The organism is Lacrimispora amygdalina (assembly GCF_900205965.1).
GTDB classification, from domain to species: domain Bacteria; phylum Bacillota; class Clostridia; order Lachnospirales; family Lachnospiraceae; genus Lacrimispora; species Lacrimispora amygdalina_A.
This window is the reverse complement of the sequence record NZ_OAOF01000003.1, coordinates 115,344-173,014: the sequence shown is the minus strand read 5'-3', so window position 1 is coordinate 173,014 and position 57,671 is coordinate 115,344. Positions and strand designations below refer to the sequence as shown.

The following is a 57,671-nucleotide window of genomic DNA, read 5'->3' as shown; positions in this document are numbered from 1 at the left end:
CTGCCGCCTGCGCTGCTCTTTTGTGGCTTCGCAAGATCCAGGCATCCATTTCTTCTTTTTTTATTCCTTCTTCCAGCGCAGTCAATTCCGCTCCCTCCAGCATAACCTTCTCTCCCTGCATGCCCGGTATGAATTTAGCCACTGTATAGGACTTATTTTCCACAAAATCCGGGTGGTTTGGGTTCCAAAGCCTGAGGGGCTGCGTAGAAGAACTTTCCAATCCTCCAGCCACTACTACACTTGCCGCTCCGCTTTCTATCATAGCTGCCGCCATCGTTATGCTTTCTAGCGCGGAAGCACACTGTAAATCCATTGTGACTGCCGGGACTGACTCCGGGATTCCAGCCTCCAGGGCTGCAAGCCTTGTGATATTTCCTCCTCCGCCTACCGCATTGCCTCCAATCACCAGATCTATTTCCCGTTCTTCCAGCCGAACGCGTTTAAGAAGTTCTTTCAGCACTTCCGCTCCCAGAATCTCTCCGGGTACATGCTTATACATTCCATCTTTGACTCCGATAAAGCTTCTGAGTCCTTCTAAAATACAAACACTTTCCACACAGATCACCTCCCCTGTTTTAACGGATTATGGGGCGCAAAGCCTTAGCCAGTGCCGCCGCCACAAGGCATTTTACTATATCGAGCGGTATAAATGGAAGAACAGCCTGTATCATAATCGCCAGCCAGGGCAGTCCTGTGACGATTTTCATCCATACAGCCCCCATCAAATAAATAATGGGAATTCCGGCTAATATAAGAAACAGGGTCTGCATATGGCTGTTCCTGACTTTCCTGCAAAACATTGAAATGATAACAGCTGCCACTAAATATCCCCAAATATAACCGCCAGTAGGTCCAAACAGCTTTGCAGCACCTCCCATACCTCCTGAAAATACAGGCAGCCCCACAAGCCCTGCCAGAATCCATGCCACAAAAACCAGCAGCGCATGAAACGGTCCTAAAACCAATCCGATCAGGTTCACCACAATTGTCTGAGCCGTTATACTTGCTGATGAAAATGGAAGAGGTATAATAATATAGGATGATGCGCTGAGCAACGCCACCATCAGCCCCATCACAGTCATTTCCTGGGTAGTCTTTCTTTGATTCATCTTTTTTCCTCCGTCAATCATTCCTTATTTATCTTTAAGTAAAATATTTCCGATTCTTTTAAATAACCGTATATTCTAAAACCGTCCGGATCAATGTCCTCCAGCCAGAGTTCTGCCTGTTGACCTGTTACCATAGGAGACAGGAATCTTACCTCCATCTTAAAGCTATCCCCGGTCTTTTTATAAATTATCTCTTCTGCCTGTCCCACAACCTGATTTATAATCATAAAGCCTGGAACAACTGGCTCATCACCCGTATGAATGGGATTGGTATCAGATACGGAATCGAGAAACCGGCTGACCTGTTCTGGAGAAAAAATAAGAGTTCCGTATCTCTTGCCCGCTTTATTTGTGGATTGCTTTTTTATATATTTTTTTGTTAAAACAGGCTTTACCAGGGTTAACTCAATTCTTCCCTCCAGCTTTCCCTGATTTCCATAAACCTGAAAGACTGTCAGCATGTTATTCCTTTTTAAAAGGCCGGCCTTAAAAAATTCCTCATTGTCTTTTTCTTCTATCTTCCGCCGGTCCGTGATCGTTAAATTGCATTTACCAATCAACCAGCCATCATATCCCTGAAACTCTGATAATGCTCTCTCCAGCTTAGTAAGCAGCATCTCTATCTCTGTCATACAAAGGTCTCCTGTAAATTTTTTCTTTAAGTAGTATAATTAAATTTTTTGTAATTGTAAACCATTTATTAAATATTGGTTAACATTTGTTTTTTTCAGTGATACTATCATTGGTACACAGAAACAAAAAAGAAAGCTGCTGCTAAGGCAGATAAATCTACTTTAGCAACAGCTTTCTTTAATTGTTGAGTAAATCACAGATTACTTTTTGACATTCATCATACGTTTCTACAAGGCAGTCCGCACCTGTACGGTCTTGCAGTATACCAGATCCACTGTAGGCAATTACATATGTTCCCGCCCGTTTTCCTGCGGTTATACCTGCAGTAGAATCTTCAATAATAATGCATTCCTCTGGTTTTCTGCCTAAATAAGCCATTGTCTTATTATATATTTCCGGATGAGGCTTACGGTTTGCACACATATCTCCGCATACAATTGAATCAAAATAGGAAATCAGATGCATTTTATTTAAAGCTGTCATAATGAGTCTTGTGGACGTGGAGGTTGCAATAGCCATTTGTATCTGTTTCTTTTTCAGAATATCAAGCAGGGATATCAATCCATGCATTGGTTGTATATCTGTGTTTTCATAGGTATTTCCTATAGCCACACGCTTTTTTTTCAATTCTTCCAATGATACGTCTGCCTGTGACCTCCGAAGAATGTCCTCTAAGATCCTGCTGTCACTGGTACCAATTAAACTATATTTTTCTTTATCCGTTAACAAGATACCATATTCTTTTAAGGCTTTCTGCAAGAACTCATAATTACTTTCTTCTGTGTTGGATATCACACCATCAAAGTCAAATATTACACATTTCACAGCCATAAAATAACCTCTTATCATTCAAACAGTTTTTTAGCTGTTTCTTTTATGTATGCTGCCTCAGTCTCTGAAAGATCCATAAAATCGCTGTTTTCCATGGAACAATTGGAATCCTGAACATACATCATCTTCGTATCCTTCTGTGTGATGGAATAGAACCATACCTCCTTTGGTACATTATATACTTTTCCCTGTTCCATAAGTGTCAGTTCAATTTTGAACTGATCATTTTCTCTTTCTGCTGTAATTAAAATTGCCTTTCCGGCTGCAAGAATAAACTGTTCATCTGTTGAATGATGAATCTCCAGATGTGCAATTCCATCAATGTCATTATCCGGTTTCCAGTTTTTGATGCTTACCAGCCACTTCTCATTTTTGTATACACACAAGATTCCTTCATTATTGTTTTCATATACATCTGGTCTCATAATTTTCAACCTCATTCTTTCTTATTTTTTGTAATTGCGTATTTATTATATCTCTGTCTTTCCGGCAATTGGTACTCCGTAACCGAAGGCCCCTTCCATAGCGCAGACCTTTGCAGCAAACGCAGCCCCCTGTTTCATTGCAGTCAATAATCGCATTTCCATCTTGTGATCATCTTCTTCCATAAGTTCTCCCGTTTCAGAGCTTTCTAATAAAGAACAGAGAAATGCGGAAAAATAGGAGTCTCCTGCGCCCATTGTATCAATTACATCATCCGCATGTACTGCTTCCGCATAATAAATCTTATCCTTGTATAACACATAAGAGCCATCTTCACCGACTGTTCCCAATACGACTTTAACGCCATATGCCTGTGCTTTGCGCATCTCTGTTTCTCTGTTTTTTTCATCTAAGTGTGCACAGGACAGGATTGCAATTGTTACATAGGGGCACACCCTTTTTAGATATTCATCTGTCCATCTGATCGAAAAATCGTATGCAATCGGCACACCTGTTTCTTTCAGCCTTTCCAGATCATCTTCAATGTAGCTGTTCAGATTCGTGTAAATCAGCTGGAAATTCTTAATATATGAAAAATCCTCTTCCGTAAAATCGAACGGATTCTCTTTTGCAATTCCTCCTTTGTTGGAACCAAGAAATACACGGTCATTGTTTTTTAAAGTTACTAGTGCAAATCCGTTTTCTCCTTCAAACGTTCTGCAATGGCTGTCATCAATTCCAATCTCCACAAGTGTATTGTGAACACAATCAGCCACCTCATCATTTCCATATTTTCCAAGATATGCAGCTTCTCCTCCGTTCATCGTTACATAGACGCAGGTGTTGACACATTGTCCGCCCGGATACATCTTACCCCTGGAAAGATATTTATCGCAGACATTATCTCCTATAGAAATAATCTTACTATATTTCATTTCATCACTTCCTTTATTCTTATTTATAGGGGTTGAATTGCTGAACGATTTCTGTTGCTCTATTCTTACCACGAAGCATACATTGGGAAATATCTTCTCCAAGACTCACTCCGTAAGCAAAGGCAGCTATAAAGGAATCTCCTGCTCCAACTGTATTTATCACTGTTACATGTTCTGCTTCCTGCTTGTACCATTCCTTACCATCATAAGCAAGGCTTCCCTCTTCGCCAAGCATCGCAACTACCACTTTTGCACCCTTTTTCGTGGTCTTTATCATAAATTCCCGTATATACTCATCATTTTTTTCATAGGAGAAAAACGCATAGTCTAAATATGGAAGAATGATATCATTCTTTTCTTCTTCCATACGTTTGGAAAAATCATATATCCAGATTTGTCCTGGCTGCTTTAACCCTTTTATATAGCGCCATACTTTCGTCCAGCGTTCCGAATACACAATATCAAACTGTTTCACGAACTCTAAATCTGATTCTGTTAAATCAATTTCTTCCATAGCATTGCCATCAAAATGAAGATGTTTTTTATCTCCATCCACAAGATCCATGGTCGCCATGCCAGTTGGTCTGTCAACTCGTTTCAGTACCCGCAAAGGAATATCCCGTTCTTTTAACCGCTCTTCCAATGCCTTTGCAAATACATCATTGCCCAGAATTGTCATTTCTGTTACATCTCCGCCCAGATCTTTGTAGTTAAATGCAAAATCGATGCTGTTTCCGGTAAGATAATACCGGTCAAGTTTATAGTAAACATCAATACAATTATCACTCATTGCAATTGTTTTTTTCATTTTTTATTCTCCCATTGCATAGATCATATACTTGCGGTTTTTAATTCCATCATATTCACAGAAATAAATATCTGCCGCATGACCCAGTTTGAGTTTTCCTCCCATAATCGGAAACACACAGTGATTTCCTGTTAACAGAGATTTTAAATGACCTGGTGCATTTCCTCCAATGGTTCCATAGGTTGGGAGATAATGGTTATGATGATACGTATCATTATCAGGAGCCAGCTGATCCAGTTTTTCCATAATATCTTTCTCAACACAGGAGAGACTTTCATTGACTGTAATACCGGTTGTGGTATGCTCTGTAATCACATAAACAATTCCATTTGCAATTCCACTTTCCTCCACAAAATCACGAACACTTTGTGTAATCTGAATCATTTCATATTCAAGATCAGCACATATTGGTACTTCCTTTAATTTAAACTGCATCTGTTTCCCCTCCTCCCATAAAACGGCATGCGTTTTTATATTCTATTTTCTTCCTTGTTTCCTCAGAAAATCCCAGAGAATCAAGTCCTCTTTTTGCCCTGACTGGTCTGATTCTTGGAGAATCAGATCCAAACATGATCTTGTCGGAGATATTGTGTTCTACCCACAAAGCTCCCATATCTTCATGAAAAACCTTCTCATAAATCTGATACGGACCATCAAAGTTCATAAGTCCTGTACTCGCATATGCATTTGGATATTTTAATAAAAGTGCAGCTGTTTCCTGAACCCATGGCCATCCCATATGTGTCAGGCATATATTGGTATTGGGATAACGCAGCATCACTTCTTCAAATTCCATGGGACGGGCAAAACGGGCCAATGTATTGTTCTCCAATGATAATCCTGCATGAAAAATAACCGGTTTGTGATATTTGCTGCAAATATCATACAGTATGATCAGCTTTTCATCGTATGGATACAGTTGAAGTCTCGAAGTATTAATATACAATCCTGATAATCCCAATTTTAGAAAAGCGTTCTCCAGTAATTCTGCCGCATTTTCCAACCGTGGATCCACGGATGCAAATCCAAGGAAAAAATCAGGATCAATTGCAACAATTTTTGCCACTTCTTCATTTGAAATAACTGGTGTTCCCGTTTTAGCAGAGCAGTTATCCGGTAAGAGAAACGCCTTCTGAATATCAGCCAGGGCATATTGTTTTTTCAACAGCTTAATATCTGACGGATTCATCAGATGATAATTCATCTCATCGCAGCGCTGTTGAAATCTCTTCTCGTCCCCACAAATCGGAGCATAAAGTGCAGGACGTATATGTGTATCAATAACCATTTTTTATTCCTCCATTTTTCGCATTACTGCATCTGATGTATTCTCCTAAATATACATGACTTTTTATATTAATTCCGTTGTGTTGTTTTTCATCCATGTTACGATGTCATCGATGGCTTTATCCGGATTATTGTAATAACGGCGATCACATATTTCAAAAGAAACAGTTCCCTCATAACCACGTTTTTTAATAGTTTCATAGTATTCTTTCATAGGTAAATCTGAATCTCCAGGAACAGTATGTCCTCTGTCATTGAAATGAATATGCTGCAGTTTATCACCGAGTGCATCGAACCAGTTATCTACAGTCTCATTTGCATATGTCATCTGATCCATATCCACCATCCCGACTACTGCCTCAGAATTAATTTCTTTTAACATCCTTGCAATATCATTACTGGTAATCAGAACATTCGTTGTTGTGGTTTTGAGTTCCTCAAGAAGAAGCTTCACTCCTTTTCGCTCACAGTAAGCAGCCAGTGTCTGCATGGATTCCAGACAGTAGTTCCATGCTTCTTCTCTTGGCTGATCAAAATATCCAAATCCTGTACTGATCTGAACGTTTGGACATCCTAAGAATTCTGCTGTATCAATTGCTCTTTGATAATAACGGATACTGGACTCCCGGGTCAGCATGTCCTGTGTACAAAAATTTACCGGATACGTACAATTTTCAGGTGTCATAGCCATGATGTCTAGATTTCTCATTCGAATTTCTTTGTCAAGACTAAGTAACCGTTGAAGCGGATAATCAAATATATTGAGCTGTGGTGCCGAACAATAAAGATCAATACTGCTGAACGGAGATTGTTCTACCTTATCTAAAAATTTTTCAATTGGATATCTGACATAATGATAATTCATTGGAGCAAATTTCATTTCTAATCCTCCTGTTTGTTTTATTAATAAAAACCGCAGCCTGATATCAGCCCATATGGAACTGAAACCAGGCTGCGATATTAAAAATCTGGTTAACTGACAGCCAGCCTTAGAAAATAACTGCCCCAAGAAGCATTGCTGCTACTACCGATACAATAGTACAAACCAGTCCTGGAATCATGTAACTATGGTTAAGAACAAATTTTCCAATTTTAGTTGTTCCGGCGGAATCAAATGCTAAAGCCGCTACGCACTGGCCGGAAGCCGGGATAAAATAATTTGATGAGCAGGCAATCCACCCGGCAACAATAATATTGGCAGGAAGCCCTAACGCAATACCAATGGGCACCATAATCATTGTTGTGGATGACTGACTGGTTGTAATCGCACCCACAATAAATACTGCCAGAATGTAAATCCATGGATACTGATTCGTCAGAGCAGACATATTATCTGTGATAAAGGATGCCTGATCACCAATAAATGTATTTACTAACCAGCAAAGTCCGAATGCTAAGATAACTGCAAACATTCCGGTACGAAAAACAGGCTGATCTAACACTTTATTACTATCAAGTTTCGTTACGAGTACCATGACTGCTGCTGCAACTAACATAAAGATTTCAATAACTGTTGTCAGCGGCAGTTTGGATCCATCAGCAAGGGTTGGAACTAATGCCTTCACTGCCCCCAAAAGAACAATACCGACCATTGCGATTAAAAAGATTGCAACAGATACCTTTGCTTCTTTTGTAACTTCTTTCGCTGCTTTTTGTTTTTTTGTTGTATCTTCAATCAATCCTGATGCTACACGTCTTTGAAATTCAGGATCATCTGCAAGTTCTTTCCCTTTTTTAATTACAGCAAGTGCTGCTGCAACTGTTCCAATCAAGGTTGCCGGAATACAGACAAACAGTAATGTAAAGATATTTACGCCTGTATACGGTGACTCTGCCATAAATGCAAGAATAGCAACGGTTGCCGCAGATATCGGGCAAGCCGTAATTGCCTGCTGAGATGAAACAATCGATGCTGATATTGGACGTTCAGGTCTTACACCGGTATCTATGGAAATTTCATTAATAACCGGAAGCAGGCTGTATACGATGTGACCTGTTCCACACATAAATGTGAAAACATATGAAACGACCGGAGCCAATACCGTGATCATTTTAGGATTCTTTCGAAGAATTTTTTCTGCAATCATTACCAGAAAATCAAGACCACCGCACGCCTGCATGGTCGATGCGGCACAAATTACTGCTATCATGATTAAGATAACTGTAATTGGCGGATCAGATGGTTTCACATGTAATACAAACGTCATAATTAACATTCCAATGCCGCCAGCAAAAGCAAGAAATGTTCCCCCTTTTCGCACACCCAGGAATATAATTGCCAGAACAATAGCTAATTCTATCCAAAACATAATGGACCCTCCTCTTAGTTGAGTGATTTTGTCTTCTCTCTTAATAATGCGCGCACATTAATTCGTAATACTAACAACCGTTCGATATGTTCTCATTGTATCTATTTGTATTGTTTTGTATCTAATACAATATTATATTTTTATTGTTACGCTGTCAATAGTTATTAGTTTTTTCTACACTTTGTATAAATATTAAATTTTATTTTGTATATTTTTCACAATGCTAAAATACATTATAATACATTTTTCCCCAAAGAAAGTCCCGGTATAGAGAAGTCTCTCCATGCCGGGACTTTCTTAAGCTTGGCAATACTTTATTTTAGTATTCCACCTTCCACATATAACGGCGTGTGGGTAATGGATGCTGGCGTTCCGTTGCAAGCTCATGGTTATAAATTGGATATACATTATTAAATAAAGAATGATTAAAATAATCAATTACAGATTCATCAATAACAGATAATCCCAACTCTTTTGCATCCAGAACTTCAATATTCTTTGCATATTTCCGTAAAAAAACAAGTGCTCTTTCATCCAGCCCACGTGTAGAACCTTCTGAAATTTGGATCATAAACGTCCTGTTAGCATCTGTAATTTCAAATGGTCCATGGAAATATTCTCCCGTATGAATGGAGCTGGAATCCAGCCACTGCATCTCCATGAATATACAGATACTTTCCATATAAGCAGCTCCATAGGAAGCGCCACTGCCCATTGTATAGATCACACTGTCATTTTTTCTTGCCCTCGCAAATGCCAATGCGCGGTCTGCCACATGATTTCTGGCATTACGAATGATTGTTGTGATCATTGCGGCACCCTCATAAAATTTGTCATAATGGGCATATCCTTCTTCTGACTGTGCCAAAAGCTCTACAGCTACATATAAGGCGCATAGAGTTTTTTCACCTGAATAATCGATATCTCCAGCAAGATGGTCTGGACTTGCATCAAAAGAATACAATACAATATAATCACCAAACTCAACAATCTCTGATTCTTCCAGCCAGGTAAGAATTATTACAGCTGCTCCCCTCTCTTTTCCAAGCTTTGCGGCCTGAATCGTCTCCGGTGTATTTCCTTTATGGCACGCAAGAACAATAATGGAATTTTCGCCAAAGTCTTTTGGTGTACTGTGGACAAATTCATTACTGCTGATCCAGGCTGATTTGATCCTGGTACTTTCATTCTCCATAAATGTTTTTGCGGGATACAGAGCGCCCAGAGATCCACCGCAGCCTACCAGATAGAGAGACTTTACACCGCCCTTTTCTTTCTTGGCTTCAATGATTTCTGCTATAATGTTTTTAATATCTGTACTATTATACGTCATGATATTTCTCCTTTTATTGTTTTGTTTTGTATCTTTTATCTCTGTGTTTATGATAATACAATATAATACATTTGTCAAGAATTAAATAATTTTAAAGGAAACCTCAGTTTTTTGTATACAAACGTAGCTTATTGTATTATAATGATTTTAATGTTATGAATAGGATTTTTTTAAGAAACAGAGGTGAAATATTATGGAATTAGACAGTACAGTCGCTACCCCGCTCTATCAGCAGCTTGAGAATATCCTTCGCAATGAAATTGAACGAGGGGAACGTGCTGCCGGAACGCGGATTCCTACAGAGAATGAATTAAGCATACAATATAATGTAAGCAGAGTTACAGTAAGGAAAGCTCTGGCCAGACTTTCAGAACTTGGCTATTTAGAACGAAAAACCGGGAAAGGAACTTTTGTTGCTGAAAAAAAACTGCAGAGAGGTCTTTCCTCTGGTGCGATCAGTTTTACAGAATTGTGCAGGTTAATTGGTGCAGTACCCGGGGCTAAAACCACTAAAATTGCATTGGAAGACCCCTCTCCAAAAGACATCGAACTTATGAACTTAGAACCAGATGAAAAAATCATTGTATTGGAACGTATCCGCTATGCAGATACCAAGCCGGTGGTATTGGAGTCAAACAGGTTTCCTGAAATGTTTTCATTCCTGTTTTCCGAAAATCTGAATGACCATTCACTCTATGAAATCCTGAAAACCAAGTACAATATTTTTTTAGAGCATTCTTCCAAGGAAATTGATATAACATTTGCAACACCGAAAGAAGCCAGGTCTTTAGAAATCACTAAAGGTTATCCTTTATTACGTATTGACAGTATAGTACATGATTCTGAAAATACTATCACCATTCTTTGCCAACAGCTATGTATCGGTGATAAATTTAAATTAATAGTCTGAGAATTAATAAGTCTCTATCCAAATAAAACTGCCATTATAAGCCAGATTTCCAACGGCTTATTTGGCAGTTTCTTTAATTTCAAGAATTAGATACAAATGCCTGAATCATCATTTCAGATATTTCCTTTGGTGATGGTCGGTTTTCTGTCTGTATCCATTCAGCAAGAATATTCCAAAGAGCACCTGCACTAGCGAGAAGAGCTATTTTCTTTTCTAATGCACTGCCGTATAAATTTTGATTTCCACGAACAATATCGTGAATAGCAGGTAACATCTCGTTTAATTCTTCCAGCAGATAATAGAACATATGGTTTCGTTGAAGCATAAGCAAAAAATCAATCCTCTTTTCCCAGAATATAAAAAAGGCCTCAACAATCTGCTCCAGCATATAGAGCTTATCTTTTTGAAAAGAAGCAATATATTCATCACATATCTCTAAAAAATACTGCTGTAATACCTGCTCTTTGGAATTAAACAGCCTGTAAAATGTTCTTCTTGACAAGAGCGCGCGTTCTGCAATTTCTGTTACGGTAATATCTGCGTAGTTTTTTTCGTTCATTAATTCTAATAATGATTTTATCAACCATTGACGGGATTGCTCGGCAATCGGATTCTTTTTTTTCTCAACCATAGTAATTTTACTCCTCCTGGCACACATTTTGTTGATTGTAGCACTTAATCCATTTCTATTGACAATGCCATTTTTTTGATTATACTATAAAACTGTAAGTGTCACAAGTGTGAAGGAGAAAGGAGATATATATTATGAATACACTAAAAACAATCGTTTGGTTATTCCCAATTATTTTTATGCTTCATGATTTTGAAGAAATAATTTTAGTAGAGGCGTGGAAAAAGAAATACAAAAAAGAACTTCAAAATACAACAATGAAAAAAGTCCCATTTTCTGATTTTCGCAGTGCTGCGTCATTTTCCATCGGCGTTGTAATTGAGTTTTTTATCTTTTCAGCATTACCGCTCTTTGCCTGTTTATTTAACTGGTACTTTTTATGGTTTGGCCTGTTTTTTGGTTTTACATTTCACCTGGTTATACATTGTAAAATGTCATTACAGTTCAAGCATTATGTCCCAGGTGTAGCAACTTCAATTCCGTTTCTTCCAATTTGCATTTATCTGCTTTGGATTTCTGCTAAAATGATTTCTTTTACAACAGTTCAATTAATTTTAAGCTGTGTAACAGGTACTATAATGATGCTCTTAATTGTAGCTTTCCTGCATAAATATATGGATTCATTTGCAGGTTTTATCAAGAAGATGGAACATTAATTTTTTAAGTCAAAATGAAACTGCCAATCTAAACCGGTCTCCCTCCGGTATAATTGGCAGTTTATATATTATATAACTGATATTTTATTTTTCAGATTCATAGGCTTCCTGTAAAGCATGAAGAAACGTATCGGGATTCTGAGCACCTGAGACAGCATACCATTGATTGATTAAAAAATACGGTACCCCGTTTATGTTTAATTTCTCAGCCATGTCTTCATCTTTTTTCACCGCTGCCTTTAACTGCTGGCCGTCCAATTGTTCTGTTAAATCTGCAATATCAAGCCCAGCCTCCTCCGCATGTTTTAGCAGCGCTTCCCTGTCTCCAATATCCATACCTTCTTCAAAATATCCCTGGAAGAACCGGTTTACCAGTTCTTTCTCTTTTCCCTTTGTTTTTGCATACTGGACGATTTCGTGAGCCAGCTTAGTACTATTCAGCTTTAACAGATCAAAACGGTAATGAAGCCCGACTTCGGCGGCAGCTTTTACAATCCTGTCATTGTTTTCTCTGGCATCTTCATAACTAATATGATATTTATCCGCAATCACCCGGTGAATATCCTTTCCCTTTACAGACTCTGCTGACATACCCAACTCAAAACTTCTATATATGACTTCTACTTCATCTTTATGTTCAAACTCATTCAGCGCCATCTCAAACTTCTTTTTGCCCATATAACAGAAAGGGCAGATAAAATCGGACCAGATTTCTATTATCATACGTTCAGCTCCTTTACTTTTTCCTGGCTTGTATCTTCCAATGGCAGAAGATACTTTAATTATACAGATAAATACATGAATTGCAAAGGGGAGCCTTTTTAATCTTTCATAAAACCCAGTAATTACCATATTTTGTACCGTCATGTCCTATCAACATGCAGTCCGACAGATAAAACTTCATTTTTTTTAACGCTTTTATTCTTTCTTTTGCCAAAGGTGTTGCTTTTGTCGCAATAATCTTACATTTGAATAAGAGAAAAATTGGTTTAATAAGTATTTCTAACAGATTTTCAATACATTTTTCCGTCTCGTAATCACTTCTTAAATCCATTCTTAACAGACAACAACGATTAAAAAAATCACTGGATTTTCTTTGAAATACCTCTATCGTTCCGATTACTTCATTCCTCTTTTTATCAATGACGGACCAGCGTACAAAACCTTTTCTCTCATACTCCTTAATCCAGTACATTACTGCCTCCTGCATACGTTCCAGAGATTTATAATAAAAATCATCGCCATGACAGTTATCACTGTTAAAAAGAGAAACGGACTTTTTATCACTATAGACACTCAGAAGAGGCTGAACATCACCATATTCAACAAACCTCAGCAGATAATTGTCATTTTCCAATACAGGACATTTTTCGTAAACTCCCATTACATAATACCCTCACCTTCTATTTTTCTTCTATTATAACAAAAGAACCATGACACAGGGGTGTCATGGTTCTTTTGTTATATAGCTATATTTGCATCTCTTTAACCATGCTGCACAATCTGAACTTCCATCCCATCCGGGTCTTCCACAAAAAAGAAAGTTGTGGATGGAACTGGTGAAAAGGGACCGCTTTTAATTCCTATGTGGTTCTTTTTCATCTGTTCCATCGCTTCATCAATGGATGCTACTTCAAATCCAATTGATATTCCTCTGCTCTCCAGGGAGATACCCTTCTGTTCGATTAATTCAATCAGCGCATTGCCCTGTTCTCCAAGCATCGCGATCTTCATATCCGGTCCGGTCTCAAATTGTTTTATAATGTTAAGACCGATGATCTCATGATAGAACCGAATTGATTCCTCTAAAGATTTTACATGTAAAGTTGTCCAGCAAAACTTCATATCACGCCTCCTTATTTCCTCATTATTACCGATTTCAATAATATCTCTGTCTTTCATTCCCTATGGTGATCAGCTGCTTTAGCCCTTCTGACAGACTTTCCTTATCATTTAATATTGTATCATACCAATTTGGCAATGTCATGATAAAATGATGCAGCCCCACCGTTTTGCAGGCATTTACCACCTCCTCATTCGTCACTCCCTTTTTACTGTAAATAATATTATCCCGTATGGTTCCCTCAAACAGCCAGGTAACGATTATATTAAAGTATCTTTGGTTGACATATTTATTATTCTATGATAAATTATATACTTGTTAGTCATCGCTAACTAAAGATCACGAAATATAAGGAGTATCATATGAAAAGAAATCAACTATTAACTGGCGCTATCAGCTTAATTATAGCAGCATTTTTCTTATCGGCCTGCAGCAATACAAAACCGGCTGAAACACAGCCTTCAGCCAATATTCCGGAAGAGGCATCTGACGATTCAGCTTCAGACTATCCGCTGGTCATTCCTCACGCATATGGCGAAACCGTAATCGAAAGCAAACCGGAAAGGATCGCTGCAATCGGCTGGGAAAATCAGGATACTCCACTGGCACTGGGAATCGTCCCTGTGGGTATATCCGCGGCAAACTACGGATTTGTAACAGAGAACCGACTTCATCCATGGACTTCCGATGCCATTACTGCATCAGGTCAAGAAACCCCGGTGGTGTTTGATGATATAGATGGACTTGACTATGAGGCGATTAATGATGTGCAGCCGGATGTAATTCTTGCTTCTTATTCCGGAGTGACGAAAGAAGAATATGAAATGCTTAGTCAGATCGCTCCTGTTATATCATATCCTACGGCTCCATGGCAGACCTATTGGCGCGAACAGACTATCATGAATGCTGCCGGAATGGGAATGAAAAAGGAAGGAGAATCTAAGGTTGCTGAAGTAGAGGCGCTGATTCAGGAAAAAACAAGTGCTCATCCGGAGCTGGCAGGTACCCGAACCGCTTTCTGTTTTATCAGTCCCGATGACTTCAGTACATTTTATGTCTACCTTCCGTCAGATCCCAGAGCCGCTTATTTAACAGATCTGGGATTGGCATTTCCGGAAAGTGTCCTGAAACTGGCAGAAGGTACGAACGACTTCTCAATTGCTTTAAGCCGTGAAAATGCGGACAAGTTAAGCGATGTGGAGATGATGGTGGTATATGGTGATGAAAATCTTTTAAGTGCATTAAAGGCTGATCCGCTGATGTCAGAAATACCAGCCGTTAAAAACGGGGCAGTTGCATTGGTTGAAAACGATTCTGCACTTGCAGGTGCCTGCACACCATCCATCTTATCGATCCCCGCTGAAATTGACGAGTATCTTGATCTGTTGTCCAAAGCACATGGTAAAATACAATGACAAGAAAGAAATTAATTACAATCAGCCTGTTCAGTTTTCTCTGTCTGTTTGCCTGCTCTTTCGCCTCCATCAGTTATGGCGCTAAATCATTAAATATTTTAACTGTTATTCAGACACTACTTGGTAATGGAAGTTATGACTTTTCAGGATCAGTAGTACAGGCACGCATCGGACGAACTGTATTTGGTATTCTTGCAGGTGCTGCCCTTAGCATCTCCGGCGCTCTGATGCAGGCTGTAACAAGAAACCCGATCTCAGATCCCAGTATACTGGGGGTGAATACCGGTGCCTCTCTTTTCGTTGTCTGCGGTATATCTTTCTTTCATATCAGCACTGGAAATCAATACATTCTCCTTGCATTTTCAGGAGCTGCCATGACCGCGATACTTGTTTATGGACTGGCTTTTATAGGTTACGGCGGAGCAACTCCCATGAAACTGGCTTTAGCAGGAGCCGCCGCAAGCACAGCGCTTCAGTCTCTGGTAAACACCGTTATGCTGCCAAATACACAAGTTATGGATCAGTTTCGTTTTTGGCAGACAGGAAGTATCAGCGGTGCTACATGGGAAGATATCAGAATTATTCTCCCCTGGCTCATGGCAGGCTTTATCCTGAGCTTTTCTCTCGCTTCCTCCTTAAACACCCTGGCTCTGGGCGATGAAACAGCTGCCGGCCTTGGTCTGAGAGTAAACTTAATACGTGGTCTGGCTGCTTTGGCAGGAGTCCTTCTTTGTGCTGCTACAACTGCATTAGCAGGCCCCATCGGATTTATCGGTCTGATGGTTCCTCATTTTATGCGACTCATATTCGGTCCTGATATGCACAAGGTTCTTCCTTTCTCTGCAATTGGAGGCAGCTGTATTCTCCTTCTTGCTGATGTAGCCGGACGTCTTCTTGGCAGACCTGGAGAGCTGGAATCCGGCATTATCACCGCCATTGCAGGTGCCCCTGTGTTTATCCTGATCATCAGAAAGGCAAAGGTTTATTCCTAATGAAACCAGATGAAGCTAATTCTATAACGGAAGGTTATCGGAAAAGAAATAAAAGATATTTTTTTACATCACTGATATTATTAATGATCACACTCTGCCTTGCATCATTTATGATGATATACGGCAACACCATTTACTCCCCTGCAATCATTTTTCAAGTACTCATGGGGGAACAAATTAAGGGAGCTGGCTTTACCATTGCTGCACTGCGGTTTCCCCGTATGCTTTCTGCCATTTTATGCGGTTTTGCTTTCGGACTTGCTGGAAATACGTTTCAAACGCTTCTTGGAAATCCTCTTGCCAGTCCTGATATTATCGGAGTCACCTCCGGTGCCAGCGCTGCCGCCGTATTTGGCATTCTGGTCCTGGGATTAAGTCAAAACGAAGTTTCCCTCCTTGCAGTTGCTTCGGGCATAATCATTTCAAGTCTGATCTATTTTCTTTCCAGAGGAAATGGCTTTTCCAATGGCAGGCTGATCTTAACCGGAATCGGCATACAGGCATTTCTGAATGCAGTCATTTCCTGGCTTCTTTTAAAGGCCTCCGAATATGATGTTGCCAGTGCACTGCGATGGCTGAACGGAAGCCTGAACGGAGTTAAAACAGACCAGATACCAAGGCTTTTCATTGCCGTCATATTATCTGGCGGCATAATTTTACTGTTAAACCGGCATCTCATGACGCTTCAGCTGGGTGAAACCTATTCCATCACGCTGGGGGTGCACATAAAAACCATACGACTGCTTCTGATACTTTGTTCCATCGTGCTGATTGCATTTGCAGTCTCTGTAACAGGTCCGATCGCTTCCGTAGCATTTCTTTCCGGTCCCATAGCAGCAAGGCTGGCTGGCAGTGGCCGAAGTAATTTAATCATCTCTGCCCTTATGGGCTCCGTACTGGTTCTGACCGGTGATTTAGCAGGCCAGTTTGCCTTGCCCTCCCGATATCCAGTCGGTGTGATTACCGGCATCCTTGGGGCTCCATACTTATTGTTTCTGCTGCTTCATACAAACCGCAAAGGAGAAAACATATCATGAACAGCCACATACTTTCCGCAGACAGAGTGTCTGCCGGTTATGACAGCAAAAAAATCATTTCCGATATCAGCCTTACTATTCCTGATAAAAAAATCACCGTCATTATCGGTGCAAACGGCTGCGGTAAATCTACTCTGCTTAAGTCTTTTTCAAGACTGATAACCCCCTCCCAGGGACACGTTCTTCTGGATGGGAAAAATATATCTGCGCTTCCTCCAAAACAGGTGGCACAGAATCTGGGACTCCTGCCCCAGTCTCCTACGGCGCCTAATGGTATTAAGGTTACTGATCTGGTGGCCCGCGGCCGTTTCCCTTACCGTCAATTTATGAAAACTATGACCAGCCACGATTTCCAGGCCGTAGAAGAAGCCATGGAAATTATGGGAATTACGAAACTGGCCGACCGCAGTATTGATGAACTTTCCGGCGGTCAGCGCCAGCGCGTATGGATAGCTCTGGCACTGGCACAGCAGACCGATATTCTGCTTTTAGATGAACCGACTACATTTCTTGATATTTCCTATCAGATCGAAATACTGGATCTGCTTACAGATTTAAACAGAAAGAAGATGACTACCATCGTTATGGTTCTCCACGATATCAATTTATCCGCCCGCTATGCAGACTATCTCTTTGCCATGAAGAGAGGATCACTGGCAGCGCAGGGACACCCCAAAGAAATCATCACACCAGAACTGATGAAAGAAATCTACGGATTAAACTGCATGGTTACGGAAGATCCCGTGTCTCTCACGCCACTGATAGTACCAAAAGGCAGGCATCACCTGAAAACAGCCCTTTAAGCCGCCTCAAACTGACTGTTATAAAGCTGTGCATAAAATCCGTTCTTTGATAGCAGTTCCTCATGATTACCGCTTTCAATAATATCTCCATCCTTCATCACCAGAATTAAGTCTGCATTTTTTATCGTGGAAAGCCGGTGGGCAATAACAAAGGATGTTCTCCCTGCCGTAAGCTGATCCATAGCTGCCTGAACCATACGTTCCGTACGGGTATCGACGGAGCTGGTAGCTTCATCAAGGATTAATAACGGAGCGTTTTGTATCATAGCCCTGGCTATGGTAATCAGCTGCTTCTGCCCTTCTGACAAACTTGCCTTATCATTTAATATAGTATTATATCCGTTTGGCAATGTCATGATAAAATGATGCAGTCCCACAGTTTTGCATGCATTTACTACATCTTCATCCGTCACTCCTTTTTTACTGTAAATAATATTATCCCGAATGGTTCCCTCAAACAGCCAGGTATCCTGTAATACCATGCCAAACTGTGCATGCACACTTTCTCTGGGCACCTGATCAACCGGAACTCCGTCAATCGTGATCTGACCCCCATCTGTCTCATAAAATCTCATAAGCAGATTAACCATGGTGGTCTTTCCCGCTCCTGTAGGTCCTACGATTGCCACCTTCTGCCCGGCTTCTATTCTGGCAGAGAAGTTGTTAATCACCGGTTTATCCGGTGTATAACCAAAATTAACATTCTTAAATTCCACCGTTCCTTTTACATCAGTCAAAACCTTGTTTTTGCCGGACTCATTCTCAAGCTCCGTTCCATCAAGAAACTCAAAAACACGCTCACTGGCTGCTGCTGTTCTCTGAAGATTGTTCATTGCCTGGGCAATCTGGGATAAAGGCTGTGTAAATAAACGGCTGTACATCATGAATGCCACAATCACACCAAAGGTGATTCTTCCTTCCATTGCAAGAGCTGCACCAACCACACAGACTGCGACATAACCAAAGTTCCCGATAAAACTCATAAGCGGCATCATCAGTCCTGATAAAAACTGTGATTTCCATGCACTTTTGTATAAACTGCGGTTGCTGTTTTCAAAAGCCTCTTTCGCTTCCCTGCTGCCATTATATACCTTGACAACATTATGACCTGTATAAACTTCCTCGATCAGACCATTGATATGACCTAATTCCGTCTGCTGCTCTTTAAAATATTTCTGGGACCCTTTCATAATAATCATCATGAATCCAAATCCTGTTACACTGGAAATCACCGCGGTAAGCGCCAGAATCCAGCTGTTATAAAACATCATGATCAACGAACCAGACAGCATCGTAATTGCCGTAATTAAGGTACCAACACTTTGATTTAACGTCTGACCGATGGCATCCACATCATTGGTCACACGGCTTAATACATCACCAAAGCTTACGGTATCAAAATATTTTAATGGCAGACGGTTCATCTTCTTCGAGATATCGGTCCTCATCTTTTTTGATATCACCTGTGTAACGGTTGCCATAATCAGACTTTGTATATAGTTTAAAAGAAAGGAAATCACATAAAAAGCAATCAGCATCCAGCCAATTCTGGAAACTGCGCTCATGTCAATGGAGCCCAAAACAGGTTTTCCATTAATCATGGCAGGAAGCCCCTTCATGATTTCATTTGTTAAATCTTTCAGTTTATCCGGTCCTATAATCTGTAATACAGTTCCTGCAGCAGCCGCTGCCAGGGAGAATATAATAGCAGGAAGATAACGCCTGCAATACTCCAGAAGTTTTCTCATCGTTACATTAAAATCTCTCGGTTTCTCCCCCGTCTGCCCCATGGGTCCTTTTCCCATAGGACCATGCGGCATTGTACCTGCCTGTGAATTCTTTTCTCTTTGTTCACTCATGATATCAGTTCCTCCTGACTAAGCTGAGACATCGCGATTTCCTTATAAACCTCACAGTTGTGCAGCAGCTCCCTGTGAGTCCCCTTTCCAACTACCTTTCCTTCATCAAGAACGATAATCTGATCTGCATCCAGTATCGTTCCGATCCGCTGTGCTACTATCAGACTGGTTGCTCCCCGGGACTCTTTTTTCAAAGCGGATCTCAATACACGGTCCGTCTTATAATCCAATGCAGAAAAGCTGTCGTCAAAAATATAGATTTCCGGCTTACGGCAGACTGCCCGGGCAATGGCAAGACGCTGTTTCTGTCCTCCGGACACGTTGGTGCCACCCTGCGCAATTTCTGCCTCATACTGTCTTTCCATTTTCTTCACAAATTCGCTACCCTGCGCAATCCTCACTGCTGACTGAACTTCTTCCGGCAGCGGTTTTTCTTTTCCGTTGTCCCCAAATGCCACATTGCTGCTTACCGTTCCCCGAAACAGAACTGCCTTCTGGGGCACATATCCGATTTTATTATGCAGTGCCTCCTGGGTAAAGTCCTTTACATTCACCCCATCAACCAGAATCTCTCCCTGCGTTGCATCATAAAATCTGGGGATCAGGCTGATCAGTGTGCTCTTTCCGCTTCCGGTAGAGCCAATAAACGCTACGGTTTCCCCTTTTCCTGCGGAAAAGCTCACATTTTCCAATACATAGTCGGCAGCTCCAGGATATTGAAAGCTGACATTCTTAAACTCAACCGTTCCTTCTAATCCCATCTCCCCATCTTCCTTATGGCCATCGATGATAACCGGTTTTGTTTCAAGTACCTCATTAATACGTTTCGCTGATACGGAAGCTCTTGGAAGCAGAATAAAAATCATCACCATCATCATAAAGGACATGATTACCTGAACCGCATAAGAAGAAAATACCACCATGTTGGAAAACAGCGTCAGACGGTCCATAGCCTGTGCTCCGTTAATGAAATAAGCTCCGGTCCAGTAAATTGCCAGGGAAAGACCGCTCATTAATGCACTCATCATGGGCTGCATGATCGCCATACCGCGGTTCGTGAATAACTGAGTATCAGTCAGTTCTCCGTTTGCCTGTTCAAACTTTTCTTCCTGAAAACGTTCTGCATTATATGCCCTTACCACACGCAATCCGGTCAGATTCTCTCTTGTGACACGATTTAGATTATCCGTGAGTATCTGCATTTTTTTAAATTTGGGCATAATAAATATCATAATAGTTCCAATTACTACAACCATGATTCCTACTGTAAGACCCGTTGCCATTGTCCACGCATATCCTTTTCCTGCTATTTTGGTAATAGCCCATACTGCCATGATCGGAGCCTTTATAAGCATCTGCAATCCCATGGTAATGAGCATCTGCACCTGGGTTATATCATTGGTGGACCGTGTGATCAGGCTGTCTGTAGAGAAACGGTTGATCTCCTCCATTGAGAAGGAATCCACTTTAGAAAACAAAAGACTTCTCATTCTTTGTGAAAAGGATGCCGCAATCCGCGCCGCAAAGAAACCGACTGCAGTCGCAGATATCACGCTGCCCAGAGCGCAGATTAACATCTTTGCGCCTGCCCTCCATATATCTGCCAACTCACTTCCAGGAATTTGTGTCAATTTCGTAATTTCAGACATAAAATCCGGAAGCCTTAAATCCAGCCAGACCTGGGCAACAATAAAGAGCAGACTGGCAAATACCTGGACCCATTCTGCCATTTTCAAACGCTTCAATAATTTTATCATATATTTTTCTCCTTTTTTCCTAACCCAGTTATATACTAACAGTATTAGTTATTTTTGATAAAATATGCAGCCATTATTCGGCCGCATATCTAAATTAATCATCCGGATTTCTTTCCGCAAGTCTCTTCATTATCCGGATCAGTTCCGTCGAATCCTCTTCTCCCAGATACTGAAGCATATTTATGGTAATTTTCATAATCGTATTACGATGCTCATTTACATATTCTCTTCCTGCCTCTGTTAACTCAACAAGAATTCTTCTCCGGTCCTCTGTATCAATCCTCCGGGTGATCAGGCCTTTTGCCTCCAGGCTGTTAAGAACTGCCGCAATCCTGGCAGAGGTTATTCCCATTTCATTGCTGATTTCACTTGGAATGATACCGCCCTTACGCATAGAGATATAAAAGAGTATAAAATGCTCGCCATGCATGGAGTCATGAATCTTCTTCTGTCCACTTTTATTGCGCATCTGATGCATTACCTGAATATATTCTCTGGCCAGGCTTGTATAATCCATCTTTTCACCTTCTTAAATAATAATTGTTTTACCTAACACAGTTAACTATATACACTATTAATAATTTTGTCAATACCAGTTTTTAATTTTTATTTTTTATTCATAATATAATCGGCAACTGTTTGAATATCCTTATTATTTCCGGAATCATTAATTTCCTGACAAAGCCCATAATCCGTCACAAAGGTACCATCTTTTTGCTGGAAACAGACATTTGCGATGGGTGGTCCTGAAGGACCTTCATAGTTATCCGAAACGATTATAATAATATCCTTTAACCCGTCTTTATTTAAATCCTTAAATGAAACAGCCTTTACATCCACACTGTAGGGAAATGTTGTATTAAACTCATAAAAAATATTTCCTTCTTCATCTGTCAGATAAAATACGGCAGGTATATGGCTGCCTGCGGTAAGTTTCCCTGATACAAACCTTACTTTCCCCCATGAATCCATATCTACCAGGAAGGACTGCTCCTCAATCGGTTCAAACCCCTCTATGCTTTTCAGATTGTCAGGTGAGAACTCAAAAGTGCCTTCCGGAAGCGTCATAATATTATCTTCTGACCTCTCTGTAATTGCAACTGAAGCTTTAAGAATGTCCGGAGATTCAAACATAAGTGTTACAGTTCCTTTATTTCCTCTGGAATCATCCACCAGCTGGCACTGGGCCTTGTCTCCATCCACAGTTCCCTCAAATCCGGCGCTGTCCATATTATAAGCAGGACCACTGCTCACCGCTGAGATCTCCCCCTTAATTTTCCCATCCTTTATACTGGAAATCACGATGGATAAACCTCCGTTTTCCGGAAAATTAACATCTGTATTTCTGATCCAGTTCTTTTTTAAATATTTCGTGTAATCTGCTTTTTCCACTGACTCTCCGGCGGTCTGGGAGCTGCTTTCCTGGGTAGATTGAATTGAGATGGCAGTCGTACTCTCTGTTTCCTGCAAATGGTCCGACGCTCCCCCTTTCTGGCATCCCGCTGTCAGGCAGGACACTGCAATTATAATAAACAAATGTTTTTTATTCATAATGCCTCCATATTTGTGTGATTTTATTTACCTGTTTCAGCCATATAATCATATACTAGAAATGACAGATGCAGACGAAAAATTGTTTCATCCGAAAAAGCCAGGTCAGTGAGTTCTATGATCTTGTTGATCCGGTATTTCAGAGTATTGTAATGAATATGCAGAGCCGATGAAGTCATCTGTAAATCCTGATTATTTTTTATATACGCTTTTAAAGTCGTATATAATTCACTGCTATTATCTATATCATGTTCTTTTAAAAACTTAATGGCAGGATGAATTAAAACTGCCGGATCACTGTGTTCCGAAAACAGGCTTACCATATGATGAACGCAGTAATCATCATAGTACGCGGCCCGTTCTTTACTATTAGTTTCCGTACTAAGCTCCAATGCCGTCAATGCCTGGCGGTAAAAAGATTCGAACATATGAATTTCCTTAAATGAATTGCTTATGCCCGCTTTCAAATCAAAATCAGCACATAATTTCTCCAGATTGATCAATTCATTTTCAGAAAACGGTACTTTAGTTTTACAGTCATACAGAATTACCAGATTACCCTTAAACGTGATAACCGTCTCCCGATTTAAAAAATTCTTCATTTTTTTCTTTATAAAATAGATTTTATCAGAAACAAGACCCCTGGTTCCCAATACTATTACGGATAGATTTTCATATAACTTTAGTCCAAAGCGGTTTACCCTTTCATCAATCGCATATTTGTCATACAGACGCTGGGTCAGCATAGAGGTCAGGAGGGTATCAATCAGTGAATTCTCCTGATCCAATGTTCCCATGGAGGAGTTCATACAAATTGCAAGAAATTTACATAATATTTTCAGCTTGTTCACTGCCTCTTCGGTTATGGGCTGGTTGTATTCTAAAAGCTTCAGATAACCGATGGGAATTCCGTTTCTGTTGATTTTACCTACCAGCTGTCTGTGGTGAAGAAGGCCATCCTGCCAGATAAGTCTTGAGTCCCCCGTCGACCATTCCTCCCCGGGATCATACTCCGTATTGTCACCGCTTAATATATATTTTACGTATTCTTCCGTTACATAGCCTTTGGAAAGTGTCCAGTCCCAAAGTGGTTCATCTGTAATGAGACCGCCACCGGTCTGTGCAACAAAACAGAGGGCAACGTCAACCAGCAGCAGAGGATTACCAAGCTCCTGATATCCAATGTCCAGCAGCAGCTGAATGTTATGACTGCTGTTGGATACGTCAAGAAGCTTATTAATAAAATCCTCATTATTTTTTCCAGTTTCAGGATCAGTCAGCATAAATCGTCATCGCCTTTCTTTTTCGTCTGTTAATCAAGTCGTCCATATTTATCAATTTTATCATACTTATCTGGCAACCGGTTGTAAAATTTCAACAAATTGCACAGGCGGTGTTTGTCTGTCTCAGACAAACGCCGCCTATCTTATCATGACAATTTCCGGTTTAAAATTTCATAATCTGTACCATTGCAGGCACCACTTATAATTGTTACACTGAGCAGAGAGATTGTTATTATCGTAACAAACATTTTCTACTACTATCATAATAAGGAGATGTCACAATGTCAAGATATTCACAATTATGTCCGGTTTATTTTGGTTCAGGGGAAGTTAATAACACAGGTACCATAGCAAAAGAATTAGGGATGACTAATGTACTGGTGGTAACAGAAAAAACGATTGTTGAAACAGGAATTCCACAGAAAGTCATCGACAGCCTTTTAAAAAGCGGAATAAACGTCAGCGTTTATGACGGAGTAAAAATGGATGCCCCCGACACGACCGTTATAGAGGGCGCAAAGCTAGCAGAAAGCACAGGAGCAGACGGAATCATTGGATGCGGCGGCGGTTCCAGTCTTGATACAGCCAAAGGAATTGCTTTATATTTTACAAATAAGAAAACCGTTGATATTAAAAAGATGATACATTTCGATCCGGCGAATCCGGTCACATTAAATCCGGCCCTTAAAACAATTATGGTCCCCACAACCTCCGGAACCGGATCGGAATCCACTTTTGTTGCAGTTATTACAGATACCGACACACATCAGAAGTGTGGCTGCATTGTGTGGGCAAATGCTGCTATTGTAGATCCTGATTTAACGGTAGGACTGGGTAAAACGATCACTGCCTACACCGGCATGGATGCATTTTCCCACTGCAACGAATGTCTCTGCAACGTAATGCCAAATCCCCATTCCGACACATTAGCCCTCAACAGCATGGAACGCATCTATAAATGGCTGCCTGTAGCGGTTGAAAATCCAGATTGCAAAGAGGCCCGTTATAATCTGGCCATAGCCAGCAATTTTGCCGGAATTGCCTTCCAGGATTCCCAGGTAAATGTAGGACATGCCATGGCACATGCGCTGGGCGCAAGATTACATGTCCCTCATGGAATCGGCTGTGCTCTGGTAACCCCATCTGTCATCGAACTGGTTGCCGGCGCCAGACCGGAAATCTACCGCAAGGTTGCGGAAATATTTGAACTGGAGATTTCTTCTGATGAAGAGCTGCCCACAAAGCTGGCAGATGCTGTCCGTTCATTTAACCGGAGAATCGGAATTCCTTCCATGAAAGACCTGGGCATCACCAGAGAGCAGGTTTTATCCACCGTTAACTACGCACTCAGTGAGATGATGCGCATGGGATGCATCGTTCCACAGGACGAAGCCATTATTACGGATATGATGGCAAAAGTCTATGACACTTACCAGTAAAACAAACAGAAAGGATTTATTATGAATTATCCAAATTTATTTTCTCCTTTAAAAATAGGCTCTTTAACAATCCGAAACCGCGTAGTAATGGGCGCAATGGGAAACATGACTGCAAATCCTGACCAGACTGTCTCTGATAAGGAAATCGCATACTATGCGGCCCGGGCTAAGGGAGGAGTCGGACTGATCGTCAACGAAGTAACCCGTGTAAATGATGAGCATGGTATGATGGGTGACCGCCAGACCTCGGTCACTGATGATAAGTTTATTCCGGATCTTACCAGACTTGCCGATGCAGTTCACTACTATGACGGTGCCATCTTTGTTCAGCTTCACCACCCGGGCCGCCAGACCGCAGTACCAAACGGCATGTGCGCAACCCCCAGCGGCGTAAAAAGCCTGCTTATAAACTGGCCCTGCTTTGAGATGACAACCGAACAGGTAGAAGAGCTTGTAAAACAGTTTGTAGACGGTGCAGAGCGGTGTAAAAAAGCCGGAATTGACGGAGTTGAGATCCATGCTGCCCATGGCTACATGCTCAATCAGTTCCTCTCCCCCTATACCAATAAAAGAACGGATAAATACGGCGGCAGTCCTCAGAAACGTGCCCGTATCATTCAGGAAATTGTTACAGGCATACGTGAGAGATTGGGCGACTACCCAATTATGCTGAGAATATCAGCAGATGAATTCCTGGAGCGCTCTGTATTCCCAATTCCAGAAAACGAAACTGGTTTAAAGCTGGAGGAATCCATTGAAATCGTGAAGTATTTAGTACCGTTTGGAATTGATGCCGTCAATGTCTCTGCAGGTGTATATGAGACCATGAACGAGGCCTGGGAACCAGTGTCTTATCCGGAAGGCTGGAAGGTATATCTTGCGGAAGAGATTAAAAAAGTAATCGATGTACCCGTGTTTGCAGTTGGAGTTATCCGTAATCCGGAATTTGCTGAAAGTATCATTGCACAGGGACGTACAGACGGTGTCACTATTGCCCGGGGATTGCTTGCCGATCCGGAATGGTGTAATAAAGCCAAAAGCGGACGTACCGATGAGATCCGCCGCTGTATCTCCTGCCTTAACTGTATGGAAACAATGTTTGATGGAATAAACTGCTCTGTCAACCCCCGTACAGGAAAGGAATGGTTCTATAATGACATAGAAAACAACGGAAATGGACGCTGTATCGCCGTAATCGGAGCCGGTCCTGCAGGCATGGAAGCCGCACTTACTCTTGCTCAGAGAGGTTTTGCAGTTACATTATTTGAAAAATGTGATCATCTCGGGGGTCAGGTATGGCTTGGATCAAAGCCACCATGCAAAGAAAAAATGGGCTGGATGGGCGAATACTATGAAAGCATGTTTAAGAAGCTGAATGTGAACGTCCGGCTTAACACACCTGCCACAGCAGAGGAAATTAAAAAGCTGAATCCCCACGCAGTATTTGTTGCAACCGGATCAAAGCCAGTCATTCCCGGAACTATCCCTGGTGTGAATGGTTCCAATGTCTATACAGCAGACGAGATTTTAAGCGGAAAGACATCATTTTCACATAAGAAAATAGCAGTCATTGGTTCTGGTCTTACTGGTATGGAGACTGCAGAACTGCTTGCAAGTTTGGGAAATAATCTGGAAATTGTGGACATGGCAGATGAAATAGGACCAGGAGCTTACTGGCAGCCGCTGACTGATATTAAGAAAAAGCTGGGCGCTTCTAATCCTGAATATTACCCCGGTCATAAACTGCTTGAGATTTTACCTGACGGAGTTGTCTTAGAAGATAAAGAAGGTAATAAGAAAAAGCTGGATGCAGACGCTGTCGTACTTTCACTTGGGGTAAAACCCGATAACCAGCTGGCTGATGAGCTGAAAAAAGAATTTGAGAACGTGATTGTGATCGGTGATGCCAATCACATCGGCAGAATCAAGCAGGCTGTTGCTTCCGGATACCGCGAGGCATACAGACTTCGCTGATTTAGCAGCTGCCTGACACAGTAAATAAAAAACTCATTTCGTGCTATGCGCACAAAGTGCCCGCCTCCTGTCTTAAAGAAGCGGGCACTTATATTTTAAACAGGCAGCTTTTCTATCCCGGATATTCCCTGAAATAACTGAAAGGCAAAAAAGATCAGCAGCCATATGGAAGAACATGTCGCCCCCAGTAATCCTCCGTCAATCTTTGTTTCTTTCATTCTTTCTCTTAACTCCGTTTTCTTCATCAGGATCAGGCCAACCAGTCCTGCAAAGATACTCTGAATCATATTTCCATGGAACAATCCAAAGATAACAGCGGACATCACCACCGCATATCGCGCACCATACTTTTCAAACCCTCTCATAACGAAGCCTCGGAAAATAATTTCTTCTGAAACAGGTCCTATGAAGGAGGCGTACAATAACATAGATACTGTACTGCTGTTACTTGAAGCATCTTTAATTTCTCCCAGAATACTATAACCAAATTGGTTAAAGCCCAACTCCATGCCACCGCCTAACAAACTGAACGCAGCCTGCGCGGACATAAAAACGGTCAGCAGAACCAGGAATGACCGCCCGGTCATTTTATCTCTGGTGTAAAATACCAGCTTCCTGGAGTCACTCTTTTTAAAATAAAAGAATAAAAAAGCCAATCCCAGAATCACCGCAATGATACTGGAAGTGCCGCTCTTTATGGCCTCATCAAGAACCGCATCCATATTAAAATCTGAGTTGCGGAAAGTATTCATGATCCTGCGGGTAATATCAGCAATTACAATAAGAAACATAATCAGCTCATACAAAAGGACCCCTCGGACCAGTTTGTTCGTATTTTTTCTTATTTCTTTTTTATTCCATTGTTTTTGGTTTGTTTGGGAATCATAACTCATTTCTTTTGTCTCCTTTGCCAGATTTCATGATTAATCATAACTCCGGATGACTTCCCCAGGTAATTTTTGTTGTGAAATGTTTCTACCGTGTTGTATTGTGTACGAACAAAAGAATCTCCAGAACAAAGTACTGCAGATCGCCCTCATTTTCCAAATGATACTCCATATGCCCCTTATATTTTTCCACTGCCAGTCTTATATTTCCCATACCAAACCCATGATTGATATAATCCCCTTTTGTTGTAACAGATAAAAATGCCGTCCTTATCACCTTACTCTTCCGGCTCCCGCAGAAGCACCATTCCACCCTTACGCTTATAACCAGTCTCCCACAGTTCATTGAAGGAAATCCATCGAAATCCGCCGTAAGTGGCAATTTTTACATAAAATTCATTCTCAAATTCTTCATATCCCACCAGCATAAACCAATGCCAGACCAGATCCTTAAAGTTCACATTTTTATGGCGCAGCTGTAAAAATGGGATAGGTATTCCCCTGTCAATCTGATCTTTCACATTACTTGCAGCTTCCTTTACCGGAGTATCACCAGGACAGCCGGACATCTGTATTCTCTGCTCATTTACGTATTTTAAATACTGATTAAAACCATCTATAAATACTTCAAGGGTATCGATTCCCCCGAAGCGCGGTCTTAAATAAGGTTTCATTATGACGGAAAATTTAATATAAGCATCTTTGTCAAGTCTTTGGATTTCAAATGGATACAGATGAGTTTTGTTGTGATGGAATGCCAGATTAATGCAGACATCACATGCAGCTGCTGCTCCGCAGCCGCCTAAATGCATCATCGGATCCCGAAACCAGTCCTGATTTCCACCAAAGGAATCTCCAATACTGAAATAAGGTAATTCTTTCTTCATCTTTCTCCTCTCACTTTCCTGATATAAACGTATTATAATACCGCTTTCCATTCTAGTAAACATAAGATCTGATAACTTAAGAAATAAAACCGTGAAACAGGGCACCCTGACCGATTGTCAAAGCCCCCTGCCTCATTCTTGTTATATGTTCCGTATTATCTTAAATTTGTAACAAAGGTTGTCACACTTCTGCCTGGAAGTTGGGCTGTAAATGAGTTCCCGGATACGCTGTAACCGGATCCTGCTGCAAGATTTCTGCTTCCGTCTGTAATCCAGGAAGAAACCGAACCTCCCGTTCCGTTCTGGAATGTAAATTTCTGGCTGACAGTATATGTGTTTTTATTAATCGCTACAATTACTGCCTTATTATCTCCTTTATAAGCAGACACATAGACACTGGAAGCCGGATTTCTGGTGGCGTCCACTCTTACATATCCAGGTCTGACAAACTTTGAGAAATGAGCCATATTATAGCCACGTTTACTGATTGTACCATCCTCCTTCATCGGACCGTACTGTCTGCGGATGTACCACCACACATAGGTCTGGAAATCTCCTAATACCATGGCATTGTGAATGTGATAGGAAACCTCAAGCGCCTCCGGCCACAAATCTGCAGAATTGTTATTGCTGTTTGGATAATATACCTCCGTCATCCAGAGTTCCTTATTGGCTCCCTTCTGTTTAAACAGCGGATACGCAAAGCTGCTCTCCGGCGTGCCGTAAAGATGGGCTCCCAGGATATCCATGTTGGCAAGTGCCCTGGAATCATTTAAAATTGGATCTGACATGTTCTTCATATAAGAAAATGACTCTGGTGCAATGACCCTGCAGTTTATAGACCCTGCGTAATTTTTCATGAAATTCAGCATCTCAGACGGAGTCCACCAGGTCCAGGTATGAGCATAATCCGGCTCATTCTGAACAGATATGGCATACAGCTCCGCTCCATTATTTCTCATATATGATACAAAGTCATTGAGATGCTGGGCATAGGCTGCGTATTTATCGTATCTTAAACGCTTCTGGTTACTTACTCCGTCACGGGTGAACATCTCTACCATATCACTGGGCGGATTCCATGGGGAAGCAAAAAGTATGGCTCCTTTTTCCTTTGCCTTTCTGGCAGTTGCCAGCTCTCTGCTCCAGTTATTCCTGTTTTCGTCTATATAGATTCTTAGAACTGTAAATCCCAGCTGGTTATTACCGTTTCCGAAGGCAGTTTCTCTTTGGGCCGCGGTTAAATCTCCAATCCAGGCCGGGTGGTTGATTCCGCCAAAGCCCCGGATCAGCTGTTTCTGCGCTGCCAGATTAATGGCTGCATCGCCCCCTGATGCTGCGGCTGCCATATCTGTTTCCAGCATTTCTTCTGTAACGGCAGTCTCTGACATACCTGAAGTTCTTCCTTTTGAGGAAGTAAAACGGAACCAGTTAACATCAACGAATCCGCCCGAAGAAGCTGTGTTAAAGTTATAGATACCAAACTTATCTCCCTGGAAGAATCCCAGGTCGAACGGCATATTCAGCTGTCCGCCAAGACGGGTAAAGGTAATATTATCTGTACTGTAGGAAAATACTGCCTTATTGGTAAGAAGGTCTGCATCCACCCGCAGGTAGACGATCTGATTGTAAAGCACCGGACCATTGGTAATCACTCCCTGTCCGTCTTCTTTGGCATTGATATTGGCTGCAATCCTTTTCACACCCCCTGATTTTACCACACCAATGGATCCATAAGGAATGTTAAGGAGGCAGAGTCCGGCCTGATCCCCATCTGCCATATTGGCTGTATCCAGTTCAATGGTTCCCTGACAGCCAGGGCCCTGTACTCTCTGAGTTAAGGTATTGGAAGCCCGCCATAAGTTATTGGCCTGTTTAGCATGAAGTCTTAAGTAGCCCGGACGCTCACGCAATGACCACTTACTGTTATCCGGATAATGATTCCACTGCCACTGAACACCCAGAACAGGGGAATTAAAATCATCGGTATCGGGTATGGTACGGACCGGATAAGAAGCACCTACATTGGGTTTTCTGTAGGTAATGGGAACATTGCCCATTGGGTAGCTTTTTCCAGCGATTGTTACATTCCGGACTGTGGATGGATCACCAAGAACCGGCCAGTCATTCTGCCACTGCATCGGTACCAGAATATCCCTGCGGCCTAAGCCGCCGCCATCCTGAAATACATAGAACCACCACTCCCCGGTCGGGGTATCAATGGGTCCTCCCTGATGGATCTGGCTTCCGCCTGGTATACTAGGTCCATTTAATAATATTCTCGTCTCATATGGCCCGTAAATATTTCTGGACCGCAGACAATAGGTAAAGGATTCCGGCGGTGTAGAGTTCCGGAATATGTAGTAAAATCCGTTCTTTTTAATCACATGGGTTCCTTCCACCAGATATCTTCCGGTAGCACCCTCGATACGGGTGCTCACTCTGCTGTCCACTACAGATTTATAATCCCCGCTCAGTCTGCTGATTCTCACATCATTTGCTTCTGAAATGATATAACCCGTTCCGTCATCATCAAGAAACAGTGCAGGATCATGAAATCCCCGGTCAAATACTGTTTTTGTATAAGGACCTGCCGGATTTGTGGCGGTACACAGAATGAATCTGCCCTGCGCCTGATAAATTCCCACATAATAAACACCGTTTCGATATGCAATGGTAGGAGCCCAGCAGCCATGCCCATAATCCTCAAAGCTGTTGGTGAGTGTATAGGATTTTCCGGTTCCGTTTAAATCTGCTGTAACATATCCGATTATTTCCCAGTTTACCAGATCTTTTGAGTGCATAATTGGTATACTGGGAAAGGATACAAATGTGGAGCTGACCATGTAAAAATCGCTTCCAACCCGAATGGCTGCAATGTCGGGATAATCCGCATTTAAAATTGGATTGGTGTAGGTACCATTTCCATTATCAGACTGCCATGCTGTTCTCATCTCATCTTTCATTACATCTTCCATAAAAAACTCCTTTCCGTTTAAGAAAACTGCCAATAATCAAAATTAAACAAGTTCCCGTATCCATTTCCAGTAAATACAAAGAACAGTTTATGTATACCTGTGGCTCCATTGATGGATGTTTCTGCTGTTCTCCAGTTCTGCATTCCGCCTGTATTGGGCACATTCAGTGTTCCCACAAGCCTGCCGTTCACACTGTCAAGACGTACCTCGATTTTCCCCCCTGATGTGGAGGCTACGTTTGCCTTAAAGCTTCTGGCACCTCCGGACCCAAAATCTGCATTACCAACTGCGACCCAGTCTCCGTTTTGAATTCCGGTTACATTCTGATTGCTTTCTGGACCTCCCCAGGCATAGCTTTTCTCTGTTAAAATTCTGCCGTTCCAGCCGATGGTTTCCGCCTCAACCCGATTATAAGGATTTAAATTGGAAAGCTGACCCACTCCTGCATAGTTTGCAGCAACCTCACGGATGCTTCCGTCACCGTTATGGTACAACGGATTAATATGGGGTGAACGGTATCCTTTTCCGGAACCGTATAAAGCCAGACTTACGGTCTGGGCATGATAAACCACATACCACTGATTCTTAAACTGGAAAACACAATGGTGGTTATTACCGCCGGCTCCGAAAAAACTGCCTGGATTCTTTAAGAAATGGCCTGCATAGGTAAATGGCCCCATGGGACTTCTGCTGGTCATGTATCCGATTTCTCCCGGAGGTATATTGCCCGGGTGAGAGCCGGAAAAGTTAATACAATAAGAGTAATAGTAAACTCCATTATGCTTATGGATTCCAGAATCCTCAAACATGAAAGGTGCGTCGATGGTAACGGCACTTCCCACAATACTTGTCATATCCGCTCCCAGACGAAGAACTCTGGCTGTCCTGGGATTTGCTATTTGGGACTGTGACGGTCTCTGCCCCCCGGGAATACCGCCACCGCAATATAAATAACCTGTTCCATCACTGTCTACAAATACAGCCGGATCAAAGAGCCACACCACACCGGCGACGCCAGGTGTGCTTGACGTGACAAGCGCTCTTCCTAGCGGATCATGCCACGGTCCGATGGGGCTGTCCGCTGTCAATACGCCGATTCCAGCTCCGCCATTGGCAAAGTAAAGGAAGAATTTGTCCTTTCCATTAATATTTTTCACAGCTGCAGCCGGCGCCCAGGAACCGCCTGCCCATTTTGCAATTCCCTGCCCTCCGTTTGCTCCATTTGCACCTGCCACAGGAATGGCCCCATGGTCAGTCCAGTTCACCATATCTTCTGATGATATTACAAAAACGCTTTTTAAATTATTAAACCCATTTTCCCGGATTGATCCATCTGGATTATACTCGTAATTATCACTGGACATATAAATATATACTCTTCCATTATAAGTCAGTGCAAAGGGATCCGCTCCTAAATGATGATCGATGAGGGGGTTGGAATTACCTACCGATTTTGCAATTGTCGTACTCATGATTCATTACCTCCTATAATTATTAATTTCAAATGATCCCCCTTAGCCGGCATAAAGGGAGAAACAATTGATCTGCAAATCTACTTAATAGAAAGAATGGGGGGGAGAATTTGTAAACCAGGAAATTTTTTTTACTATTATTTAATAAACGTTTTAATTTAACAAATATAACGGAACATACTCCAAAGTACAGCTGCATGTAAAGACAGACAGGCGCCCCAGATGTTCTCGAACATCCAGGACGCCTGCTCAGCCGCTATTTATTTTTCAGATATTCTAAAATATGATCCATACTCATATCTTTTTCCTCTACATGATCATTAACATCATCTGTCATTTCCTTTGCCAGAACAAAGTCCTTTTTATCCGCCAGGAATATCCTGACTTTGGGACGGGGCTCCATCCCCTGGGGACCGGCACCGGTAATGTAGTTAATAATAACGATTACATCCCTTAGATTATCACCATTCACATCCTGAAATGCCACAGACTCCACACTGTCAAACAGTCCGGCATATTGATCCGTTTTATTATTCTCACCATAATACGGAAATGAGTAAACTACTTTATTATCTTTCATCAGGTAAAATGAGACATCTTCAAAATCAGAATCTTCCTTTGGACTATAGGAAACAAACCTCACATCTCTCCAATCGTCTAACTCAGTCTGAAATGACTGATCCGATATAATACGATTTTCATCCAGATTTCCCACTTTATTATCTGATCCGGTGTCTTTATCATCTTTTGAATTAATTTTACTGATGTTCTCCAGCTCCCGATGAAACTTATCCGCTTTTTTTCCACCTGACAGCCGGCAATTAAACATGATATCAGCATCGCTGCTGCAAATAAGATAATCTTTTTTTTCATACGACTTTCCCCTTATAATGATTGTGACCAGAGTTCTGTACTATCTCATAAAATCTCACGTTATAAGCCTTTGTGATAACAATAGGACTGATCCACAAGATTCACTCTCTTTAACAGCTCTTCATCCATCAGCAGTTCTTCTGTCTTCCCATCTGCCACTATTGTATGTGTTTCATCAAAGAGAATGGACCTTTTGGAAATTTCCTGGACCAGGTCCAGATTATGAGTGGAGGTTATCAATGTCTTCCCCGCTTTGTTCCATTTATTTAAAAAATCCACCAGCCATCTTTGCGTTTTTGGGTCAAGCCCGTTCATTGGTTCATCAAGAACGAGAACCTCCGGATTTAAAGACATTACACACGCAATCGCAACTTTGCGTTTTTCTCCGCCGCTTAAATGATAGGGAGTTCTCTTACTGAATTCCTGTATGCCCAGCAAAGCAAGGCAGTCATTTACCCTGCTCTCCACCTCTGACTCCGTATACCCCATCTGTCTCGGTCCGAAAGCCACTTCATCATAGACACTGGAACAAAACAGCTGTGTATCGGAATTCTGAAATACGAATCCAATTCTCTGATGTAGGAGTTTAGAAAATTGCGAATCCTGCAGCTTTTTATGGGTCACATCTTCACCGTGAAACCGATAGCTTCCTTTGTCTGTTGATATAATTCCATTTATCAGTTTCAGCAGAGTTGACTTACCACAGCCATTTGCCCCCATTAATGCAATTGCCTCACCTGTTTTTATGCTGAGATTAATGTGATTTAATGCAATCGTATCCGAATACGAAAAGCAAATATCATTCAGTTCAATCATGTTACATCCTTCCGAAGTAAATAAACAGTATTAAAAAGCCAGTATTTATCACGATATAGAGATAATCCAGCCATTTTAGCTCTGATTTATTATTAATGTGATACTCGCCTGTAAATCCCCTGCATTCCATGGCATGGTACATATCTTCAGCAAGTTCTTTTGACTGAAGAAACACAGATCCTGCAATACCTGCCATTGACGAATACTTGCTGCGGTTCTTCCCAACAGACCGAAGTTTTAATGCGTAAAACATATTTAGCGACAATTCACCCAGCAAATCAATATATTTTATCGTGATATCCAGAATAAAGATAAAAATATCAGGCATATAAAATTTTTTCAGCGCTTCCGTAAGGGCACTCCATTTTGCAGTGTGGGAAAGCAGCCCCATTGCAGTGATTGTCGCAAAAACCTTCGTTGTAATCATAATGCTGCTATAAGTATTACCCAAAATAAATGCCGGAAGCATTACCACAGCAGTGCATAAGGTAACACCTGCACTCAACTTTAAGATTCTTACCAGCCGTTCTGAATCTATCATACTTAAAACCGCCAGCAGCCAGACATTTACAATGATTACAAATATAAAACTTCTCGTTAGAGAAACCAGCATAATAAGAAGAAATGTACCTAAAACATGAATTGGAACATGAATTCGGGATCCCGTTAACCCTTGTGAATCCTGTTTTTTTATTCTTGATAAAACCTTAAATACAGACAGGATACTTTTATTAACAAAAGTATCCTTATCAACTAACGGTATATAGTTTTCATCTTTCAAAAGCCAATCCGGCAGATCTGCCGGCTTATTTTCTGCATTATCCAACGTTATTTCCAGCCTTGTCTTTTTTCAGATTACTGAGTATCTTAAAGAAAATGATCATGATTGCCACACCAGCAACAGCAGATAATAAATATCCGGCAGCTTCGGGCAGACCGCTTACTGCATAATCAGGCATGACCGCATTAAAATTAAAACCTTCCTTCATTCCTTGAGGAACAAATCCTAATGCGTTCCCTCCTGTTACAACCTCTTTAATTTCATCTGCACCCCACTCTCCCCATGCAGTACCGGTTGCCATAAGGCCAAGAGGAGTAAAGCAGATCAGTCCAGCTACCAGACCATAAACGGCTTTCGTTTTTACCCTGGCTCCCTTGTAAAATGTACCTGGAGATACTTTTTTTATGTAAATAATAATTGCAGCTGTAAAGACGACTTCTACAATTCCTGCAACCAGCAAATGGGGAATCAGCATCGCAGGTATGGAGACCGAAAAGGGGTAAGGGCAATAAAGCGCCTGCCCTGCACCATCTTTAAATAAAAGCGGCTGAATTCCAAATTCAATTGCAGCACATAATGCAGCTACATTAATCCCCGCATAAGACCCCAGAACGATGCCCAGGTACTCTCCTTTTTCTGACCTTACATGATCTTTTATCAGTTTATAAATATAATATCCAAAAAACGGTAAAATAAATGCCATATTAAAACAATTCGCCCCAAAGGCTAGAATACCGCCATCGCCAAATAACAGTGCCTGTATAAACAGTGCTACCGTAACGCTGATACAGGCAGCATAAGGTCCCATTAATATCGCCAGAAGCGTTCCTCCCACAGCATGGCCTGTCGTTCCTCCCGGAAGCGGTACATTAAACATCATAAGAAGAAATGAAAACGCCGCGCCTACACCAAGCAATGGTATTTTTGCTTTAGGGATCTCTTCCTTCACCTTTCTGACTGCCTTTGTCCAAACGGGAACCATAGCAGCCCCCATAGCGGCACACGTTGACGGGCTTAAATAATTGTCTGGAATATGCATCTTCCTACCAGCCTTTCATAATTTTACTTAATACTAAGTACAATTATAAAACATTAAATTTTATCAGCAAGCCCCGGTGGAGGATATTATTTTTATACTTTTATGTCAACTCGTTGCTCTGTTCTCATAAATCCGGTCAATGATATAATTTTTAAATTCCTTACCATCTCCAACTATAAAACCATCTTTAGGGAGACGGATTACAGAGTCTGAATTATGCCATAGATAATAATATTTATCATCTTCTGTTATTTTTTTAATATAAGAATGCTGATAAACAGTTTCTGTATTGCCCTCCAGTACCTTTATTACATCAGTAAATATTGTTGTTCTAGTCCATTCACTTGTGTCTTGTGTACTTCGAATATGATTATATTGTTGTCTATTTAATTTTTTGCGCTGATAAAATAATTTATAGGAGAATAGAGCACTGGCCAACAGATACAGAAACAGCGCAAACCACTCTTTCAATATTACAGATAATAACGCACATACAATAGATACAATGATGAAAGAAACATTTTTTATTTTCCAGGCACGAAACTTTTTTTCAGCTTTCTCACCTACCGGATTGTCACAAAAATACATGTATCTTTCCAAAGTCATAATAAATGTATTCTTAAATACAATATCCATACACTCCCCCTTATTATCCTGCTACATATAAGATTAAAATTTGTTAATATGAAGTTTTTGATTCTGCAGCATATCTTCCTCATAAGGTTTCTTTTCTTCATCAGGATAACCAATGGCAATCAGACATTCAACACTGTACTTTTCAGGTATCCCCAGCAATTCCTTTATATAATCTCCAGCAGTTTTCTCTTCTGTGTGAGCTCTTTCCCTTATCTGAATCCAGCATGATCCAAGCCCCAGATCCTGTGCTGCCAACTGAATGATTGTCGCTGCTATGGAAGCATCTTCAACCCAGACATCACTTAATGTGTGATCCGCAATGACTGCAACTGCCAGAGGAGCTCCTGTTAAAAATTGAGAACCTGCTTGTTTGCTTTGCGCAAGCCTGCCTATCGTCTCTTTGTCTGTTACAGCTATGAATTCCCATGGTCTTATAGAACGGGATGATGGTGACAGAAGAGCACTTTTAAGAATGGTATTGATCTTTTCCTGTTCAATCTCTCTGCTTTGAAACTTTCTGATACTCCTTCTTGATTTTAAAATATCAAATAACACTACTTATACCTCCGATTATTAATTTTTGTTATATAAAACTGTCACTACGTAAATAAAATTGCCATTATGAATATTCCTTATTTTCAAATGTCATAGACTGCCATATTAGATTGGTAAGCCTGAACAGCTTAAAATCAGCTTTTTCAATGATTCACTTTGTCTGACAGATATATTATACAACTAAATATAATAAAATCAAATCCTGCATATCAATTAACCATTTGCTATTATGGCATGCTTTTGATATCATGTTATCAGATGAAACAAAAAAGATATTTAATGAAGGCGGAATTCAAAATGGATAATCAGGAACAAAAACATCAGCGGCGTCCCAGGTATAAAGGAACTCATCCAAAGGCTTTTAAGGATAAATATAAAGAACTGAACCCAGAGCAATACTCTGATACTGTAGCAAAGGTGATTCAAAAGGGCAATACACCTGCCGGCATGCATCGCTCTATCTGTGTAAAAGAAATACTTGAGATTTTACAAATCACCCCCGGCCAGACTGGATTAGACGCGACCTTAGGTTACGGCGGCCATACGTTAGAGATGCTGAAATGTCTGAAATCTAAAGGGCATTTATTTGCTACCGATGTAGATCCCATTGAATTACCCAGGACACGGGAACGCCTGGAAAACCTGGGCTATGGTCCGGAGATACTGACAATCAGACAAACAAATTTTTCCAATATCGATCAGATAATTCCGGAATCAGGACCTCTTGATTTTATCCTGGCTGATTTAGGTGTCTCCTCCATGCAGATTGACAATCCGGAAAGAGGCTTTTCATTTAAGACTGAGGGACCACTGGACCTGCGTCTGAACCCTTCAAAAGGTATTTCTGCATCAGACAGGCTGAAAACCATTTCGCAAAACGAATTATGCGGCATGCTTTTAGAAAATTCGGACGAGCCTTATGCCGAAGAGATCGCCCGCGCCGTCACTCTGGCAATAAAAAAGGGGGAAGAGATTACCACTACCTCGCAGCTCCAGAAAATTATCAAAGATACATTACAGTTTATTCCGGAAAGAGACAGGAACAACGATATAAAGAAATCCTGTCAAAGATGTTTTCAGGCGTTGAGAATAGATGTGAATAATGAATTTGAAGTCTTATATGATTTTTTAGAGAAACTGCCTGCTGCATTGGCTGAGGGCGGCCGTGTTGCCATTCTTACCTTTCACTCCGGCGAAGACAGGCTGGTAAAAAAATCCTTTCAGCAATACTACAGAAAAGGGATCTATAAAGAGATAGCTCCTGAAGCGATCCGCCCTTCTGCACAGGAATGTAATTCCAATGGACGTGCAAAGTGTGCCAAATTACGCTGGGCTGTAAAATCATAAAAATTATAATTTATAAAAATACTGCCGCAAATGAGTTATTCCCTCTTGCGGCAGTCTGACTTATTAATCAATCATAAAACTGGCTACACCGATATTATTTAATGTGATGATTGGTTTGCACCAGAATGTATTGGAGCAATTTTCAGCCAGCCTTACTTTTAAGATATAACATCCATCATAAGGTACTGCAAATTCAAAGCAGCCACATACGCAGATCCGTACACAGAACAGCAGGGTATCCGTATCATTACATCTCTTGTATAATTTCACATCCCAATCATGGAATCCACCGCAACGGCATCCCCAGATACATCCGCAGATAACTCCGGGTTTTATCAAACATTCCTGACATACCGGACACACCGGACATACCGGACATGGCTCTGGTTTTGGGCATTCCGGGCACACCGGACACACCGGACACGGTTCCGGCTTCGGACATTCCGGGCACACCGGGCACACTGGACACACCGGGCACGGTTCCGGCTTCGGGCATTCCGGACACACCGGACACGGTTCCGGCTTCGGGCATTCCGGACACACCGGGCACACCGGACATGGTTCCGGCTTCGGGCATTCCGGACACACCGGGCACACCGGACATGGTTCCGGCTTCGGGCATTCCGGACATGGCTCCTGTTCCGGGCACTCCGGACATGGAGGTGGTGTGGGACAGGGTGCCGGTGTGGGGCAGGATACCGGCGGCGGACAGGTAGGACAAGGCGGCGGTGCCGGACATTCCGGGCACACAACAGGCTGTTCTTCCACTTCCGGTGCAGCTGCCTGACACATCACACCTCCAGCAAAGGGATAATAATGAAATTCAAAACCGCTGGCTGCATTTACTGCAAATGATCCCAATGCTGCGTTTCCGCTTACACGACCGCCTGTGGGATGTGCATGGTACATGGCCTGCGGTGCCAGGATGCTTCCCCAGATATCGGAGGATTCCTCCATATAGATATTTGTTGCATCCTCAAATACATACAAAGTCCTGTCAGATTTACTTTCTTCCCCGTAAAGACCGTATTGTAAATGAGCATTTGGTCCCGTTTTCAGCCTTACAATAACTGTGCTGCCCTGTGGAACCTCTGAACGGATTCCCTTGTTAATCAGACCATTAGGACTTACATCAATCAGAAATACATTCTGTACAGGGTCATTCCCCCTCAATATCCACTCGTAATTATTATCCACGACGCTTCCGTTTGTATTTAAATTTTCAATACAGTTTTTATAGTTTCCAATGCTTTCCTTTGCATCACTAAAAAATTTAGAAACGTCAGCATTTATCCTGCCTGCAGGTATATATCTTGGAACATCATAGCTGGAAATTAAGTAATGATTTCCTTTGTCTGATGGTGTCCAATATTGACTTCCGCCATTGGCCTGATATAAGGCCTTCAATGTCTCAATCTGATCGGCCTTATCACTTTTTCCAATTAAGTAGGTGCTTCCCTTTCCTGCACGGAACCCACCGCCAGCTACGACATGACCCACAACCACCAGCGGTTCGCTCATGGCAACATTACCGCCAACCAGAAAACGTACTAAATCCGGTGAGTAATTGGCATCTCTGCTGCTTTTATCCCTTGCAAAACCGGCGCTGAATCCTCTTGGGCTGTAAAAGCTTCCGCCAACCGCCACAGGACCCTCAACATCTACAATGTTATTGGCATCATTCAATACAAGAAGATTGAATTTGGAAGCTGGACCAAAAGGCTGACCATCTATATCATACCAGTTTATATTATCATAGGGTAATCCAGCATTCGCCATTGATGCATTATTATAACTGTTACCATCCATATGAACTCCTGTAAACTGCTCCAATGTCATTTTTATTCTCAGTTCATTTTATTCTTATGAAAATGGTTCTGTGCGGTTTTTAAGTGATTCCATTAAAATTTTAATTGACTATCAATATTAATCCAAGCCCTGTGAAACATTCCATTATAAAAAGAGGTATCAGGACTTTTCATCTCAATACCTCTTTTTTTTTATTATCTGCTGCTTTTTCTTTTTGTTGGAGATTTACTGTAACTCTTTTTCTCTTTTAGTGTTCCATCTGCTGTCATACGGTATTTCTTCTTAGGCATTGATGACGTTCTCTCTGATGATGTACCCGATCTTTGTGCAGCAGAGTGGCTTTTTGATTTCTCCGTCCGTCCGGTATCTCTTCTTGGCTGTGTGGTTTTAACTGCCGGAAAGTTGTTTTTCAGCGGATACGGGTGGTCTGATATCTCTTTTAATTTCTTTCCGATTAATTTTTCAATATCTTTCAGCTGCTCTTTTTCATCGAAATCGCAGAAGGATATTGCTGTTCCGTCAAGCCCCGCCCTTCCGGTACGTCCAATCCGGTGTACATAAGTCTCCGGAGTATCCGGCAGGTCAAAGTTTATGACATGAGTTAATTCATCAATGTCAATCCCCCTTGCTGCAATATCTGTGGCAAGTAAGATCCGGAGTGTCTTGTCTTTAAAACTGCTTAGTGCACGCTGACGTGCTCCCTGGGATTTATCTCCGTGAATTGCCTGGGCAGTCACGTTACTCTTTGCCAATTGTCTGATCAGACGGTCTGCTCCATGCTTGGTCCGCATAAATACCAGTACGGAAGAAATATTATTATCTTCCAAAATATGCAGCAGCAGATTCTTTTTATTGCTTTTATCCGTATAATACAAATATTGGTCAATAGTATCCACCGTTGACGAAACCGGAGTAATTACTATTTTTGCGGGGTTATTAAGAATCGTATCAGCCAGCCTGGCAATGTCAGGCGGCATTGTCGCAGAGAAAAATAATGTCTGCTTTTTAGGCGGCGTTTTTCCTATAATCTTTTTCACATCATGAATAAATCCCATATCCAGCATGCGGTCCGCTTCATCAAGAATCAGTATTTTAAGATCATTGAGGCTGATCAGCTTCTGATCCATAAGTGCCAGAAGCCTCCCTGGCGTTGCCACGAGGATATCAACCCCTCGTTTTAAATCTTCCTCCTGCGGTTTTTGAGAGACTCCCCCAAAGACTACGCAGCTTTTTAAGCTGGTGTATTGACCATAGGTGTTAAAGCTTTCATATATCTGCAAAGCCAGCTCTCTGGTTGGTGTTATGACAAGCGCTTTAATCTTACGCTGCTTCATTCCAGGTGTTTTCCCACCGCAAAGAAGCTGCAGAGTTGGTATTGCAAAGGCAGCGGTCTTACCCGTACCAGTCTGTGCACACCCAAGTAAATCCCTGCCGCCTAAAACAACCGGGATTGCTTCTTTCTGAATGGGTGTGGGAGTTTTATATTGTTCTTTTTCCAGTGCCTTAATAATATCCGGCATAATATTTAAATCTTTAAACTGCATGCATTCTCCTTTAGAATCTGTATTATATCACGTTCCCCCATTACTGTGAGATTTTATGTGTTCTTGTAAATTCAAGTCCTATATTCTTATTCCTCTTTTCCACTTTACCAGAGCCGATCTTCTTTTCTGCCTGTAAGAAAGAGCTTTTTGCTTTCTTTTCTTCCAGTAATTTTTTCATTTTTTCTATATCTTTCATTGACATCTTAATATTCCTCCAATAATTCTTAATCCTTTTCCAAAGGTAAAGGCTCTATTCTTCAAGAATAGAGCCTCTGAAAACGTCCAAAAAAGTTACCTATCTATGGTGCCAGTATACAGAAAATCCGGCTGTTTGTCAAGATTAGCGGTTAATTAGCCAATATTACCAATATTGAGTCAGTGGTTAGAATCATCGTATATAATATCATTCTGCTTCGTACTGATCTGTTCATTTTCTTTACCTTTTGCGATCTGGCAAAAAGGGCAAATATACCCCTCAGGTGCATGATTATACATAATCACTCCTCTGCTGTAACCGGATCTACCGAGTGGTCTGCAAACTCAGGATCCCGGATACGTCCGATAATAAGAATTGCTAAGACATAAATACTAAATATAAATACAAATGGGTAACGCCGGTCCATACTTGACAGCCATCCCGCAAACCAGCCAAAAGGTGATGCAAATGCAATGGTAAAGGACATAATTAAAGCATTAATGCGGGCACGTTCGTCCGGATTAATATTTAACTGAAGCAGAGCATCTTTACGCGGCATTACAAGTGCACTGGCTACCGCTAAAACAAAGACATAAATAACGATAAGCGTTAATCTGCCAGCAGGCGCCAGGATTAAAAGAGCGGATGACGCCGCATACAATACCAGACCGATCCACATGGGCACCCGGAATTTCACGGATTCCAGACGGTGCTGGATTCCGATCATGAAAAACAGCATTACAGCCGCATTCAAGATTGGAAAAAAAGCAAGATAGCGGCTTGCAATCCCCAGTCTCTGAGTTACATACAAACTAAAAAAGCTGGTATTAACAAGATTTGCAACATGCAATATCACAGAGACGATCAGCACTTTCATAACTTCTTTATTCATCAGTACTTTGGGGATCAGATCCTTGTATTCATATATCATCTTTAATACAGGGGTATCTTTCGTTTCAGCCATACGAATTTTACCCTGTCTGGTTTCTTCACAAAAACGATAGGTAATTATGACTTTAATCAGCATATTAACAGCAAATACCAAATATAAAACACGGATAACCGGAACCACAGTAAAGGAATTGATTAACAATCCCGAAACAGGTGCAAAAAAGATTGCAATCAGACCACCTATGTTCACCCAGGTATAGATTCCGACTAAATCTCTGGAATCTGCATCCTCAATTAACAGACAGAACCATGCGGTCTGGTTGATCTGTTCAAAACTGTTTAATAAGACTGCTGCTAAAAAGAACCAGAAGTTACCCGAAACCGCCCATATCAGGCAGGCAATACACCAGCCAAAAAAATCTCCCATCATGGTTGTAAATTTTCGTCCCAGCTTATCGGTAATGATACCTCCAAAAAAGGAAAAAAGAACCTGAACCATCATGGCGACCGACAGAAGCACTCCGATCTGCACATCCGTTATTCCCTGTGTGTACATATATAGTGTGGCAAAAGGTGCTATTAAATTATATGGAATGCCCCAGAGCGGTTCCATCAGCACCAGAGTCCTCGGGTTCCCTTTGTTATGTATTAATAATTCAATAAGTGGATGTTTTTTATTTTCAGTTTTCTCCATCATATTTTTACTCTGCCTCAAAATAATCCATAACCGACGTTTCCCGAAATCCGCAGGATTTATATAAACTTAAAGCCGCCGCATTTTCAGCAGCTACCTGAAGCATAATTTCTGACGCTTTTAATTCCTTTAGCTTTTCTATGGCATTGACCAGGATTGCCCGTCCAAACCCCTTTCCCCGGTTTTCCGGAAGAACTCCCAGTCCATAGATTCCTCCAGTGCCGCTGTCAGATATCTGCAGGTTTACCTTTCCTATTATCCTGTCATCCATTTCCGCAATATAGATTGTCATGCCTCGTTTTTCTTCCTCTTCCGGCAAAAGAATATCGGTATTTTCGTCCTCCTCATTCCCCTCCTGTGGACTTCCGCCAAAATAAAGGTTATCCTGTCTGGTGATCTGTGAGGCATCTGCATTGACCGCTTTTCTGAACGTAATCCTGCCAGGGGGCTGCTTTTCCATTGCTTTGTATGATTCATCATGCAGATACATTTCAAATTCAGAGTAATTATAAACCGCTTCTGTCTGTTCTAAAAACTTCTGACCGGAAATTGAATTTCTATCACAAAGGGCAAGAATTCCTCCTGCATTTCTTCTTCTGCATTCTGTAATAACCAGTTCACTCAATTTTGAGAAAATTCCCCGGCGTCTGTACTGAGGGTGCACCATTCCGGTTATTTCAAGTGGTTGGGAGCTTCCTCCAAAACTGCATATTCCCATATATCCGATCAGCTCTTCACCATGAAAATACAGGAATTCATTGATATTGGATAATGTAGTTTTAACCGTTTTATTATCTGCATCACTCCGCTTATAGTCAAGTTCCAGTTTCAGAGTGATTTGATCATTTTTTACGCATAGTTCCTCTAGCATATGAATCAATTCGCAATCCTTGCGGCTAAGGCTGCCTGACAGCTTCAAGTATGGTTCCTTCTCCATTTTACTCATAATAACCTCTCCTTTAAGATTGAAGCATATTTTTTACAATATTAATCGAAAAGACAGGGAACTCCCCCTGTCTTTATCAATTCCACTTATGATAGCCAATCCAATAAGTTGCAACCAAGCTTGCAGCAATCAGGTAAAAAAAACCATATCCAAAAAAGAGACCGGTGAAAAATCTCCTGATATTGGTGCTTTCATATCTGGTCAATAACTGAATTCCCCCGTCCAGAATCATGGGAATCAAAAAAATAAGAGCATATAGGATTGGCGGGTGATATATGGCGTATGTAACACTTAAAAATAGTATACCTGCCAATTCACCGGTACATCTCGCACAAACAGGAAATTGCTTTCCGTGAAAGTAAAATGAACGCTCTGGCCTGCAATGGCAGCCAAAGACAATTGGAAGCCATCGGTATAAAAAACCATTCATATCAGTACAGACCGCTTATTAATAGCCAGCGACAGCACCAAGAATGCCCAGAGCAAACGCTAATACATACATAAGTACAATACAAATTACACTAATTAAAGCACCTAAACCCGCTGCTTTTGCAGTTTTTGGTTTGGAGTCTTTCCAGACCAGAAAAAGAATTAATCCCACGATCGGAATGCAACAGCCTAAAATTCCCCAGCCGAAACCGCCATTATCGACCACTTGGGGCACCTGGGCAACGCCGCAATGCGGACATACCACTGCTTTGTCGTCAATTCTTTCGCTCAATTTTTGCAATACATCTTTTGTATCCTCTAGTTTTAAATAATAGTATTTACTATTAGAAATAAGAAAAAATTATTCTAATATAATGAAATATATCATAGATCAGATCATTATTCCATAATCTTTTACAATATTACCAAAAAACGTCACATTTACTATTATTTTCAACTTTTTTTACTTAAATTCTAAACCAAACAGTATAAGATGAAATTACATGACATATTTAAAATGAGGCATATTCATAGAAAAACAAGGAAGAATAACGGTTATCTGTGTAAAACGCAGCTATCATAAAATTCTATTTTAAAAATTCGTGTTGACAATTGACTATACATTCAACTATAATACAATTGAACAATCATTCAACAGTTCGATTACATGCAGTATGGCAAGTAATGAATTATTACCGGGTTTTACACAAACGAAAGAAAGGTTGGTATGAATATGGCACATAATCATAATCATGAACATACACATGAACATACACATGAGCATCAAGGTGGGGACTTAAATAAAACAAAAATTATACAATTGATATTCGGCATTCTCCTGTTTGGAGCAGGTCTGGTACTGAAAAAAGCATTTCCAAACGCAGCCGCTTATCAGTTTGCCGTGTTTGGACTCAGCTACTTAATACTCGGCGGTGAAGTTGTTATGCAGGCGCTGAAGAACATCTCAAAGGGTCAGATATTTGATGAAAATTTTTTAATGAGTGTTGCTACAATTGGCGCATTTGCAATTGGTGATTTTCCGGAAGGCGTTGCAGTCATGCTATTTTATCAGGTAGGCGAATATTTTCAGGATGCTGCTGTTCGCAAATCCAAAAAATCTATTACATCCCTTATGGATATCCGTCCCGATTATGCCAATTTAAAGCGTGGCGGAAGCACGGAAAAGGTTGATCCTGATAAGGTGAATATCGGTGATATCATCATTATTCGCCCCGGTGAAAAAGTTCCTCTGGATGGGTCGGTTGTCGATGGCGAATCCATGCTGGATACCAGCGCACTGACCGGTGAATCGGTTCCGCGTTCTGTGAAAGCTGGAGAAACGGTTCTGGCGGGCTGCATCAACCAAAGCGGCGTACTGACTGTAGAAGTCTCACGTGAATTTGGGCAATCCACCGTAGCGAAAATTATTGATCTGGTTGAGAATGCCAGCAGTAAAAAGGCTCCTTCTGAAAACTTCATCACAACATTTTCCCGTTACTATACACCGGCAGTAGTAGGACTTGCGCTTCTGCTTGCGGTCGTTCCTCCTCTGTTTTTCGGCGGCATCTGGACGGAATGGATCAACCGGGGACTCATCTTTCTTGTTATCTCCTGTCCCTGCGCACTGGTTATCTCAATTCCGCTTGGATTCTTCGGCGGTATCGGAGCAGCTTCAAGGCAAGGCATTCTGATAAAAGGAAGCAACTATCTGGAAGCGCTTAACAACCTGGATACTGTTGTGTTTGATAAGACAGGTACTCTTACCAAAGGCATATTTGCAGTCAGAAACCTGCTGCCTGCCGGCGATACCACAAAAGCACAGCTTTTGGAATACGCGGCAAATGCTGAAAGCTTCTCCAACCATCCCATTGCCCGTTCCATCACGAAGGCATATGACAAAGAAATATCCAGGGATGCTCTGCAGGACTATGAAGAGATTTCAGGACACGGCATCCGCGTCACAGCGGATGGGGCGGTTATACTAGCAGGAAATGATAAGCTGATGGAGCGGGAAAATATTGCATTCCAGCCCAATGATGAGATTGGAACGAAGGTTTATGTAGCAGTAAATGGCATCTTTGCCGGAACTATTGTAATTGCTGATGAAATCAAGTCTGACAGCCGTGCAGCGATTGCACGCCTTAAGGATGCCGGGGTCCGCAGGATAGTTATGTTAACCGGAGACAACATACAGATTGCAAACGCAGTTGCAAAAGAGCTCGATCTGGATGAGGTTCATGCACAGCTGCTGCCAGATCAAAAAGTGGAGCAGGTTGAAATTCTGAATGCAGGCAAGTCCGCAAAAGGCAAGCTTGCCTTTGTGGGAGACGGCATTAACGATGCGCCGGTACTTGCCCGTTCAGATATCGGTATAGCCATGGGCGGACTGGGCTCGGATGCTGCTATCGAAGCAGCCGATGTTGTCCTGATGACCGACGAACCTTCCAAACTGGCGGATGCCATCACTATCGCACACAAAACCAAACGTATCGTCTGGCAAAACATCGCATTTGCCCTGGGGGTAAAAGGCATCATTCTTCTGTTTGGCGCTTTTGGTATCGCTACCATGTGGGAGGCTGTTTTTGCAGACGTAGGTGTGTCACTGATTGCAATATTAAACGCAATGCGGGTGCTGCAAACGAAAAACTGATATCTTTCCGGAAAGGCAGGAAAAAACTATGAATCGCTTGTATTGGTTTGGTTTTCTTGTATTGGTATTATTTTATGGCAGTTATTTATGTAAACAGCTTCTGTTAAAAAGGCGGGGCATTTCTACAAACCGCCTGGGACGAGGTAATAAACCAGTCCGCACACTTAGAATTGAAACTGCTCTTAAATTTGCTTCTTTTACCATGGCAGCGGTGCAGATCATCAGTCTGCTGGTGGTAAAAGAAGCTTACCTTCTTCTTGCGCAGCATATCATACGCTGCGCAGGTATTGGTATTTCAATGGTGGGGGCGGCGGTATTTATTACGGCTATGGCATGCATGAAAACCAGCTGGCGTGCCGGTGTGGATTCCGGCCAGCACACAGAGCTTATAAGAAGCGGAATTTACCGAATCAGCCGAAACCCTGCCTTTCTGGGATTTGATTTGTTTTACATAGGATTTGCGATGGCATTTTCCAATCCTCTGCAATTGGTGTTCACCCTGTTATGCGTTATACTTTTCCACCTTCAGATTCTGGAAGAGGAGCAGTATCTTCCCATTGTTTTCGGTTCGGCTTACGAGGAATATAAACGTGTAACTGCACGGTATTTTTTGTTTTTTTAGAGAGGGGTGTGTTCAGCCCCTCTTAAACTTTACTGTGAACCATACTTTATAAATATTTTTCCCATTCTCCCATCTCACCTAATTTCTTTCCAATGGAAAAATAATTATATGGTGCATAAATAGCTGGCTTCAATTCAGTCAGATCAATTTTTTCCATATTCATAGTTTTAAATTTTTCATCAATTTGAATATTTTTTATTTCAGCCAAAAAAAGATGAGAACCTTCCAGTTCCAATACTCTTGTCACTTCGCATTCATATACCCAGGGACATTCATCTATGATTGGATGTACCAGAAGTTAATACTGGTATTGAAGCAATTAATCATACTGTTTCTGGAATTCTTACTTCCGAAATACCACAAGCCAATGTGAATCCATTACAGATCTGGATATTAATCTGCAGCCAGATATGGTTACTGGGATTCGCAGTTTTGCTGGCAACAGCTCTTATTGGTCTGCTGCGTCTGAAAAAACAATTACAGGACGCCGCTCTGTGTCAGGATAATATTTTTATTTCGTCCAAAATAGATACTGCCTTTGTCATGGGTATCATTTGCCCGAAAATTTATCTTCCTTCTATTTTAAGCGATGCCGAACAAAACTATATTCTGCTGCATGAGAGGACTCATATCAGAAGACTTGACCTTATTACCGTATACAATTGGCACAAAGAACTGGCTGTTCTAGTATTTTACTTGTATATACCGATAACTCCAAAATCATAAGTTATATTATATTCTGGATTGTCAGAAATGAACTGAATAAATACAGATGTGTTGTCAAGATCAGGTTCTTTATCAAACAGGAACCTGTCAGCCTGGCGTAATGCCTGAAGTGCTGTGGGCATCTCGTTATAGAAAATCTTATTTCTTATTGATGCATCACCTAATACACCATTGCCATCAACAATCACGGAACCAATTAAAGCAATCCCCTCTTTATATTGTTCCCAGGCAATTCTTACCTCGTCGCGCATCTTTGTAATCTGATCCTCCGCATAATTTGAGGCTACAAACACAAATAATTCTGCCGTTATATCGGAATGTGTGATCGTATAAAATCTGCCCATAACAGGTCCATAGGGGTTCATTATATCCCGATATTGCACAAATACCTTTTCAGGATTAAGCTCTTTCACTTTTCCAACCTCTTTCAAAGTTACATATTACGGTTGCTGCTGCAATATGTTTCGGTATAATATATGCCTGATAAATATATCTGTGATAATAACCTACCTGCCAATGGTGATACGATTAATGTTTGCTCCAAACTATGATTTCATTGATAATTAAAATAGACATTTCTCTTACTTTATCACACTATATGAAAGAATATCATTCGTTTTAATTAGAACGACTCTGTGCTTTCATAATTCTATGATGAGCAAAAGCATAAACAATATAGCTGATTAATAACGGAAAATAGAAGTTAATAATTCTGCTGAGGATCATAGAGGAGGGAAGCAGCTCATTAGGATAAAACTGTCCAAACACATTTAAATATGCTTTTTCTGCAATTCCCACAGAACCAGGAAGGGGCACTGCGGCAACTGCAATATTAATAAAGGATTGGCCTGCCATCAGATCAAGACAGTTATTCCTCCTGTAACCGAAACTTAAGTAAACCAGATATGTTACAAGACAATATGCAATCCATTGAAACACAGTAACCACAAACACCTTTAGAAATAAATCCGGGTTTTTTATAATCAGTCTGGATTTTTCACGGTAAGAGATGATCAGAATATCCAGCTTTTCTTTTATTACCTTTGGATTTTTAAAGAGGCGGAATTTTACACCAAGATTTAATGCCAGATCAAGTAAAAAAGGTATGATTACTCTGGAAAACATCAATGCTGATAAAACAACCGTAAGAAAAAACATAACAGAGGCTCCTGCAAGCAGCATCCAGTTAAACCACTGTGCAGACTTCACTAATATATGAGACCGTAACATTGCAAATACTCCACCCATAATAATAATCACAATCTGACTTATGAAAACCATAAGAAATATTGTGATGGCAGAGATATCAACATGAATTTTGTCCTTATTCATATAATACATCTGAGCAGGCTGCCCTCCGCATGCCCCCGGTGTAATGGCGCTAAAATAATTTCCGATGTAAGTATAATCAATACAATTATTATACGAAGCAGTCTGCCCTAATCTATGCATAATCATATAAAAATTCATGGCCTGGCACCCAGCATAAAAAAACATCAAAGCAATTCCAGCAATAAGGTAGAATAGGTGCACACTTCCAACTGCTTTCATTAATTCCCAAATTGAATATTTCTTTAATATAACTGTAACAGTAACCGCCATCAAAGAGGACATGAGTAAAATACTTCTCATCTGGTTTTTTTACTGACTATTTTTTCTTGCATTTAAATGAACCTCTTGTTAAAGTTTATATTTTTTATTATTACCAGGGATTACTAATCCTTAATCTAATCAATTCTCATGTTGTTATTATTTACCAATCTGTATATAATAATATTGACAGGAGGTCAGATATGGAATTTAATGAAAAGCTTCAACAACTGAGATTGCAGTATAATTTAACGCAGGAACAGCTTGCGCAGCAATTATATGTATCGAGAACAGCTATTTCAAAATGGGAAAGCGGCAAGGGCTATCCTAACATTGAGTCGCTCAAGTGTATCTCAAAATACTTCTCCGTTTCAATAGATGAACTGCTATCGGGAGAAGAACTTATAACCCTTGCTGAAACAGAAAATCACTTCAATATCAAAAAAATTTATAACATCATCAGCGGAATTATAGATGTATTGGCAGTTGCATGTATTGTTTTACCAATTTATGGAGAACCTCAGGGCAACCATGTTTACCATGTAAATCTTCTGTCAAATACTCATTTACCAAATATTGATAGCAGGATACATTGGGCTGTTTTTTTATTTATTATTGGAATTGGAATTGCAAGACTTGCCTTTATTTTTTTTAATAAAGAATCATTATACCACATTACCACGAAAGTTTCTATTGCAGCAGGCGTGATAGCAATCTGTTTATATGCTGCGGCAAGAGAACCATATGCAACAATACTTCTGTTCTTGTTTTTTGTAGTAAAGATATTTTTACTGCTGCCCTTATTTTAATTTTCCTCAGTCTTAGGAATCCGTTTCATTAACTATATACTGTCGTCCGAACTGGATGCTTATAAGTTGTCACCTTATAGGTTATCATCTTGAAATGGCGCATCAATAAAATTTTTCGGTACTGCTTCAGTCGCTTTATCAATAAAAGCAGCAATTTTACAGGGACTTTCCTTCAAACCACTATTGACCCATTTTTTTATTACGGCTATACTGCCATATGCGGTAAATGTATACCAATTATCGAATAACTTTTGATCTATATGTTTTACTTCCTTCTTCCATTTTTCAATATTAAAATCGTGGCTGATATAAAGAATACGTTCTAATAAATCTTTATCCCCATTCTCTGAAAATAATACTTCGCATATATTGCTATTTGCTTTTATATACTTGCAAATTTCATACGATAGTTTTCCATCTACTTCAAGGTTCATAGTATTACCCACAACCTGTCTGATATCTTCATATAACTCATCTTCAATATTTGATAGAAGTTCATACTGATTCGCGTAATGTGAATAAAAAGTATTGCGGTTGATATTAGCTTTCCTGCACAAATCTGTCACTGTAATTTTGCTGATAGAACGCTCTCTCATAAGTTCCAGCAAACTGTTTTTTATAACCATCTTTGTATATCTCACTCTTTAATCTGCTTTTTCGTATGCCATAATATTCTCCTCAAAAAATCTGTAAACGAACAATATTTATATTATTTGTTAGATATCGAACGCAATGTTATCGAACTGACTGTTGATTAAGTAACACTGTATTAGTATAATATATTTGGACATTCAATACAAACATAAATTTAACTGGAGGGAAAACAATGGGAAATATAACGCTAATTCCTGTATGGATTATTCAAGATATTTTAGTTTTAATTATTGCCACTTTAATGATTTTTTATATAATTGATAACGAAGAACGTCCAAAGATTGTATTAATGCAATTCGTATGTTTTGTCTTTTTCTACGCCTCAGCCTTTGAAAATGTTGCAGTATTTATGGGAGCTATGGGAAAGGAGGGTTTTTACTCATATGGGCACAGTATCCTAATGATATTCAATGTACCAATAACTGTTCCAATTATCGAGTTTCTTATCGTTTACTCAACGTTACGTGTTTTGAAGACGATAAATATACCGTCATGGACTAAACCATTTATTACTGGACTTAGTGCTATGATTTTTGACTTTTCACTGGATCCAGTCGCAGTAAAACAGATTTTTCAAACTTCGGAAGGAATCATAGGCAGGTGGAGTTATTACCCGCTCCCTGGTGAACCTGTAATATATGGGGAACCAGTCATGAATTTTACAGGTTGGATCTATATAGCCGGATACTGGACTGCCTTTATTTTAATCGGTGAATGGTGGCATAAAAAGAAAGGCTACAGTAATCTAATTGGTTATATATATCCGGTTTTGGCTTCCATTCTTTCTCTGATTTGTTTGGTTTCACCTATATCCAATTTCTTTAATTTTATGGGACCATTTTTCACCAGAACTTCTAATATGCAATGGGTAATGTTAATCTCTCTCTCTGTAATTTCAGTAGGAATTTTAGTGTTAGCCTTCGTCAAGTTCTGGGATCGCCGGTTTGTTAGCTCTTTGAATTATAAAAAAGATTTTCCTATTATGTTTACTTTCCTGGGTTTTCCTCTGATTAATACCTTATTTTGTGTTATTGGTGGGTATATGGAGATACTATGGCTTGTTGTCCTGGCAGAATTGTTATTATTACTAGGCTGGGGTGAAATTTATATTTTGAATAAAAAGTATTTCAATAACCAGCCGTAGGATTCGCTGCCTGTGCAGAATGTATGGTGTGCATTATGCCCTGGACCGGACTGAATATCCGGAAATGAAAACCGGTCAGACAGTCTGCCACAACTGTCTGACCAGCTTAGTTATTTCCTTATTCCGTCGGTATATTCCTATTTTGTCCTTTTTCTCAAAACCTCTTTTGGCGGAACTATTTTATCTGCTATGGAATGTTCCGTTAATTCAGATAACATCCCTATTTTTTTGTTTATCATATTTCTCATACAGTTTGGTACATGCTCTTCATGTGCTCTATGAATAGCAACACATTCTTTGCAGTTTCCATGGTATCTGCATGCCTTCTGACAAGGGCAATGATCTTTTGTTTTAAATTCTTCACGAAATTCAGATGCAAACTCCTCCTGAATGCGCAATCCTTCTAGTCGGTTTCCTTTATGGAACTCTTCCATTGCCGCTTTTTCAATTTTATTTCCGTCAATTATCATTTGTTTTTTCTCCCTCAAGTTTTCTAATATAATTATATAACCAAATCTCCTTGAAAAGTAGTTATATTCAGCCTATAATATATAAAAAAAGAACCATCAAAGGAGGTTCATGAATGTTTACGGAAGCCCCTGTATACTCACATAATCCTTATCACACAACACAATTTCCACTTCTGGTTTTAAATGTAAAAAACCGTACCTGTATTCCTTTCAACGAAGGATTTCAGGTATTACACTGGCACGATGAAGTACAATTCGTTTATATTTTAAAGGGAATTGTTTGCGTTAAAATATATGATGAAGAATTTAATTTACAAGAAAATGACTGTATATTTATTAATCGTACCGTACTGCATCACATAACAGAAAAAGAAGATTGTCATTATCATAGCTACATTATTCCAGCACGAATGCTATCTTTCTTTTCCGGAAGCATTATGGAACATGATGATGTGGGTGCAATCATTAATAACCCCACCTTCACACATTATTTACTGTGCTCTGATAACCTAACACACAGTTCTGCTCTTAATCAGATACGTCTACTAGACAAGTTATACTTTCAAGATAGAAAATACGAGCATCACGAATATCGTCTTTCTATTCAATTATCCAAGGTCTGGCTGGAATTTATCTCTCTTCTTCACGACAGGAAGGAAGTATCGCCTTCAAAAAATTACCAACGAATACGAGCAATAATATCTATAATACACGCAAATTATAAACAACCAATTTCAATACAGGATATTGCCAATGCTGCCCATATCAGTAAAACTGAATGTTTACGCTGCTTTCAAAAATTTGTGCATGATTCCCCTTATCAATATCTGTTGAAATATCGCCTGCATATGAGTACATCATTACTTATTGCTACAGAAATGTCGATAACGGATATTGCATTGGCTGTAGGTTTTCATTCCATAAGCTCGTATATTAAATATTTTAAAATTTATTACCAGACAACCCCCTACAAATATAGAATTGAAAACAAATCTACGTAAGCTTTCAATACACAAGCAAGGTCGTAAAAATAGGCGATTTTTTCTGTATATGAACCCAAAAATTGCGGAAAGGGAACTGATCTGAAAAATATGTTTCAACTTTTGTCGTATAGCTGCCATCCAGTATCCTTTCAAAGTGGAAGGCAGGACATTGAGCTAAATAACGCATTTCGTCTTTTGAAAATGTTTTATCCGGTAAAATCAAATGCAGCATCAACATGGCAAGTATAAATATAAACGGAATTATACGCATGAGGTTCGGTAAAGTGGCAGAAGTTGTCTTTCTAATTATTCGCATTGCAATCCTCCAGATCAAAATCGAAAATAAATAAATGGGTTGTAGGTGGAGCCAACCATATACGCCGTCAAAAAAAACATGAGTATACAATAATACACGTTTGCCGCTATTTTATAAATATTGCATTGAATTCTTATTAAAGATAATGCCAGTTTCTTCGGCAAAGGTGTGGCCGCTATGATACATATAAGATACAGGACGGTATACTGTTCAAGTTTAGCAATTGTTTGGACATCAATTAATACATTGTCTCCCGCTCCTAACAGGATCCCAAGATAATTCAGCGCATCTGTCAGGTTGGTAAATTCAAAAAACACCCAGCCTATCACAACAAGCAGCAGCGAGTAAATGATACGGACAGCTTTAGGCCATCGTTTCATACGCTTATGCAAAAACAATCGTTCAATTAATATTAAAGTACCAAAATAAAGCCCCCATATAACAAAATTCCAGCTCGCGCCATGCCATAGTCCTGTAAGAAACCATACGATGAGTATGTTTCGTAGCAGTTTCCATTTGCCCTCACGATTCCCGCCAAGAGGAATATAAACATACTCCTTAAACCACGATCCAAGGGAAATATGCCACCGCCGCCAAAATTCCGAAATACTCTGCGAAACATATGGGTATTTGAAGTTTTCTTTGAAATGAAAGCCAAACATTTTTCCCAATCCGATGGCCATATCTGAGTATCCGCTAAAATCGAAATAAATCTGTAAAGTAAAGGCAATGATTCCAGCCCATGCCATGAGTACAGAAATTTCTGTACCGGGCATGGCTTTTACCTCAGACCATAGCAGGCCTATATTATTGGCCAGCAGGACCTTTTTGGCCAGACCACACAGGAAACGGCGAAGCCCCGAGCTAAATTTTCGAAGGTTCATGCGTCTGTCAACTAACTGTGATTCTATGTCCGCATAGTTCACAATCGGCCCGGCCACCAGCTGTGGAAACATCGAAATATAAAGTGCAAACAAAATCGGGCTTTTCTGTGATTTTATTTTCCCCCTGTATAGATCAATCACATAGGATAGAGCCTGAAAGGTATAAAACGAAATCCCTATAGGCAGTGCCGGTGCTGCAGCATTCAGATTCCATCCGCTGACGGT

Annotated in this window: 62 protein-coding genes (2 of these 62 cut by a window edge); 15 read left to right on the top strand and 47 right to left on the bottom strand. The window is 40.7% G+C overall.

Annotated elements, in window-relative coordinates; all coding sequences use genetic code 11:
- The 12 genes from CRO04_RS05685 to CRO04_RS05630 all read right to left on the bottom strand — a co-directional run.
- Window positions 1-556: the beginning of a thiolase family protein gene (locus CRO04_RS05685; RefSeq protein WP_097003263.1), read on the bottom strand. It extends 599 nt beyond the left edge of the window; the window shows 556 of its 1,155 coding nt (coding positions 1-556); the start codon lies at window positions 554-556; the stop codon falls past the left edge of the window.
- Between the two features lie 19 nt (window positions 557-575).
- Window positions 576-1,109 carry a biotin transporter BioY gene (locus CRO04_RS05680; protein ID WP_097003485.1) on the bottom strand — a complete coding sequence of 178 codons (534 nt, stop codon included), beginning with the start codon at window positions 1,107-1,109 and terminating at the stop codon, window positions 576-578.
- Window positions 1,110-1,126: 17 nt separating this feature from the next.
- Window positions 1,127-1,741, bottom strand: coding sequence for a hypothetical protein (locus CRO04_RS05675; RefSeq protein ID WP_097003262.1), 615 nt, complete (start codon window positions 1,739-1,741; stop codon window positions 1,127-1,129).
- 178 nt (window positions 1,742-1,919) lie between these two features.
- Entirely contained in the window at window positions 1,920-2,573 is a 654-nt protein-coding gene (locus tag CRO04_RS05670; RefSeq protein WP_097003261.1) for an HAD family hydrolase, read from the bottom strand.
- Window positions 2,574-2,587: 14 nt separating this feature from the next.
- Window positions 2,588-2,998, bottom strand: coding sequence for a cupin (locus CRO04_RS05665; RefSeq protein ID WP_097003260.1), 411 nt, complete (start codon window positions 2,996-2,998; stop codon window positions 2,588-2,590).
- A 45-nt stretch (window positions 2,999-3,043) separates the two neighbouring features.
- Complete coding sequence (locus CRO04_RS05660) at window positions 3,044-3,931, bottom strand: fructoselysine 6-kinase (RefSeq protein WP_097003259.1); 888 nt, start codon at window positions 3,929-3,931, stop codon at window positions 3,044-3,046.
- A gap of 19 nt (window positions 3,932-3,950) precedes the next feature.
- Window positions 3,951-4,739, bottom strand: coding sequence for a PfkB family carbohydrate kinase (locus CRO04_RS05655; RefSeq protein ID WP_097003258.1), 789 nt, complete (start codon window positions 4,737-4,739; stop codon window positions 3,951-3,953).
- 3 nt (window positions 4,740-4,742) lie between these two features.
- Window positions 4,743-5,174 carry a secondary thiamine-phosphate synthase enzyme YjbQ gene (locus tag CRO04_RS05650; protein WP_097003257.1) on the bottom strand — a complete coding sequence of 144 codons (432 nt, stop codon included), beginning with the start codon at window positions 5,172-5,174 and terminating at the stop codon, window positions 4,743-4,745.
- Window positions 5,164-6,027 carry an amidohydrolase family protein gene (locus tag CRO04_RS05645; RefSeq protein WP_097003256.1) on the bottom strand — a complete coding sequence of 288 codons (864 nt, stop codon included), beginning with the start codon at window positions 6,025-6,027 and terminating at the stop codon, window positions 5,164-5,166. The genes CRO04_RS05650 and CRO04_RS05645 overlap by 11 nt, the downstream gene beginning before the upstream one ends.
- Window positions 6,028-6,090: 63 nt before the next feature.
- Window positions 6,091-6,906, bottom strand: a complete 816-nt coding sequence (locus CRO04_RS05640) for a sugar phosphate isomerase/epimerase family protein (protein ID WP_097003255.1) — start codon at window positions 6,904-6,906, stop codon at window positions 6,091-6,093.
- Window positions 6,907-7,015: 109 nt separating this feature from the next.
- Entirely contained in the window at window positions 7,016-8,335 is a 1,320-nt protein-coding gene (locus CRO04_RS05635; RefSeq protein WP_097003254.1) for an anaerobic C4-dicarboxylate transporter family protein, read from the bottom strand.
- Window positions 8,336-8,654: 319 nt separating this feature from the next.
- A complete protein-coding gene (locus CRO04_RS05630; protein ID WP_097003253.1) occupies window positions 8,655-9,668 on the bottom strand; it encodes an SIS domain-containing protein in 1,014 nt (337 codons plus the stop codon).
- A gap of 193 nt (window positions 9,669-9,861) precedes the next feature.
- Between CRO04_RS05630 and CRO04_RS05625 the strand changes: the two genes are divergently transcribed.
- Window positions 9,862-10,578, top strand: a complete 717-nt coding sequence (locus tag CRO04_RS05625; RefSeq protein WP_097003252.1) for a GntR family transcriptional regulator — start codon at window positions 9,862-9,864, stop codon at window positions 10,576-10,578.
- 79 nt (window positions 10,579-10,657) lie between these two features.
- On the opposite strand, the gene CRO04_RS05620 is transcribed toward CRO04_RS05625, so the two are convergent.
- Window positions 10,658-11,209, bottom strand: coding sequence for a TetR/AcrR family transcriptional regulator (locus CRO04_RS05620; protein WP_242974351.1), 552 nt, complete (start codon window positions 11,207-11,209; stop codon window positions 10,658-10,660).
- 134 nt (window positions 11,210-11,343) lie between these two features.
- On the opposite strand from CRO04_RS05620, the gene CRO04_RS05615 reads away from it, so the two are divergent.
- Window positions 11,344-11,865, top strand: coding sequence for an HXXEE domain-containing protein (locus CRO04_RS05615; RefSeq protein ID WP_097003250.1), 522 nt, complete (start codon window positions 11,344-11,346; stop codon window positions 11,863-11,865).
- An 84-nt stretch (window positions 11,866-11,949) separates the two neighbouring features.
- On the opposite strand, the gene CRO04_RS05610 is transcribed toward CRO04_RS05615, so the two are convergent.
- The 4 genes from CRO04_RS05610 to CRO04_RS26120 all read right to left on the bottom strand — a co-directional run bounded on the left by CRO04_RS05610 (window position 11,950) and on the right by CRO04_RS26120 (window position 13,909).
- Window positions 11,950-12,588, bottom strand: coding sequence for a DsbA family oxidoreductase (locus CRO04_RS05610; protein WP_097003484.1), 639 nt, complete (start codon window positions 12,586-12,588; stop codon window positions 11,950-11,952).
- A gap of 106 nt (window positions 12,589-12,694) precedes the next feature.
- Window positions 12,695-13,249 carry a GNAT family N-acetyltransferase gene (locus CRO04_RS05605; RefSeq protein ID WP_097003249.1) on the bottom strand — a complete coding sequence of 185 codons (555 nt, stop codon included), beginning with the start codon at window positions 13,247-13,249 and terminating at the stop codon, window positions 12,695-12,697.
- Window positions 13,250-13,350: 101 nt separating this feature from the next.
- Complete coding sequence (locus tag CRO04_RS05600) at window positions 13,351-13,710, bottom strand: VOC family protein (protein ID WP_097003248.1); 360 nt, start codon at window positions 13,708-13,710, stop codon at window positions 13,351-13,353.
- Between the two features lie 34 nt (window positions 13,711-13,744).
- Window positions 13,745-13,909, bottom strand: a complete 165-nt coding sequence (locus tag CRO04_RS26120) for a hypothetical protein (RefSeq protein ID WP_166432479.1) — start codon at window positions 13,907-13,909, stop codon at window positions 13,745-13,747.
- 161 nt (window positions 13,910-14,070) lie between these two features.
- Between CRO04_RS26120 and CRO04_RS05595 the strand changes: the two genes are divergently transcribed.
- The 4 genes from CRO04_RS05595 to CRO04_RS05580 are packed head-to-tail and all read left to right on the top strand — an operon-like array spanning window position 14,071 to window position 17,955.
- Window positions 14,071-15,123: an iron-siderophore ABC transporter substrate-binding protein gene (locus tag CRO04_RS05595; protein WP_097003247.1), complete on the top strand. Its 1,053-nt coding sequence runs from the start codon at window positions 14,071-14,073 to the stop codon at window positions 15,121-15,123.
- Window positions 15,120-16,115, top strand: a complete 996-nt coding sequence (locus tag CRO04_RS05590) for a FecCD family ABC transporter permease (RefSeq protein ID WP_097003246.1) — start codon at window positions 15,120-15,122, stop codon at window positions 16,113-16,115. The genes CRO04_RS05595 and CRO04_RS05590 overlap by 4 nt, the downstream gene beginning before the upstream one ends.
- Window positions 16,115-17,152: a FecCD family ABC transporter permease gene (locus CRO04_RS05585; RefSeq protein ID WP_097003245.1), complete on the top strand. Its 1,038-nt coding sequence runs from the start codon at window positions 16,115-16,117 to the stop codon at window positions 17,150-17,152. Before CRO04_RS05590 ends, CRO04_RS05585 begins: the two co-directional genes overlap by 1 nt.
- Window positions 17,149-17,955: an ABC transporter ATP-binding protein gene (locus CRO04_RS05580; RefSeq protein WP_097003244.1), complete on the top strand. Its 807-nt coding sequence runs from the start codon at window positions 17,149-17,151 to the stop codon at window positions 17,953-17,955. Before CRO04_RS05585 ends, CRO04_RS05580 begins: the two co-directional genes overlap by 4 nt.
- Here CRO04_RS05580 and CRO04_RS05575 read toward each other — a convergent pair.
- From CRO04_RS05575 to CRO04_RS05555, 5 genes are all read right to left on the bottom strand, one after another.
- Window positions 17,952-19,814 carry an ABC transporter ATP-binding protein gene (locus CRO04_RS05575; protein WP_207654404.1) on the bottom strand — a complete coding sequence of 621 codons (1,863 nt, stop codon included), beginning with the start codon at window positions 19,812-19,814 and terminating at the stop codon, window positions 17,952-17,954. The genes CRO04_RS05580 and CRO04_RS05575 overlap by 4 nt on opposite strands.
- On the bottom strand, window positions 19,811-21,571 hold the full coding sequence (locus CRO04_RS05570; protein ID WP_097003243.1) for an ABC transporter ATP-binding protein: 1,761 nt from the start codon (window positions 21,569-21,571) through the stop codon (window positions 19,811-19,813). Before CRO04_RS05570 ends, CRO04_RS05575 begins: the two co-directional genes overlap by 4 nt.
- 94 nt (window positions 21,572-21,665) lie before the next feature.
- Window positions 21,666-22,088, bottom strand: coding sequence for a MarR family winged helix-turn-helix transcriptional regulator (locus CRO04_RS05565; protein ID WP_097003242.1), 423 nt, complete (start codon window positions 22,086-22,088; stop codon window positions 21,666-21,668).
- A gap of 89 nt (window positions 22,089-22,177) precedes the next feature.
- Window positions 22,178-23,122: a hypothetical protein gene (locus tag CRO04_RS05560; RefSeq protein WP_097003241.1), complete on the bottom strand. Its 945-nt coding sequence runs from the start codon at window positions 23,120-23,122 to the stop codon at window positions 22,178-22,180.
- 23 nt (window positions 23,123-23,145) lie between these two features.
- Window positions 23,146-24,405: a PucR family transcriptional regulator gene (locus CRO04_RS05555; RefSeq protein ID WP_097003240.1), complete on the bottom strand. Its 1,260-nt coding sequence runs from the start codon at window positions 24,403-24,405 to the stop codon at window positions 23,146-23,148.
- Between the two features lie 281 nt (window positions 24,406-24,686).
- On the opposite strand from CRO04_RS05555, the gene CRO04_RS26555 reads away from it, so the two are divergent.
- Together CRO04_RS26555 and CRO04_RS26550 are read left to right on the top strand one after the other, a co-directional pair.
- Window positions 24,687-25,844: an iron-containing alcohol dehydrogenase gene (locus CRO04_RS26555; protein ID WP_207654403.1), complete on the top strand. Its 1,158-nt coding sequence runs from the start codon at window positions 24,687-24,689 to the stop codon at window positions 25,842-25,844.
- A gap of 21 nt (window positions 25,845-25,865) precedes the next feature.
- Entirely contained in the window at window positions 25,866-27,818 is a 1,953-nt protein-coding gene (locus CRO04_RS26550; RefSeq protein WP_207654402.1) for an NAD(P)/FAD-dependent oxidoreductase, read from the top strand.
- Window positions 27,819-27,913: 95 nt separating this feature from the next.
- Here CRO04_RS26550 and CRO04_RS05545 read toward each other — a convergent pair whose 3' ends face one another.
- From CRO04_RS05545 to CRO04_RS05495, 11 genes are all read right to left on the bottom strand, one after another.
- Complete coding sequence (locus CRO04_RS05545) at window positions 27,914-28,711, bottom strand: CPBP family intramembrane glutamic endopeptidase (protein ID WP_097003239.1); 798 nt, start codon at window positions 28,709-28,711, stop codon at window positions 27,914-27,916.
- An 82-nt stretch (window positions 28,712-28,793) separates the two neighbouring features.
- A complete protein-coding gene (locus CRO04_RS05540; RefSeq protein ID WP_166432478.1) occupies window positions 28,794-28,982 on the bottom strand; it encodes a GHKL domain-containing protein in 189 nt (62 codons plus the stop codon).
- A gap of 1 nt (window position 28,983) precedes the next feature.
- Window positions 28,984-29,592, bottom strand: coding sequence for a hypothetical protein (locus CRO04_RS05535; RefSeq protein WP_097003237.1), 609 nt, complete (start codon window positions 29,590-29,592; stop codon window positions 28,984-28,986).
- A gap of 155 nt (window positions 29,593-29,747) precedes the next feature.
- Window positions 29,748-32,570 carry a family 43 glycosylhydrolase gene (locus tag CRO04_RS26745; RefSeq protein ID WP_097003236.1) on the bottom strand — a complete coding sequence of 941 codons (2,823 nt, stop codon included), beginning with the start codon at window positions 32,568-32,570 and terminating at the stop codon, window positions 29,748-29,750.
- Window positions 32,571-32,587: 17 nt separating this feature from the next.
- On the bottom strand, window positions 32,588-34,042 hold the full coding sequence (locus tag CRO04_RS05525; RefSeq protein ID WP_097003235.1) for a glycoside hydrolase family 43 protein: 1,455 nt from the start codon (window positions 34,040-34,042) through the stop codon (window positions 32,588-32,590).
- A gap of 256 nt (window positions 34,043-34,298) precedes the next feature.
- Window positions 34,299-34,871: a hypothetical protein gene (locus CRO04_RS05520; RefSeq protein ID WP_097003234.1), complete on the bottom strand. Its 573-nt coding sequence runs from the start codon at window positions 34,869-34,871 to the stop codon at window positions 34,299-34,301.
- A 104-nt stretch (window positions 34,872-34,975) separates the two neighbouring features.
- The gene (locus CRO04_RS05515; protein WP_097003233.1) at window positions 34,976-35,731 is read right to left on the bottom strand and encodes an energy-coupling factor ABC transporter ATP-binding protein; all 756 of its coding nucleotides are present in this window, start codon (window positions 35,729-35,731) and stop codon (window positions 34,976-34,978) included.
- Window position 35,732: 1 nt separating this feature from the next.
- Window positions 35,733-36,557, bottom strand: coding sequence for an energy-coupling factor transporter transmembrane component T family protein (locus CRO04_RS05510; RefSeq protein WP_242974350.1), 825 nt, complete (start codon window positions 36,555-36,557; stop codon window positions 35,733-35,735).
- Window positions 36,550-37,551 carry a cobalt transporter CbiM gene (cbiM, locus tag CRO04_RS05505; protein WP_097003232.1) on the bottom strand — a complete coding sequence of 334 codons (1,002 nt, stop codon included), beginning with the start codon at window positions 37,549-37,551 and terminating at the stop codon, window positions 36,550-36,552. Before cbiM ends, CRO04_RS05510 begins: the two co-directional genes overlap by 8 nt.
- A gap of 105 nt (window positions 37,552-37,656) precedes the next feature.
- Window positions 37,657-38,187, bottom strand: a complete 531-nt coding sequence (locus tag CRO04_RS05500) for a YcxB family protein (protein WP_097003231.1) — start codon at window positions 38,185-38,187, stop codon at window positions 37,657-37,659.
- Window positions 38,188-38,220: 33 nt separating this feature from the next.
- Window positions 38,221-38,742: a nitroreductase family protein gene (locus CRO04_RS05495; protein WP_097003230.1), complete on the bottom strand. Its 522-nt coding sequence runs from the start codon at window positions 38,740-38,742 to the stop codon at window positions 38,221-38,223.
- A 297-nt stretch (window positions 38,743-39,039) separates the two neighbouring features.
- Here CRO04_RS05495 and rsmH point away from each other — a divergent pair, with 297 nt between their 5' ends.
- Entirely contained in the window at window positions 39,040-40,089 is a 1,050-nt protein-coding gene (gene rsmH, locus CRO04_RS05490) for a 16S rRNA (cytosine(1402)-N(4))-methyltransferase RsmH (protein WP_097003229.1), read from the top strand.
- A 63-nt stretch (window positions 40,090-40,152) separates the two neighbouring features.
- Here the strand turns inward: rsmH and CRO04_RS05485 are convergent, their stop codons facing one another.
- From CRO04_RS05485 to CRO04_RS05460, 7 genes are all read right to left on the bottom strand, one after another.
- Window positions 40,153-41,898, bottom strand: coding sequence for a collagen-binding domain-containing protein (locus CRO04_RS05485; protein ID WP_166432477.1), 1,746 nt, complete (start codon window positions 41,896-41,898; stop codon window positions 40,153-40,155).
- Window positions 41,899-42,092: 194 nt separating this feature from the next.
- Window positions 42,093-43,442 (bottom strand): DEAD/DEAH box helicase, encoded by a 1,350-nt coding sequence (locus CRO04_RS05480; protein WP_097003227.1) that lies wholly within the window; start codon window positions 43,440-43,442, stop codon window positions 42,093-42,095.
- Window positions 43,443-43,482: 40 nt separating this feature from the next.
- Complete coding sequence (locus tag CRO04_RS26115) at window positions 43,483-43,644, bottom strand: hypothetical protein (protein ID WP_166432476.1); 162 nt, start codon at window positions 43,642-43,644, stop codon at window positions 43,483-43,485.
- A 295-nt stretch (window positions 43,645-43,939) separates the two neighbouring features.
- Window positions 43,940-45,226, bottom strand: a complete 1,287-nt coding sequence (locus CRO04_RS05475) for an MFS transporter (RefSeq protein WP_097003226.1) — start codon at window positions 45,224-45,226, stop codon at window positions 43,940-43,942.
- A 4-nt stretch (window positions 45,227-45,230) separates the two neighbouring features.
- The gene (locus CRO04_RS05470) at window positions 45,231-46,169 is read right to left on the bottom strand and encodes a GNAT family N-acetyltransferase (protein ID WP_097003225.1); all 939 of its coding nucleotides are present in this window, start codon (window positions 46,167-46,169) and stop codon (window positions 45,231-45,233) included.
- Between the two features lie 76 nt (window positions 46,170-46,245).
- On the bottom strand, window positions 46,246-46,599 hold the full coding sequence (locus tag CRO04_RS27390; protein WP_097003224.1) for a DUF2085 domain-containing protein: 354 nt from the start codon (window positions 46,597-46,599) through the stop codon (window positions 46,246-46,248).
- 18 nt (window positions 46,600-46,617) lie between these two features.
- Entirely contained in the window at window positions 46,618-46,890 is a 273-nt protein-coding gene (locus tag CRO04_RS05460) for a hypothetical protein (RefSeq protein ID WP_330400785.1), read from the bottom strand.
- Between the two features lie 441 nt (window positions 46,891-47,331).
- On the opposite strand from CRO04_RS05460, the gene CRO04_RS05455 reads away from it, so the two are divergent.
- Both CRO04_RS05455 and CRO04_RS05450 read left to right on the top strand, forming a co-directional pair.
- Window positions 47,332-49,248: a heavy metal translocating P-type ATPase gene (locus CRO04_RS05455; protein WP_330400784.1), complete on the top strand. Its 1,917-nt coding sequence runs from the start codon at window positions 47,332-47,334 to the stop codon at window positions 49,246-49,248.
- A 28-nt stretch (window positions 49,249-49,276) separates the two neighbouring features.
- Window positions 49,277-49,870 carry a methyltransferase family protein gene (locus CRO04_RS05450; RefSeq protein ID WP_097003222.1) on the top strand — a complete coding sequence of 198 codons (594 nt, stop codon included), beginning with the start codon at window positions 49,277-49,279 and terminating at the stop codon, window positions 49,868-49,870.
- Between the two features lie 46 nt (window positions 49,871-49,916).
- Here the strand turns inward: CRO04_RS05450 and CRO04_RS05445 are convergent, their stop codons facing one another.
- Window positions 49,917-50,105 (bottom strand): hypothetical protein, encoded by a 189-nt coding sequence (locus tag CRO04_RS05445; RefSeq protein WP_097003221.1) that lies wholly within the window; start codon window positions 50,103-50,105, stop codon window positions 49,917-49,919.
- 47 nt (window positions 50,106-50,152) lie between these two features.
- On the opposite strand from CRO04_RS05445, the gene CRO04_RS05440 reads away from it, so the two are divergent.
- Window positions 50,153-50,596 carry a M56 family metallopeptidase gene (locus tag CRO04_RS05440; protein ID WP_097003220.1) on the top strand — a complete coding sequence of 148 codons (444 nt, stop codon included), beginning with the start codon at window positions 50,153-50,155 and terminating at the stop codon, window positions 50,594-50,596.
- Here CRO04_RS05440 and CRO04_RS05435 read toward each other — a convergent pair.
- The gene (locus tag CRO04_RS05435; RefSeq protein ID WP_097003219.1) at window positions 50,563-51,009 is read right to left on the bottom strand and encodes a staygreen family protein; all 447 of its coding nucleotides are present in this window, start codon (window positions 51,007-51,009) and stop codon (window positions 50,563-50,565) included. The two genes, CRO04_RS05440 and CRO04_RS05435, sit on opposite strands and share 34 nt — an antisense overlap.
- Window positions 51,010-51,214: 205 nt before the next feature.
- Window positions 51,215-52,198: a lysylphosphatidylglycerol synthase transmembrane domain-containing protein gene (locus CRO04_RS05430; protein ID WP_278321358.1), complete on the bottom strand. Its 984-nt coding sequence runs from the start codon at window positions 52,196-52,198 to the stop codon at window positions 51,215-51,217.
- A gap of 191 nt (window positions 52,199-52,389) precedes the next feature.
- Here CRO04_RS05430 and CRO04_RS05425 point away from each other — a divergent pair, with 191 nt between their 5' ends.
- Complete coding sequence (locus tag CRO04_RS05425; protein WP_097003217.1) at window positions 52,390-52,995, top strand: helix-turn-helix domain-containing protein; 606 nt, start codon at window positions 52,390-52,392, stop codon at window positions 52,993-52,995.
- 74 nt (window positions 52,996-53,069) lie between these two features.
- Here the strand turns inward: CRO04_RS05425 and CRO04_RS05420 are convergent, their stop codons facing one another.
- Entirely contained in the window at window positions 53,070-53,636 is a 567-nt protein-coding gene (locus CRO04_RS05420) for a TetR/AcrR family transcriptional regulator (RefSeq protein ID WP_242974349.1), read from the bottom strand.
- A gap of 185 nt (window positions 53,637-53,821) precedes the next feature.
- Here CRO04_RS05420 and CRO04_RS05415 point away from each other — a divergent pair, with 185 nt between their 5' ends.
- Window positions 53,822-54,793: a carotenoid biosynthesis protein gene (locus CRO04_RS05415; protein ID WP_097003216.1), complete on the top strand. Its 972-nt coding sequence runs from the start codon at window positions 53,822-53,824 to the stop codon at window positions 54,791-54,793.
- A 137-nt stretch (window positions 54,794-54,930) separates the two neighbouring features.
- Here the strand turns inward: CRO04_RS05415 and CRO04_RS05410 are convergent, their stop codons facing one another.
- Window positions 54,931-55,263: an LPS biosynthesis protein gene (locus CRO04_RS05410; protein WP_097003215.1), complete on the bottom strand. Its 333-nt coding sequence runs from the start codon at window positions 55,261-55,263 to the stop codon at window positions 54,931-54,933.
- A gap of 113 nt (window positions 55,264-55,376) precedes the next feature.
- Between CRO04_RS05410 and CRO04_RS05405 the strand changes: the two genes are divergently transcribed.
- Complete coding sequence (locus CRO04_RS05405) at window positions 55,377-56,264, top strand: helix-turn-helix transcriptional regulator (RefSeq protein WP_097003214.1); 888 nt, start codon at window positions 55,377-55,379, stop codon at window positions 56,262-56,264.
- 4 nt (window positions 56,265-56,268) lie between these two features.
- Here the strand turns inward: CRO04_RS05405 and CRO04_RS05400 are convergent, their stop codons facing one another.
- Both CRO04_RS05400 and CRO04_RS05395 read right to left on the bottom strand, forming a co-directional pair.
- Entirely contained in the window at window positions 56,269-56,562 is a 294-nt protein-coding gene (locus CRO04_RS05400) for a DHHW family protein (protein ID WP_097003213.1), read from the bottom strand.
- Between the two features lie 14 nt (window positions 56,563-56,576).
- Window positions 56,577-57,671: the 3' portion of an MBOAT family O-acyltransferase gene (locus tag CRO04_RS05395; RefSeq protein ID WP_097003212.1), read on the bottom strand. It continues 354 nt past the right edge of the window; the window shows 1,095 of its 1,449 coding nt (coding positions 355-1,449); the start codon falls outside the window, past its right edge; it ends in the stop codon at window positions 56,577-56,579.

Bases quoted from the DNA above. Each gene is read 5' to 3' on its own strand.
- CRO04_RS05645 (WP_097003256.1), bottom strand. From the start codon at position 6,027: ATGGTTATTGATACACATATACGTCCTGCACTTTATGCTCCGATTTGT.
- CRO04_RS05595 (WP_097003247.1), top strand. From the start codon at position 14,071: ATGAAAAGAAATCAACTATTAACTGGCGCTATCAGCTTAATTATAGCA.
- CRO04_RS05575 (WP_207654404.1), bottom strand. From the start codon at position 19,814: ATGAGTGAACAAAGAGAAAAGAATTCACAGGCAGGTACAATGCCGCAT.
- CRO04_RS05670 (WP_097003261.1), bottom strand. From the start codon at position 2,573: ATGGCTGTGAAATGTGTAATATTTGACTTTGATGGTGTGATATCCAAC.
- CRO04_RS05515 (WP_097003233.1), bottom strand. From the start codon at position 35,731: ATGATTGAACTGAATGATATTTGCTTTTCGTATTCGGATACGATTGCA.
- CRO04_RS05555 (WP_097003240.1), bottom strand. From the start codon at position 24,405: ATGCTGACTGATCCTGAAACTGGAAAAAATAATGAGGATTTTATTAAT.
- CRO04_RS26555 (WP_207654403.1), top strand. From the start codon at position 24,687: ATGTCAAGATATTCACAATTATGTCCGGTTTATTTTGGTTCAGGGGAA.
- CRO04_RS05590 (WP_097003246.1), top strand. From the start codon at position 15,120: ATGACAAGAAAGAAATTAATTACAATCAGCCTGTTCAGTTTTCTCTGT.
- CRO04_RS26115 (WP_166432476.1), bottom strand. From the start codon at position 43,644: ATGTCAATGAAAGATATAGAAAAAATGAAAAAATTACTGGAAGAAAAG.
- CRO04_RS05680 (WP_097003485.1), bottom strand. From the start codon at position 1,109: ATGAATCAAAGAAAGACTACCCAGGAAATGACTGTGATGGGGCTGATG.
- CRO04_RS05650 (WP_097003257.1), bottom strand. From the start codon at position 5,174: ATGCAGTTTAAATTAAAGGAAGTACCAATATGTGCTGATCTTGAATAT.
- CRO04_RS05565 (WP_097003242.1), bottom strand. From the start codon at position 22,088: ATGGATTATACAAGCCTGGCCAGAGAATATATTCAGGTAATGCATCAG.
- CRO04_RS05620 (WP_242974351.1), bottom strand. From the start codon at position 11,209: ATGGTTGAGAAAAAAAAGAATCCGATTGCCGAGCAATCCCGTCAATGG.
- CRO04_RS05400 (WP_097003213.1), bottom strand. From the start codon at position 56,562: ATGCGAATAATTAGAAAGACAACTTCTGCCACTTTACCGAACCTCATG.
- CRO04_RS05570 (WP_097003243.1), bottom strand. From the start codon at position 21,571: ATGATAAAATTATTGAAGCGTTTGAAAATGGCAGAATGGGTCCAGGTA.
- CRO04_RS05520 (WP_097003234.1), bottom strand. From the start codon at position 34,871: ATGTTTAATTGCCGGCTGTCAGGTGGAAAAAAAGCGGATAAGTTTCAT.
- CRO04_RS05560 (WP_097003241.1), bottom strand. From the start codon at position 23,122: ATGAATAAAAAACATTTGTTTATTATAATTGCAGTGTCCTGCCTGACA.
- CRO04_RS05660 (WP_097003259.1), bottom strand. From the start codon at position 3,931: ATGAAATATAGTAAGATTATTTCTATAGGAGATAATGTCTGCGATAAA.
- CRO04_RS05545 (WP_097003239.1), bottom strand. From the start codon at position 28,711: ATGAGTTATGATTCCCAAACAAACCAAAAACAATGGAATAAAAAAGAA.
- CRO04_RS05480 (WP_097003227.1), bottom strand. From the start codon at position 43,442: ATGCAGTTTAAAGATTTAAATATTATGCCGGATATTATTAAGGCACTG.
- CRO04_RS05585 (WP_097003245.1), top strand. From the start codon at position 16,115: ATGAAACCAGATGAAGCTAATTCTATAACGGAAGGTTATCGGAAAAGA.
- cbiM (WP_097003232.1), bottom strand. From the start codon at position 37,551: ATGCATATTCCAGACAATTATTTAAGCCCGTCAACGTGTGCCGCTATG.
- CRO04_RS05500 (WP_097003231.1), bottom strand. From the start codon at position 38,187: ATGGATATTGTATTTAAGAATACATTTATTATGACTTTGGAAAGATAC.
- CRO04_RS05470 (WP_097003225.1), bottom strand. From the start codon at position 46,169: ATGAGTAAAATGGAGAAGGAACCATACTTGAAGCTGTCAGGCAGCCTT.
- CRO04_RS05610 (WP_097003484.1), bottom strand. From the start codon at position 12,588: ATGATAATAGAAATCTGGTCCGATTTTATCTGCCCTTTCTGTTATATG.
- CRO04_RS05430 (WP_278321358.1), bottom strand. From the start codon at position 52,198: ATGGCGGTTACTGTTACAGTTATATTAAAGAAATATTCAATTTGGGAA.
- CRO04_RS05580 (WP_097003244.1), top strand. From the start codon at position 17,149: ATGAACAGCCACATACTTTCCGCAGACAGAGTGTCTGCCGGTTATGAC.
- CRO04_RS05525 (WP_097003235.1), bottom strand. From the start codon at position 34,042: ATGAGTACGACAATTGCAAAATCGGTAGGTAATTCCAACCCCCTCATC.
- CRO04_RS05450 (WP_097003222.1), top strand. From the start codon at position 49,277: ATGAATCGCTTGTATTGGTTTGGTTTTCTTGTATTGGTATTATTTTAT.
- CRO04_RS05675 (WP_097003262.1), bottom strand. From the start codon at position 1,741: ATGACAGAGATAGAGATGCTGCTTACTAAGCTGGAGAGAGCATTATCA.
- CRO04_RS05630 (WP_097003253.1), bottom strand. From the start codon at position 9,668: ATGACGTATAATAGTACAGATATTAAAAACATTATAGCAGAAATCATT.
- CRO04_RS05415 (WP_097003216.1), top strand. From the start codon at position 53,822: ATGGGAAATATAACGCTAATTCCTGTATGGATTATTCAAGATATTTTA.
- CRO04_RS05485 (WP_166432477.1), bottom strand. From the start codon at position 41,898: ATGGATGGTAACAGTTATAATAATGCATCAATGGCGAATGCTGGATTA.
- CRO04_RS05405 (WP_097003214.1), top strand. From the start codon at position 55,377: ATGTTTACGGAAGCCCCTGTATACTCACATAATCCTTATCACACAACA.
- CRO04_RS05455 (WP_330400784.1), top strand. From the start codon at position 47,332: ATGGCACATAATCATAATCATGAACATACACATGAACATACACATGAG.
- CRO04_RS05535 (WP_097003237.1), bottom strand. From the start codon at position 29,592: ATGAAGAAAGAATTACCTTATTTCAGTATTGGAGATTCCTTTGGTGGA.
- CRO04_RS05605 (WP_097003249.1), bottom strand. From the start codon at position 13,249: ATGGGAGTTTACGAAAAATGTCCTGTATTGGAAAATGACAATTATCTG.
- CRO04_RS26745 (WP_097003236.1), bottom strand. From the start codon at position 32,570: ATGGAAGATGTAATGAAAGATGAGATGAGAACAGCATGGCAGTCTGAT.
- CRO04_RS05615 (WP_097003250.1), top strand. From the start codon at position 11,344: ATGAATACACTAAAAACAATCGTTTGGTTATTCCCAATTATTTTTATG.
- CRO04_RS05665 (WP_097003260.1), bottom strand. From the start codon at position 2,998: ATGAGACCAGATGTATATGAAAACAATAATGAAGGAATCTTGTGTGTA.
- CRO04_RS05410 (WP_097003215.1), bottom strand. From the start codon at position 55,263: ATGATAATTGACGGAAATAAAATTGAAAAAGCGGCAATGGAAGAGTTC.
- CRO04_RS05625 (WP_097003252.1), top strand. From the start codon at position 9,862: ATGGAATTAGACAGTACAGTCGCTACCCCGCTCTATCAGCAGCTTGAG.
- CRO04_RS05635 (WP_097003254.1), bottom strand. From the start codon at position 8,335: ATGTTTTGGATAGAATTAGCTATTGTTCTGGCAATTATATTCCTGGGT.
- CRO04_RS05655 (WP_097003258.1), bottom strand. From the start codon at position 4,739: ATGAAAAAAACAATTGCAATGAGTGATAATTGTATTGATGTTTACTAT.
- CRO04_RS05475 (WP_097003226.1), bottom strand. From the start codon at position 45,226: ATGATGGAGAAAACTGAAAATAAAAAACATCCACTTATTGAATTATTA.
- CRO04_RS05600 (WP_097003248.1), bottom strand. From the start codon at position 13,710: ATGAAGTTTTGCTGGACAACTTTACATGTAAAATCTTTAGAGGAATCA.
- CRO04_RS26550 (WP_207654402.1), top strand. From the start codon at position 25,866: ATGAATTATCCAAATTTATTTTCTCCTTTAAAAATAGGCTCTTTAACA.
- CRO04_RS05425 (WP_097003217.1), top strand. From the start codon at position 52,390: ATGGAATTTAATGAAAAGCTTCAACAACTGAGATTGCAGTATAATTTA.
- CRO04_RS05640 (WP_097003255.1), bottom strand. From the start codon at position 6,906: ATGAAATTTGCTCCAATGAATTATCATTATGTCAGATATCCAATTGAA.
- rsmH (WP_097003229.1), top strand. From the start codon at position 39,040: ATGGATAATCAGGAACAAAAACATCAGCGGCGTCCCAGGTATAAAGGA.
- CRO04_RS27390 (WP_097003224.1), bottom strand. From the start codon at position 46,599: ATGAATGGTTTTTTATACCGATGGCTTCCAATTGTCTTTGGCTGCCAT.